This window comes from Mucilaginibacter straminoryzae (genome assembly GCF_022953055.1).
GTDB lineage: Bacteria > Bacteroidota > Bacteroidia > Sphingobacteriales > Sphingobacteriaceae > Mucilaginibacter > Mucilaginibacter straminoryzae.
On record NZ_JALJEJ010000001.1, the window covers coordinates 115,344 to 173,014 of the forward strand.

Genomic DNA, 57,671 nt, shown 5'->3' on the forward strand with positions numbered 1-57,671 from the left:
CGCTGTACGTAACAATGGAGCCTTGCGTAATGTGCGCCGGTGCATCGTACTGGTTCCAGGTAGGGCGGATCGTTTTCGGTGCGTACGATACCAAACTGGGTTTTGGCAGGCTGAACCAGAAGATCACCCATCCTAAAACGATTATTACCGGGGGTATCAAAGAAAATGAGTGCGCGCAGTTGGTCCGTGACTTCTTCAAGAGCAAGCGACAGAAAACTTGACATTTAAAGAACATTTATTTTAAACCGGGCTTTATATTTGCACAGATACATTGTTAACCTTAAAAACTACATATTATGGCTTTTGAACTTCCAGCGTTGCCTTATGCAACCGATGCATTAGAACCGCACATTGATAAAATGACCATGGAAATCCACCATGGCAAACACCATCAAGCTTATGTTACCAATTTAAACAAGGCTTTAGAAGGTAAACCAGAAGCTAACAGCAGCATTGAAGAGATCATCAAAAATATCTCGAAATTCCCTGCGGCAGTGCGTAACAATGGTGGCGGTCACTATAACCACACCCTGTTCTGGACTTTATTATCTCCAAACGGCGGCGGCGAGCCAACAGGCGATTTAGCTAAAGCGATCAGCAGCACTTTCGGTTCATTTGCAGATTTTAAAACTAAAGTGAATGAAGCCGGTGCTACCCGTTTCGGCTCTGGCTGGGCCTGGTTAATTGTTACCCCGGATAAAAAACTGGCGGTTACTTCTTCTCCAAACCAGGATAACCCATTAATGGATATCGCTGAAGTAAAAGGTACGCCTATCTTCGGTATCGACGTTTGGGAACACGCTTATTACCTGAAATATCAGAACCGTCGCCCGGATTACTTAGCTGCTATCTGGAACGTAATTAACTGGAACCACGTTGCCGAGCTGTATAAAAAAGCGATCGGATAACCAAAGAATGGTTAAATAATAAGATAACATGCGGCAGGATAAACAATTTCCTGCCGTTTTTTATTTGTATCATAATAAAAGCATTTATGATATGAAAAAGTTAACCATTCCTTCTTTGTTGTTAGTACTTACTGTATTGAGTAGCTGCCGTGTAATCGGCGATATTTTTAAAGCCGGTGTTTATGTAGGCGTCATCGTTGTTGTGGTGATCGTCGGGCTGATCATCTGGCTGATTTCGAAATTCAGAGGATAAATTTTTATTTTACGATCCTCATTCTCCGAGGGTTTATTTTATGAAAGCGATAGTTCTGGAAAGCGCCGAGAGGCCATATGTTTATCAAGAAGTAGACAAGCCAACGCTTGGGCCTGGCGAAGCATTGGTGCAGATCAGGGCGGCCGCCCTGAACCGTAGGGATTACTGGATCAGTATCGGCAAATATGCCGGTATCAAATATCCGTCTATTCTTGGTTCAGATGGCGCTGGAATAGTGGCCGAAGTGTATGATGATGCAGATAAGCACTGGCTCGGCCAGGAGGTGATCATCAACCCAAGCCATGATTGGGGCGAACATCCGGAATATCAGGGTAAAGATTTTAAAATTTTAGGCTTACCTGAACACGGCACTTTCGCCGAATTCATAAAAGTTAAAACCGAATACCTGCACGCCAAGCCGGCACATTTGAATTGGGAACAAGCGGCGGCTATTCCTCTCGCAGGACTTACGGCCTATCGCGCCCTGTTTACAAAAGGGAGGCTTAAAGCTGGCGATAAAGTACTGATTGTAGGTGTCGGCGCGGGTACTGGTGCATTTGCCCTGCAATGGGCGGTAGCGGCGGGTGCTAAAGTATTTGTAACTTCTGGTAGCGGCGAAAAGATTGAACGGGCAAGGCAGCTCGGCGCGGCCGCGGGTGTCAATTATAAAGCACAGGATTGGGCCGAGGAATTGAAACATATGGCCGGCGGTTTCGATGTAGTGATCGATAGCGCCATCGGCGAAGGGTTTGCTAAAATTCCTGACTTGTGTAATCCCGGTGCGCGGATAGTACTGTTTGGCGCAACCGCAGGTGATTTCCCTGGCTTTAACGCCCGCATGTTCTTCTGGAAACAACTGCAACTGTTGGGCACTACCATGGGCACAAAAGAAGAATTTGCAGCCATGTTAAAGCTGGTGAACGAACATCAGATTGTTCCGGTGATAGATGAAGTGTTTAGTATGGCAGACCCTGCAAAGGCATTTGAAAAAATGAGGGATTCTTCCCAATTCGGCAAGCTGGTGCTTACAACCTGATCAATGGAGCAACTGCAGCTTATTGTTAGCCATATTAAAAAGGAAACCCACGATACCGCCACCTTCTATTTTAAACAGGTAAACGGCGAACGGGTAAGTTATCAGGCCGGACAGTTCATAACGCTGATCTTCAGTCACCATCATGAAGAAGTGCGCCGTTCGTATTCGCTAAGTTCCTCGCCGGACGAAGAACTACTTTCGATTACGGTAAAGCGGGTGGCTAACGGCGAAATATCCCGTTATATGCTTGGCTATGTAAAGCCCGGCGATATTATTAATGCAACAGTACCAGCCGGGCGTTTTGTGCTTCCGCTTACGGATCGTTCGGGTAACATCGTTTATTTTGCCGCGGGTAGTGGTATCGTTCCTATTTACAGCCATGTAAAATTCGGGCTGAAGTATATGCCTTCAGTCCGTTTTACGCTCATCTACAGTAGCCAGTCTGAAAAGGATGTGATCTTTCGCGAGCAACTTAATGCACTTCAATCGCAGTATCCTGGAAGGCTAAAGGTGTATTATCACATCAGTGATGCAGGCGACAGGTTGAACAACCAGCTGTTGGAAAAGCAAGTGAAGCAACTGACAAAAGGGGACTTTGGCGATCACTGGTTTTATATCTGCGGGCCGTTCACCTACATGCGTATGGTACAGCTTACCTTGTTGTACATGGGTGTGAGCCAGGAAAGGATCAGGCGCGAGAACTTTGTATTAGAGACCGTCCCTGTGATTACATCGCTGCATAATTTTCCGCCCAAAAAGATCCGGATTTATTTTAAAGGCGAATGGCATGATGTGCTGGAAGGTGAGAACCAGACAATCCTACAAACGGGCCTGCAAAATAATTTAAGCTTGCCCTACAATTGCCGTGGCGGCGTTTGTGCCACCTGTGTAGCCAGATGTACCAATGGGAAGGTGGAGATGGTGAAAAACGAAACCCTGACACCCGAAGAACTGGCGAAGGGATTTGTACTTACCTGCACCGCCCATGCGCTGGAAGATGGAACGGAAATTCGCTTCGAATAGATCGTTTAGGACGTTATACGTTGACGCCTGTCGACATAGTGTTTCACCTTACGGGTCTTGGGTTTCTTTTTCTTGCCCAGGTAGATGATCAGCCCGGTAATGGGTAAGCTGGCGCAGATGAGGCTGGCTAAGAAAGCAATGATCTTACCGGTCAGCCCGGCAACCTGTCCTACGTGGATATCATAATTCAGGTCGTTCAGTTTCAGTCCGGTACTTTTCTTTTCATTCGGCAGGTATTTTAACAGCTTCCCGGTGTACCTGTCGAACTGATAGGTATCATTGTTTCCAAACCGCATAGACCTTTGATAGGCAGTTACCCCGATTGTTCCCAATGGTGTACCATCATCACTGATCAGGAACATCTTCGCATCTGCGGAGCGTTGCTGCGCATGTATCAATGCCCGGTCTATTACCGGTATCGTTGCAATTCTATTTTTTAATAACGAATCTGATTTGAAATCAATTTTCTCTATAGGGTAATTCTTCCCTAGGTTGCCTGCGTTATATATGCCTTTCTCTACCCATTTGAAAGACATGGATAATCCTGTAATCGCTAATATCAGGCTGATAGCCGAGGCGTAAAATCCGAGTACGTTATGCAGATCGTAATTTACCCTGCGCCAGCGTCCGTTCCATTTTATACGGAAACTGCGTTTACGGTCTGATTTTCTTTTCGGCCACCATAAGATAATCCCCGTAATCATTAAGGCTACAAAGATCAGTACGGAAACACCTACCACCATTTGGCCGATCTTGGGCGGCAGTAATAAATACAGATGGATGTATTCAACCACCACAAAGAAATTGCCTGATAGCAGTTCTGAATGGAGCACCTTGCCATTGTACGGGTTGATGAGTACCGTATAGTAGCCCTTTTTCGGCACATTGGCTAAAGCACCCGCAGGGCGGTCTTTGCCGTAGTAATAGATGTAGTTTACTGACGATCCCGGGAAAGCCCGTAAGGCCTTTTGCTTAATTGCAGAGGGAGGTAAATAAGGTTTAGGTTCAATAGTTACATGGCGGTAATCGTAAAGCGCATCCTGTATTTCGTCCTGAAAGCAAAATAGACAACCGGTGAGGCTGACCACAAACACCACCAGCCCGGAAATAAATCCGAGCCAGCGATGGAGAAACAGGATGCTTCTTTTAAATATCGTCATGATTACTTAAAATCTGTAGCCAACAGTTACGCGCACATTACGCGGTGCTTCTGCCTGCCAGGTATATACCGTAGCGCCCTGTGGGCTGTAATAGTCGTTATGACCGCCAGAGAACAGGTAGGCATTCAACAGGTTATTCACATTTAACGCCAGGCTGTATTTTTTGTAGATATAAGAAGCCCCTGCATCTACACGGAAATAATTAGGCACATCTGTTTGGCGGGTAGAAAGGCTCCAGGGGTAACGGGTAAGCTGCCACTGGTAACCTGCAGAAAAGCCTAAGCCTTTCAGCTCACCTCTTTGCAGGCGGTAAGTTAACCAGGCGTTGGTAACATGTTTGGCAAAGCCCGGTATAGGTGAGCCAATCGCCGATGGAAGCGCCTCGTTTTTTGTAATACGCGGATTGGTGTATGCATAGTTCACCATCAGGTTCAGTCCGTTAGTGATCTCGCCCCTGGCGTCAAACTCTACGCCGTTAACTTTAGTCTGCCCCAGCGCAATTTGCAGGCCGCTGGTCGGATTATCTGGGTCTGCAATCAGCTGGTTATTTTTAATGATCTGGTAAACAGAAACAGAGGTACTCCATTTACCGTTGAACCAATCTCTTTTAATGCCGCCTTCGATGTTGTTGCCTGTAATAGGATCGGGCGTGCCACCACCACGAACGCGGCCCATCTGCGGGATAAATGCCTGGTCATACACACCATAAATTGAAGTTGCATCATCAATAGAGTAGCTAAGGCCGAAACGCGGTGTAAATTTGCGGTTCATGGCCCTGCCTGAGTATGGGTTATTAGTTACGGCATGGGTAAAACGGCCGGCCAGCGTCAGGCGTAGTTTCTGATTGAAGAAACCCAATTCGTCCTGAACATAACCGGATTGATAAGTTTGCCAATAATCAGTTCCATTTGCACGGATTTTTAAAGGCGTAGTTTCGTCAAATGGCGCCCAGGCGGCGGGTCCGTTGTTAGGATTATAGATATTAAATGGTTTATTCGCATCTAAAGAACGCGACTGGTTAAAGTCGGCCAGGTAGTGCTTGTCGCCTAAATCTATCCCACCTAAAATACGGTGAACAATCGGCCCTGTTTTAACTTCACCGGATACAAAAGCCTGCCCAAATTTATTCTTATTCACAGCATCCCACAAACCTAAGCTTCTATAGGCGTTGCCATTTCTTAGAATGCTGTCAATCCAGTAACTGTACCCGTTTTGTTTATAATAGAAATACGCACCCTGAACGGTAGCTGTCCACTTGTCACTGAATTTATGCTCGTAAGTCAGGAAAGCGCTATGATCGTTTATCGCGGTTGAAGGCGAGTTAGACGGCGCATTGGTGAAATCTCTTGGTAAAGTTTTATAACCATCGGTAGAGAATAAATAAGCCGTACCAAAGGCATTCATGCGTTGGTATTGATAGGTGTATTCTGCGGTAAGGGTATTTTTATCGTCGAACTTGTAGCGCAATACGGGATCTACACCGAATTTATTGGTAAAATCATAAGGGCGGAAACTTTTAGATAACTGCCCTACCAGGTTCAGGCGGTATTGTAGCTTTCCGTCTTGGGTAAAAGTTCCATCCAGGTCTGCACTGGCACGATAGGTATTAAAACTACCAGCAGTAAATTCTACCGACTGACGGTTTACGCCTGTAGGCTTTTTAGTAACTACGTTGTAAAAGCCAGAAGGGTTACCATTTGCCAGCATAAAAGCGGCCGGGCCTTTTACAAATTCAATACGGTCTACAAACGCCATATCCTCGTTCAATGGACCCCAAGGCGCCTCGATGTTAAAACCGTTGCGGAAAGGAGAAAGCCTGTCGCCGCGGCCATAAACCGGTGCGTAGTTGCCCCAGTGTTCCTGCATTACCACGCCGCTCACATTGCGTGAAACACCTTCCAGCATGTTAAAGATCTGTTGGTCTTTGATCTGGTCATTCGTCACCACCTGGATGTTTTGCGGAACCTGCAACAATGGTTCGTTCAGGCGAAGGCTGGGTGAAGGCTGGTCTACTTTGTATTTTTTATGGTTACCCAGTATGGCAACCTCGCCCAATTGGCTGGCGTTTTCAGAAAGCATAAAGTTTACAGAGGTAGTCGCTCCGGCTGTAACGGTTACCGTTTTTTCTGCGGGAGTAAGGCCAACGGCCGATACTTTGATGGTATAGTTGCCGGGCTTCACCTTACTAATAGTAAAGTGACCTTTTTCATTGGTTAACGTTCCGCGTGTAGTGTTGGCTAAACCAATGGTTACCGCTTCAACCGGCTTACCGTCGGCACTGGTTACCGTGCCTTGAATGGTACCGCCCCGTTGTGCAAAAGCGTTGCTAAAAAGAGTAAAAAGAATCGTGAATATGTAAATAGATTTGTTCATCATTATTTAGACTAATTTTAAATAATGACGCAAAACTATATTTACAATGTCAATTTTGCAAGTAATTTAGACTAATTTTAAATAATTATACCGCTTCGAGCAGTTCTTTTTTCTTTTTACTACGCATTCTTTTGGGTATGAATTCAAGAACTTCGTTCTTCAGGGCCTCTATTAAACGGCGTTTAAGATACGTTTTAGGGGTAACCAGGCTAATTTCGCGGGCGGGCTCCGGCGATTTAAAATAGCGCACTTTATCCAGTTGTTTTTCTGTCAGGTCGTTCAGGGCAAGTTCCGGTAGAATGGTTGCGCCGTTATTCAGGTCTACCATTCGTTTTAAGGTTTCTATGCTGCCTGTATTGTATTCGAAATGATGAAAACCTTTGGTTTGTTTCCGCCGCTGGCAAAGGTTCAGCACCTGTTCGCGCATACAATGGCCTTCGTTCAGCACCCAAAGTTCTTCCAGGTCTATTTCGTCAGAGGTGATGTTTTTCCTTTTATAAAGCTGGCTGCTTTTAGACACATAAGCCACAAAGTTTTCATAGAACAGTGGTGTTTCTGTAAGCAACGGTTCCATTAACGGCGTTGAGAGGATGCCGCAATCCAGCATGCCCGATTTTAGTTGCTGGACAATCTGGGCAGTAGTTTGTTCCCACACCACCAGTTTTACCTGCGGATACTTATTAATAAAATATGTGATGATCTTCGGCAGCAGGTATGGCGCAACCGTGGGGATGATTCCAACTTTCAATTCGCCGGAAAGTTCTTTCTGGCGGTCGGTAATAATTTCTTTGATCTTCTGATGCTCGGCCAGCAGCACACGGGCCTGGGAAATGATCTCGGCGCCAAGTTCTGTGGGGATGACCGGTTGTTTGGTACGATCGAAGATTTTGATACCCAGGGTATCTTCCAGCTTTTGTATCTGCATACTCAACGTCGGTTGGGTAACAAAACACTTTTCTGCGGCAGCTACAAAGCTTCGATAGGTGTCTACGGCAACAATATATTCAAGTTGGACGATAGTCATAGTATGTATCTTTATAACAAAGATACATACTATAAATAATATCTATACCCTATTCTACCGTCACGGATTTAGCCAGGTTGCGGGGCTGATCCACGTTACAACCACGCATTACAGCAATGTGGTAAGACAGCAATTGCAGAGGGATAGTGGCAATCAGTGGTACAAAAGCCTCATTCGTTTGCGGGATCTCGATCACGTAATCAGCCATGGAGCGCACTGCTGTATCGCCTTCGGTCACGATAGCGATCACCTGCCCTTTACGCGCCTTAACTTCCTGGATATTACTGATCACTTTTTCGTAAGACGAATGCTTTGTAGCGATGAATACTACCGGCATTTCTTCGTCGATCAGTGCAATAGGGCCGTGCTTCATTTCTGCAGCAGGATACCCTTCTGCATGGATGTAGGAAATCTCTTTCAGCTTCAACGCTCCTTCTAAAGCTACAGGGAAAGAACTTCCGCGGCCAAGGAACAAGCAGTTGCGCGAGTCTTTTATTTTCTCTGAAATTGCTTTTACGGATTCGTTAGTCTTTAACGTTTGTTCGATCAGGTCCGGAATTTCGTTTAGCTCGGTCAGATATTCGATCAGCTTATTGCGGGTAATGGCACCGCGCTGCTGCGCAATGTAAAAGGCAATAAGGGTAAGTACGGTTACCTGGGCGGTAAACGCTTTGGTAGAAGCCACGCCAATTTCCGGGCCGGCGTGTGTATAAACACCCGCATGGGTGATTCTCGGGATGGAAGCGCCAACTACGTTACAAACGCCAAAAATAGTGGCACCTTTTTCTTTGGCCAGTTCTATAGCTGCCATGGTATCGGCTGTTTCGCCAGACTGCGAGATGGCAATAACCAGGTCTTTTTCGGTAATGATTGGGTTACGGTACCTAAATTCTGAAGCGTACTCCACCTCTACCGGTACGCGTGCATACTCTTCTATCAGGTATTCGCCTACCAGGCCTGCATGCCATGAAGTGCCGCAGGCAACGATAATGATCCGGTCGACATTCTTCAGCTTATCGCTGTACTCTTTAATACCGCCCAGCTGTACTTTGCCCTGTTGGGGATAAACCCGGCCGCGAAGACAATCACGTACAGAGCGGGGCTGTTCGTAGATCTCTTTCAGCATGAAATGATCATATCCGCCTTTCTCCAGCATCTCCAGCTGTAATTCCAGCTTTTGGATGTACGGAGTTTGTACGGTATTGTCGATCGTCTTTACCAGCAGGTCGTCCCGACGGATGTAAGCAATCTCATTATCATTAAGGTAGATCACGTTCTTGGTGTATTCTACAATCGGGGTAGCATCCGAAGCGATGAAGTATTCGCCCTTACCTACGCCAATTACCATGGGGCTGCCCTTACGTGCAGCGATCACCATATCCGGGTCATCAGCACTCATGATCACGATTGCATAAGCACCGATCACACGGTTCAGCGCCACACGGACAGCTTCCTGAAGATCAAGCCCGGTTTCATTCTGGATGTCCTCTACCAGATGGATCAGCACCTCAGTGTCGGTATCGCTTTTAAAAATGTGCCCTTTGCCTAATAATGCTTCTTTAATTACATTATAGTTTTCAATGATACCGTTGTGGATGATCGTCAGCTTACGGTCGCCGGATGAGTGGGGGTGCGAGTTACGGTCGCTCGGCGCCCCGTGGGTAGCCCAGCGGGTATGCCCCATTCCAATGGTACCTGATGTGTCTATCCCTTTTACAAAATCTTCCAGGTCGCTAACTTTACCTGCTTTTTTGTAAACGCGCATTTCTTTATCCAGCAGCGCTACGCCTGCGCTGTCATACCCCCGATATTCTAATCGGTGCAAACCCTTAATAATAATAGGATAAGCGTCTCTGTAGCCGATATAGCCAACAATTCCACACATAAAAAACTCTGTTTAATTTGATGATTGATTCCTGCAAAAATAATCAGGCAGGTTAGAAAAAAAACTGCAGCAACATTTTTATGGATATGGCAAAAAAAATCCCCCTTGGTTTAAGGAGGACTTTCTTTGGATTATTTCGTTTTGGTGTAAAGAATATTTAGCCGCATCCGGTACTGGTAATTTGCGGAAGCCTTATTGGATATACCTCCGACAGCGATTACCCTGCCTATCGCATCAGGGCTGGCATCAATACTGACAACTGTTGAAGTGGCAAACGGTGTTGGCGCAATGTAGGTGCCGTAGTCGATCAGCTTACCACGCATCAGATCAGAGATATAGCCGGTGATCACAAAGTGGTATTCTTTTTTAACAGAATTATAATACCCGCCAAAAACATCAGCACTGATAAACCGTGGGTCAGTAGCGATGCCATTAGCCGTCAGGTTACCCTGCGCATCGGGTATATACGTACGTCTTTTAGAAATATCCAGGCGATACATTGTTAGTTTACCCTGTGGCGTATAAGGAATATCAGACCCGGGCAGTACGCTTACAATCAGCTCGGCGCGATTGATGGCAATATTGCCGCCTGCGTTGTTCATAAAGTTCTTCAGGTAAGGGAAAGAAATTTTAGCCCTTGTACCAACAAGCCCGTCAAGATAAACTACTTCCTGAGAAGTGGTAGTTGCCAGCGCGTTTTTAACAGCCGTAGTGTAATTATTATGCTTTATCTCGGTCGCGAAATTATTGGCCGGTAAAGAAACCACAGCAGTATCTATACTGGTACCGGTATTGTTGCGGTAATAAATATCAACGGTTGTAGAGTCCATATTAAAGAACATCCGGCCGCCGGTCCCTACCTGGTTTTTATCTAAGGTAAGGTATAAGCCTTTTACCTGGTTCTGAAACAGACTGTTTGAAGCCAAAGCGTTAGCAGATGCACCGAATAGGTTAGTCTTGAAGAAATCGGTATTCAATTTTACGCGGATCTGCGGATTTACTTTCTTCAGTGTATCGGCTTTACCGGTAACAATGTCCGTAATTTTAATTTTGGTACCCGGCCTGGCATTAAAAGTTAGTGTACCTAACTGGTTACTACTGTTATACGGAAAAATTGCGGTGTTGTAATACACAGTAGACGGGCTTGGGCGATTAACCAGCTGATACGCGTTAAGCTTGTACCGGGTAGTTAAAGAATCCCCGTAAAAAGCGTTAGCGGTTGCATATTTCATTACCAATACGGCCGAATCAACGGTGATGGTGCCGGTTGGTACGGTGTACGCACTTGACGACGGCAGGTTTAAGCTAGTTGCAATGTTAGCCTCGCTTGTGCCAATAACTGGGTCTTTGAAATAGGCTAACGGCGCAGGTGTTAAACTTCCTGTGCTCACACTGTCCTCGGGTACAGTATTGGTAAATACCGTAGCGGTATCTATCAATGTACCGTTCACCTGGCTGGCATCGTCTATTGATAAACCGATGTTGTTTTCGTTTTTACAACTATTAAAAAGAAAAAGACTTATCAACAGGGTTAATAAGTCTATCCGGAAAAATTTCATATATGTCCTTCAAATCTTTAAGCAACGTTCACCAATTCTTCGTTGGTAATTTCGTCGTAAAAATTGTAATAATTTTCGAAATCTAAAGTCGATTTGTATTCCATAACCGCTTTTTGACTCTTTTTAACATTATTTAACACATCCTGGTCAATATCTTCACTGGCCAGCACAATGCCGTCGCTGTATTGGATAGCACCTGTGTATAATGAAGAATTAGTACCTGGTTTGTATACTTCAGTATGGCCTTCGTTCATGTCGCTCATTACCGCTTTGCGTGCAAAGTCAGCGTCTAAGGTCTCATTAAACTCATTTCCATAAATAGAGTAAACAATTTTTGAATGCTTAAAGGTGGGGTCGTCCTTGTAAGTATTCTTTAAATAAGCGGGTACCAGTGCACTCATCCAACCATGGCAGTGTACAATATCAGGCGCCCAGCCTAATTTCTTTACAGTTTCCAATGCACCCTTGCAAAAGAAGATCATGCGCTCGTCATTGTCAGCATAAAACTTCCCATCTTTATCATTAAACACATGCTTACGCTGAAAATACTCTTCATTGTCTAAAAAGTATACCTGCATACGAGCCGACGGGATTGAGGCCACTTTAATGATCAGTGGATTATCATTGTCATTGATAATGATATTCATTCCCGATAAGCGTATAACTTCATGCAGACGGTTCCTGCGCTCATTAATGTTTCCGAAACGCGGCATCAGGATACGGATTTCAAAACCCTTATCCTGCATCGCTTGTGGCAATTGCCTGGTTATTTCAGAAATTTTAGTGAGTTCGAGGAAAGGCGACATTTCATGAGTTATAAACAGAAGCTTAGATTTACCCATCTCTTACAATTATTTAAATAAATTTTTATCGAACCCCCAAAAAAATTTGAGTGTGCAAATATACATATTATGTTAGTAAATATCAACGTATTGTGCAACTAATGTTTGGTAATCTTTAACCAATTACACAACTTTGCCAACTTTTTTGACTTTCAGCAACTTTGAAAATATTCAATACCAAAGCGGCTCTGCAGCAGTATCTGCTTCAAATCCGTCAATCAGGGCAAACAATAGGGTTGGTGCCAACAATGGGGGCATTGCACCAGGGGCACCTCTCGCTGCTGCGCCAATCGCAACAATTTTGCGACATTACCGTGTGCAGCATATTTGTGAACCCTACACAGTTTAATAACCCCGACGATCTGGAAAAGTACCCGCGGCCGATTGAACAGGATATTCAAAAACTGGAAGCAGCTGGCTGCGATGTATTGTTCAACCCAGAGGTAAGCGAAATGTATGCCGGTAATGAGCAATGGCATATTGGCCTTGGTCAGCTCGAACATTTGCTGGAAGGTGAGTTCCGGCCGGGGCATTACCAGGGCGTTACGCAGGTGGTTTACAAACTGTTTGATATCGTAAAGCCGGATGTGGCTTTCTTTGGCCAGAAAGACTATCAGCAGTTTCTGGTGATCAGTAAAATGGTGCAGCTTAAACAGCTGCCGGTTAAGTTGCAGATGTGCCCCATCGAACGGGAACCAGAAGGCCTGGCCATGAGTTCGCGGAATATACACCTGAAACCTGCTGATCGTGAACATGCACTGGTGCTTTCTAAAGCTTTAAAGTTTGTGGTTGACAACTATAACGGCAGTAACCTGCAACAGGTGAAAGCGCAAGCCAGTGAAATGATCCGGAATGAGCCAGGCGTAAAGCTGGATTATTTTGAGATGGCTGATGGTGAAACTTTGCTGCCTGCAACAGACCAGACGCTTGGTATTGTTGCGTTAACGGCTGCCGAAGTGGGTACTACCCGCCTGATAGACAATATGATAATCCGCTGATGCGGCCCTGTTCCAATTACCTGAACATTGTTATAACTTTGCACCATGATTATTGAGGTTTTAAAATCGAAGATCCACCGGGTTAAAGTAACACAGGCCGAACTGAATTATGTAGGCAGTATTACCATTGACGAGGATCTGATAGAAGCAGCCAATATTATCCCGAACGAAAAGGTGCAGATTGTGAACAATAATAACGGTGCGCGATTTGAAACCTATGTAATTAAAGGAGAACGTGGCAGCGGTACGGTGTGTCTTAACGGTGCGACTGCCCGTTTAGCACAGGTGGGCGATATTGTGATTATCATGTCATACGCGCATATGGAAATGGAAGAGGCAAAAAAATATCAGCCTATCCTGGTATTTCCGGATACAGATAATAAGCTGATTAAGTAAATTAGCACGGTAAATAACCGTCAAAAATGCGATCAGCTTACCTAACCTTATTATTCCTGCTCTTTACACTTGTTACCTTCGCGCAAAAGCCCAAGCGCAGAAACATTTACTTCTATAAGAATGACAATACCCGTGTGGAGAGCGCAGACAGTGCGGATTATATCCAGATCGTAAGCGAGCCTGATTCTGGTTCGCAATTGTATAATGTAGAAGAATTTTATAAGAATGATACCCGGCGGTTGATTGGTAAATCTACCCGCATTAACCCTGTTCGTCTGGATGGCACAGTGGCAATGTTCTATCCGAATGGCAACAAAAAGATGTATGCCGAATACACAGACGGCTTCCTGTCAGGCAAAGTTTACCAGTATTATCCAAACGGCAAGCGCTATATCATTAAAGAGTATGTGGTAGATCAAAAGGAATTGGCCATTAAAGCTTACCTGGCAAATCGCGATTCGATCATCACTTCGGTGTTTGATTCGACGGGGAAACCTTTAGCCGAAAACGGAAACGGGCAATACGTAAGATATTTAAACAACTTTAAAGATATTGGCGAGCAGGCTACTATTAAAGATGGCCACTTTGACGGTAAGCTTTCTGGTTTTGACGAGCGGGGCAAAATTACGTTTGAAGAAACCTATGACCACGGGAAGCTGATCAGCGGCTTTTCCACAGATTCAGCCGGAGTAAAATACCTTTATCAACAGCGCTATGTTTCGGGGCAATACCCAGGCGGTCTTTCTGCTTTAGGCAGATACCTTGGCATGAACATCAGGTATCCGGATGAAGCACGACGGGCAAACATACAGGGTACAGTGGCCATAAGGTTTACCATTCGCCGCGACGGAACGGTTGATGATCTTAAAGTGCTTAACCCGGTTTCGCCCGAGTTAGACCAGGAAGCTTTAAGGGTGGTGGAGAAAATGCCGAAGTGGAATAAAGGATACGCCTATGGTCGCCCCGTTCCATTTAGCTATGTAGTGCCTGTTTCGTTTCGGCTGCAGTAATTATTTTTCGGGTTTATCTGCAGTCTGCATAGTATTTAGGGCTTTTTCATTACGTCAATTACGATAGTTGTAAGACTACTGGTTTATAGCGCTTTTATATTTAATTCACATGAAGTGTGCTATAGTCAACTGAATAATCATACGGGATATATTCCATAGTTTGATAGGCTGGTTTACCAAACATCGGTAACACGCGTTCATCATATTTGGCTTTTATAGTCTGCTTCAATTCCAGTTCAATATCTTCGATCATTTGCGGGGTCACGGGAAAGTCTGTTGGAAATGAAAAATGGACTTCTTTAATTAATCCACTTTGCTGAAAGTAAAAAATGATATATAAATAGCTTTTGCCATTAGCTAATTGTTGGAATAGCTCTGGGCCTAAAGCCTTTTTTACAATAGTATTGATTTGATTTTTATTAACCTTAAGGCCTATAATTTCCGGATTGCCTACCAAAAGAGGCGGTGCATGTAGTTTGACTTTGCCCAACTTATTCTCTACGTTATTAAGGGAAACATAAGCTTTTTTGTAGCCTTTATTTACTTTAACCGTATACTTGGTTTGCTTAGCGCTTACAACGCCGGTACTATAGAGCGTTTGTGCTTTTGCTAAAGAAATTACCGCTGTTAGCGCAATAAGGAATAACGTCTTTTTCACGAGCATTAGGAATTTAGCAAAAAGTTATATGGATATCTTCTTAGATAGTTTTTGTTATTATTTAACCTCTAATGAATGTGAATCTAAAGAATAATAAAAAGGTATGTAGCTCATCGTTTTATAAACGGGGCCATTGAAATTAGGTATGGTACGTTCATCAAATCTTGCTTTTAATTTTTCCTTCAGCCGTGTTTCGATATTCTCGATCATCTGTGGTGTAATGGCTAAATTTGATGGAAAGAAAAAGAAGACTTCTTTAATTAAGCCGTCTTGACCGAAACGAAAATCAATATCTATAAAATTTTTAGGATTCTTTAAAAGTTCTTGAAATAATCCAGGGCCTAAGGACTCTTTTATTATTTCGTTAATCTGGTTTTTGTCCACCTTTAATCCGATGATCTCCGGATTAGAGATAACAACACTCGGAGCTTTTAGCCTGGCATTGTATAATTGGCTATTAATGTTCCTAACCGAAACGTACTCTTTGCTGTTTTCTTTTTTTAATACAACCTGATATTTATTTTGCTTAGCAGTTACAATACCTGTTTGAAATATTGTTTGCGCCTTTGCTGCAGTTGCTAAAACGGTTAGCGTAACAGTTATAAATATTTTTTTCATAGTTTAATTACAAGATTTTGAGGTGACTTTAAAAATAGCCGTTGGTAAAAGGTTATAATTAATCGGACTATAGTGACTATCCCCGGGTTGGTATTGATCCCTGTACTTTTCCAAAAAATAAAAATAGGTTTGTTTTGCCGTATCATCGGGGAACATTTCTGTGAAACTTTTTGGGAATGAATTCCCGTTATTGGTAATACTTTTTAGCCATGTAGAGTACTCATTTCTTACACTAGTACTTTGTTGATCCATTGCGGTATAATTAGCCGAAGTTTGAATCATATCACACATGATAGCTGCTTCAAATTCAATATTGGCATGGTCATTTACATTACCATAAGTGCCAAATTGGATATTATGAAAAAATTCTTCATCCAGTGTTTTCTCATAAAAAGAAAGGTTGCTATTCCAGGTAATGGTATTTGAATAATAATCCGTTTGGGCAATTGCGCCGTTTACGGTACTGCCTTTACATACGGTTACCTGTTTTCCGAGATCATTAAAGGCATGCAGCAATGCTTTTTGTAAGCAGTTACCATTATTCATATTGGATATGGTCTGGATGTAATCCATTTGGTCTGCATAAGTCATCGCGTTGCAAGGCTTGGCATTAATAGAATCTAATAATACCGTATTCGGATCGTCTCCTCCGCCCTGGTTTCCCCCGCAAGCCATTTTAATTTTTAAGATGCCCTTTCTATCTCGTTGCCCTATGGCGTCACATTCAACTTCTTCCCCTTCACAAGTTGTAAAAACGTATTCTTCGCTAACTAACTCGCCGTCTATATAAGTTTGCCAGTACCAATCAATACAGGCGTTGGTTTTTTTATTTTTACCTTGAATCACTTTTTTCCCGGCAGAATTTTTGCCAACTAAGATTTTGGTGACGCTATTAATGCCGCTGGTATAAGTTTTTAACTTTTTTATACTGTTTTTCCAGTCCGATAAAATAATATCTCCTGTAAAATCAAGATTGGTCTTTTTTTCAAAATTGGTAATAAGGTTATCAGTTCTACCTCTAAGTTCATATCTTTTTCCGAAGAGGTCAAATATAAATCCGCTTGTAACGCTGCCTTTCGTAATTAGCGCAAGATAACGTAATTGAGTTTTGGTTGAATCGTCATAAATTAAGTCGGTTGAGATACTTACAATCTAATAAGTTTCGCTATCAACGGTTATAGTATGCGCGGTCGTCCAATTTGCTTGTCTGACGAGATTATTTACTGTATAAGCATTGGTGCTATCTCCGTTTTGCTTGTTAAGCCATTGCTTTATACTTTCTGCCGTAATATCTGTTTTAATGCTGCTATCAACTGTGCGGTTGTTATCCTTCTTGCAACTATGAATTAAAAAGGCAATAAATAATATCAATAAAAGCAGATATCGGAAACCCGGAAGTTTGGACAGTTTAGGTTTTGCTTCTTATTACGATATGGTTTTATAAAAGTTTCAGCTATTTGATCACTTCTCCGCTTTGTCTGCTGTAAGCGAAAGCACAACTTTTACACTTACATCTACCTGTTCTTTTTTACGGAGCTTATACAACATGCGCACCCTTACGTTAGGCTCGCGAACGTGCTCGTCTAAAAAGTTGGCGTTGTTAATATCCAGGCTGATCTCGTTACCGGCGTTGGGGGCAATATCGCTTCGCGAGGCAACCAGCATTTCATCTGCACCATTAGCTTTTGCGGCATAGATCTTTACCGAAGAAATATTGCCCAGGTTATAATTCGTCGGGTCTACGGACTGTAGTTTGGCGGAAACCATCCGCACTTTATTAATACGGGTAGCATTGTTGCCGCTTTTGCTGAAGTTTTGGTCGAAACTGGTGGCCCGGCTGATAGCCGAATGCTCTACCCCGGTTTCAGAAGCTGCGGGAATAGTTAACGTAGTGGTATAAGGGAAACTGCATTTCAAAATCTGTTGCATCATGCCGCAGCCGCCTGCTATAAAACAGCCTAAAAACAAGTAAAATAACTTTCTCATCGGTTCTTAAATCGGTATCACGCGGCATGTTTTTACCACATGCCGGAAGCTCTTTTATACTTCACAATATAGCAAGGATTTTGTTCAATTATCATAGTTTTATAAAAATGAAAATTTAACACCGCGCATAACTGTAATTTTCTATCTTTGCATCCCGACGCTGAGAGTCGGTTTTTCACCTCCGGCGCATAGAATCTGCAGTTCATAGCTGAATGGTTCAAAAGTTCATAACAGATTAAACCACAATGAACTATGAATTACAGTAATTGAACTGGAAATATAAAAAAGACTATGCCAAAAGATACCTCCATAAAATCAATTTTAATTATCGGTTCCGGTCCTATCATCATTGGTCAGGCCTGCGAGTTTGATTATGCCGGTTCACAAGCCGCCCTATCGTTAAAAGACGAAGGTATTTCTGTTTCCATCATTAACAGTAACCCGGCTACCATCATGACCGATAAGGTTATTGCCGACCACGTTTACTTGCTGCCCCTCAACTGCGAAAGCCTGGAGCAAATTTTAAGTGAGCGCCAGATTGATGCTGTATTGCCTACCATGGGTGGACAAACTGCCCTGAACCTTTGCATTGAAGCATCGGAGCGTGGTATCTGGGAAAAATATGGTGTTAAGGTGGTAGGCGTAGATGTAGCCGCTATTGAGAAGACCGAAAATCGCGAAGCGTTTCGCCAGTTAATGGTTGAAATTGGCGTTGGGGTGGCAAAATCAAAAATTGCCAACTCTTTCCTGGAAGGTAAAGAAGCTGCACAGGAAATCGGCTTTCCGCTGGTAATTCGCCCGAGCTATACACTGGGTGGTAAAGGTGCAGGTTTCGTACACAAAAAAGAGGATTTCGACGCCGCTTTAAGCCGTGGTTTACAAGCCTCCCCAACACACGAGGTACTGGTAGAGCAGGCCGTTTTAGGTTGGAAAGAATACGAGTTGGAGTTGTTGCGCGATAACAACGATAACGTGATCATCATCTGTTCTATCGAGAACTTCGACCCGATGGGTATCCACACCGGTGACTCGATCACCGTGGCGCCAGCCATGACGCTGAGCGACCGTTGTTACCAGGAGATGCGTAACCAGGCTATCAAGATGATGCGTGCGATCGGTAATTTCGCAGGTGGTTGTAACGTACAATTCTCGGTTAACCCTGCTAATGAAGAGATCATCGCCATCGAGATCAATCCACGTGTATCACGCTCTTCGGCACTGGCGTCTAAAGCTACCGGTTACCCGATTGCGAAGATTGCCGCGAAACTGGCTATCGGTTACAACCTGGATGAAATTGAAAACCAGATCACCAAAACAACTTCAGCATATTTCGAGCCTACTTTAGATTATGTAATTGTAAAAGTTCCTCGCTGGAACTTCGATAAATTTAAAGGCGCTAATAGAGAGCTTGGCTTGCAGATGAAATCTGTAGGTGAGGTAATGGGTATCGGGCGTAGTTTCTCAGAGGCATTGCAAAAAGCCTGTCAAAGCCTGGAGATCGGCCGCGCTGGTCTGGGTGCTGACGGTCGCCAGAGCCGCAACCTGGATGAAATTATGCAAAGCCTGGAACACCCAAGCTGGGACCGCTTATTCCATATTTATGATGCGCTGAGCTTAGGTGTGCCAATTGAATCGGTAAGAAAAGCCACCAAAATAGATCGCTGGTTCCTGAACCAGATCCAGGAGCTGGTGAACCTGGAGAATGAGCTTCGTCGTTACTCTGTAAATAACATCCCTGAAGAATTCTTCTACACCTTAAAACAGAAAGGCTTCTCTGACGTACAGATCGCCTGGATTTTAGGTGGGAATACTACAGAAGAAGACGTTTACAAACGCCGCAAGGAATTAAATATCAACCGTGTTTACAAAATGGTAGACACTTGTGCGGCAGAGTTCCAGGCTAAAACGCCTTACTATTACTCTACCTACGAAGGCGAAAACGAGTCTATCGTATCAGATAAGAAAAAGATCATCGTATTAGGCTCCGGCCCTAACCGTATCGGCCAGGGTATCGAATTTGATTACAGCTGCGTTCACGGCTTATTGGCTGCAAAAGAGGCAGGTTATGAAGCAATCATGATCAACTGTAACCCAGAGACAGTTTCTACCGACTTTAACATGGCTGATAAGCTGTACTTCGAGCCGGTATTCTGGGAGCATGTTCGCGAGATCATCGACCTGGAAAAACCAGAAGGTGTAATTGTTCAGTTAGGTGGGCAGACTGCCTTGAAAATGGCTGAGAAACTGCACGAACACGGCATTAAGATCATCGGTACTTCTTTCGATAACATGGATATTGCCGAAGACCGCGGCCGTTTCTCCGACCTGCTGAAAGACCTTGAAATTCCTTACCCTAAATATGGTGTAGCCGAAACCGCTGAAGAAGCCTTAGAGGTTGCACATGAAGTGGGTTACCCGGTATTGGTTCGCCCAAGCTATGTGTTAGGCGGACAGGGTATGAGCATTGTAATTAACGACGAGGACCTGGAGAAAGCGGTAGTAAACCTGCTGAAAAACCTTCCGGGTAACCGCGTACTTATCGACCACTTCCTGGATCGTGCTGCCGAAGCGGAATCTGACTCCATCTGCGATGGTGAAGACGTGCATATCATCGGTATGATGGAACACATCGAGCCTGCAGGTATCCACTCCGGCGACTCGTCAGCTGTATTGCCGCCGTTCGATCTTTCTGAGACCGTTTTACAGCAAATGGAAGAATATACCATTAAGCTGGCTAAAGCGTTGAACGTTCGCGGTTTGCTGAATATCCAGTTTGCAATTAAGAATGATAAGGTTTACGTGATCGAGGCTAACCCTCGGGCTTCACGTACGGTGCCGTTCATTGCTAAAGCATATGACGTGCCTTACATCAACATCGCCGCTAAAGTGATGATGGACGTAGCGAAACTGAAAGACTTCACAATAGAACGTAAACTGAAAGGATACGCGATCAAAGAACCGGTATTCTCTTTCGATAAATTCCCTGAAGTAAACAAAGAGCTTGGCCCGGAAATGAAATCAACCGGCGAAGCCATCCGCTTCATACCAGATTTGCACGACCCTTACTTTGTGAAGCTGTACAAAGAAAAATCAATGTACCTGAGCAAGTAGGCTTAGCAGAGAAATACTAGAATTAAGAATAAACAAAACAGCCCGGAGCATTTGCCTCGGGCTGTTTTGTTCATGAATTTTTAAAGTTGCTTAATATGCTGTGGTGCCTCTTCTGATGAAGCCCAGCAGTAAAGCGATAATTGCAATTACAAGCAGCGCGTGAATTAAGCCTGTAGCTGAATAAACAAACACGCCTAACGCCCATCCAATAATCAGGATAACAGCGATGATATACAGTAATGATCTCATGGTAGATAGTTTTTTGGTTAATAAATCTTGTTTTCCCTATTCTTTATTTCTTAATTCGAAATAATATTACAAAATACATTAACCAAAAAGTCTGCCACTTATACCAGCGCTTAAAGCGACAGCCATTTTTTTCTTACAGCAAGCTGCTTTTCAGATGGCGATGATACGCTTTCAATCTTATATTTTACGTCAGTATCGCGCAGCAAAGTGACCGGGATGTCTAAAGAAGCGCCATCCCTTACTACAGTTACTACTACTTTATCGCCCACCTTCTTTCCGTCCAATAGCTTCTTTTTATCGGTAACTTCCTGTCCATCAATTGCTTTTATTTCATCATTTACGCTGATTCCACTAACCCAGGCAGCTGATCCGCGTAATACTGCAGCTACTTTAAGGGCGTTTCCTGCGGCAGGAAATTTAACGCCAAGCGTAGGATTTTCTGTACCGGCAAACTCGTCTTTAACCTGGTACCCGGCATAGTTCAGGTAATGGTTATAGTCGATCGGTACTACGCCATTGATATATTTTTTATAGAAATCGTCCAGATTTTTTCCTGCAAATTTTTCTAAAGCCAGTTTAAACTCGGCATCAGTGTATCCTCGTTTGCGCACTTTGTAGTACTCGTTGTACATATAACGCATCACATCGTCTAAAGAATACTTGCCATTGCTATCGTTAATGATCTCTAAATCAAGCAGGCTGGCGATAACTGCGCCTTTATTATAATAAGATATCCCGGTGTTGATAGAGTTTTCATCCGGGCGGTAGGCTTTAATCCATGCGTCATAGCTGGCATAAGCCAAGGGTTGCATTTTAGTGCCGGGCGTGTTATCTACCACATTAAAATCTGCGGCAAGGATACCCAGGTAATTTTCTGTAGAATATAGTTTAGTACGATGAACGATCAGGTTATCATAATAAGCGGTAAAGCCTTCTGCAATCCAAAGATTGGTGGTATAATTTTCATTATCGTAATCGAAAGGCCCAAGGGCAATCGGGCGTAAACGTTTTACATTCCAGAGGTGGAAATGCTCATGGGCAACCAGGCTCAGGAAGCCCTGGTAACCCGCTTCGGTGTTATAACTATTGCGCGACATCCCCAGTACGGTAGAACTTAAATGCTCCAGGCCTCCACCCGCCTTATTATAATTGTGTACAATAAAGGTGTAGTGCTTGTTAGGGTTTTCGCCAAAAACAGCGGTTTCCAGTTCAATCACGTGCGCCATATCTTTCTTCAGGCGTTCTTTATCATAATTACCACCACCATACATTGCTACTTCGTAATTTACACCCGCAGCTTTAAAATCAAAAACATCCTGCGTACCTATCTCGATAGGCGAGTCGAATAAAATATCATAATCAGGTGCGGTACGGGTGAACGGGTCGTTATTCACCATCTCTAAACTGGTAGAAACCTTGTTCCAGTTTTTATAAGGTGTGATGTGAATAGTGCTTGGATGTTTCAGCATACCATCGGGGTATAAGAACATCCCGGAAGTAGATAAGAAAGCATGTGTCTGGTCGATAAACGCCGTACGTACCGAGATCTCGAAAGCATAAATACGGTATTTTACTTTTATAGAAGACAGGCCCTGAATGTTGATGTGCCAAATATTTTTCCTGGTCTTTACAAACTCAACAGGTTTGCCTTTTGCTTCGGCACTGAACCCTTCCAGGTTCTTGGCAAACTCGCGTACCAGGTAGGATCCCGGTGTCCATACGGGCATTTTCAAGTCTACTGCTTTTTGCGCCAGCCCGCTCAGTGTCATTTCAATATCCGCATAATGCGCCTGCGGCTCAGAAAAGCTTACTTCGTATTTAATCTGTACGTTGTTAACGGCCGCCTCGCTTATGGTATGGGTTGTCATCATTATTAATAGTGAAATACTTAAACGAATAAATTTTTTCATGCAGGCAAGTTATAAAAACTACCGCATTGACCGCATAACCAGTGAGTTGTAAAATGGTTGATACATGCAACTATTTAATATACAGCCCCGTTAAATTTGCTGCAACTGACAATGGAGTTAACCACACCTATTTCCCGGAAACTGATCCAAACGGGCCGCTTGTACCTGAATGTACTGGCGCGGCAGGTAACCCATTTAGATATTAACAGGTATTATGATATCCTGAATATTATCTATAGTCACAACGGGCAGCTTACGCAAAAAGCATTATCGCAAATGCTGAATAAAGACAAGTCGGCAATGGTAAGTATTATTGATTATCTTACCCAGCAAGGCTATGTTTACCGTGAAAAGAACCCGAATGATCGGCGTGAGCATTTGTTGAAGATCACCGAAAAAGGCGCTAAGGATGTACAGGAGGTGATCCTTGCCTTTAAACAGCTGAACCAACACGCTACAGAAAACATACCCGAAGACCAATTAACGATATTTAAACAGGTGCTAAGCCAGATTGAATATAACCTGAAACAACATTTAATAAACCAAAATAACTCAGAATTTACCCCTAACGCGGATTACCATAATATATGAAAACAAGGTATATCGTATATGCTGCACTTGTGCTTGTTGTAGCGTTTTTAATTTTTAATAAATTTCATGGCGCCAAAAATAAAGACGGCTCTGGGCCGACAGCTGGTGCAGCCAAAAATGGCAAACGTAAGAACGGGCCGGTACCGGTGAAGGTGATGATTGTAAAGGATACTTCTGTAAGCAATAACATCGACCTGACAGGCACCATCGATCCGAACGAGAAGGTAAACCTGGTGGCGCAAACATCCGGCAATATTACCGGCATTTATTTCCAGGAAGGCAGCCATGTAAGCAAAGGGCAGGTGCTGGTAAAGGTTTACAATCAGGACCTGATAGCCTCATTGAAACAGAACCAGTACCAGGTGGCGCTGGCTAAAGAGAACGAGTACCGTAACCGCGTGCTTTTACAAAAGGAAGCCGTGAGCCAGCAGGAATATGACACCTCTCTATCAAGCTTCAATTCGCTTAAAGCACAAAGCGATGTGATTAAAGCACAGATCGCCCGTACAGAAATACGTGCGCCATTTACCGGTACCATCGGCTTGCGCAGCGTAAGCCCGGGCAGTTACCTGTCGCCGCAAACGTCTATTGCAACGCTGGTGAGTACAGACCCCATGAAGGTAACGTTTTCTGTGCCGGAGCGTTACAAACCGCTGATCACCGTTAACAGCAAGATCAAATTCAATATCGCCAGTTCGCAAAAAACCTTTACCGGAACGGTGTATGCCGTGGAACCAGCTATCGACCCAACTTCAAGGACACTTACCGTAAGGGCACGTGCGGCCAACCCGAAAGGGGAAATTACGGCGGGTGGCTTTGCTAAGATTAACCTGACGCTTGACCAGACCCCACGAACCATTATGGTTCCTACCGAATGCGTGGTGCCGGATATCAAATCAAGCAAAGTATTCATCGCTCAAAATGGTAAAGCCGTGGCTAAGACGGTACAGACCGACCTGCGTACAGATACTCAGATAGAGATTGTAAGCGGATTGAAAGCGGGTGACAGCCTGATTGTTTCGGGCATTATCCAGATGCGCCCGAAAGTGCCTTTGAAAATTATAAAAGTTATTAAGTAACCACATCATGAGTTTATCCTCAGTCAGCATAAAACGGCCGGTACTGGCTACCGTATTGTCCGTTGTAATCGTGGTATTTGGTATTATCGGCTACAAGTTTTTAGGGGTACGCGATTTCCCTTCTGTCGATCCGCCGATTATCACCGTCAGTACCAGTTATTCCGGCGCAAACGCCGAAGTAATTGAATCGCAGATCACCGAGCCCTTGGAAAAAGCCATCAACGGTGTGCAGGGTATCCGTAACATATCTTCTACCAGTAGTGTGGGTAGCAGCAGTATTACGGTTGAATTTAACCTGGATGCGGATCTGGAGACTGCTGCGAACGACGTTCGCGATAAGGTTTCGCAGGCGCAGCGGCAATTACCGCAAGATATTGATGCACCGCCGGTGGTAACCAAGGCAGATGCCAATTCGGATAACATCATCACGCTTACGGTAAGCAGTGATACCCGTAACATTATGCAGGTGGATGATTATGCCGAGAACGTTTTGCAGGAAGGTTTACAAACCATCCCAGGTGTAAGTTCTATCAACATCCAGGGGCAGCGCCAGTACGCCATGCGGATCTGGATAGACCCGAACAAATTGAGTGCTTTGGGCCTTGCCGCGACGGATATCCGCGATGCCATTAATAATGAAAACGTAGAGTTGCCGGCAGGTAAGATTGAAGGAAACAACACCGAGCTTACCGTGCGCGCGCTGGGTAAAATGTCTACCGAGAAGGAGTTTAACAACCTGATCATCCGCGCGGATAGTAACCGCGTTATCCGGATGAAGGATATTGGCTACGTGGTAATGGGCTCGGCTAATGAAGAAACCTCATTGCGCGAAGGTGGCGTACCCGAAGTTGGTTTGGCATTGGTGCCGCAACCGGGTGCAAACTACGTACAGATTGCAAAAGACTTCTACAAAAGGCTGGCGCAGATAGAAAAAGACCTTCCGCCGGATATTCACGTAAAGGTGGCGCTGGATAACACCCGTTTCATTAACCAGTCTATAGAAGAGGTACAGGAAACGCTGATCGTATCGTTTATCCTGGTGGTAATTATCATCTACCTGTTCTTCCGCGACTGGCTCATCGCTTTCCGCCCGCTGATCGATATCCCGGTGTCGTTAATCGGTACTTTCTTTATCATGTATGCCTGCGGTTTCTCTATCAATATCCTTACGTTGCTGGGTATTGTGCTGGCCACAGGCCTGGTGGTGGATGACGGTATCGTCGTCACAGAAAATATCTATAAAAAGGTAGAAGAGGGCATGTCTATCAGAAAGGCGGCATTTGAAGGTTCGGCAGAAATTTTCTTTGCCGTAATTTCAACTTCTGTAACGCTGGCGGCGGTGTTCCTGCCTATTGTATTCCTGGAAGGGTTTACCGGCCGTTTATTCCGCGAGTTTGCGATCGTGGTGGCTGGTTCTGTATTGATCTCTGCCTTTGTATCACTGTCGCTTACGCCGATGCTGAACGTAAAGCTGATCCGCAAAAACCAGAAAAAATCCAGATTCTATGAAAAGACAGAGCCATTCTTCGAACGCATGAACAATGCTTATGTGGAAACACTGGTGAGCTTCATGAAAAAGAAGTGGATTTCTATCGTGATCATGGTAATATCTGTGGTGATCATCGGCTTGCTGGTAAAATCAACACAATCCGAGCTTGCTCCACTGGACGACCGTAGTTTGCTGCGTTACCAGGTCACCGGTTCTGAAGGTGCCACGTATGATTTCATGTCGAAATACATGAATAACATTTCGCAACTGGTGGACGATTCCATCCCCGAGTCCAACGTAAATATCTCCGTAGTATCACCTGGTTTCAGCGGTGGTTCTGCGAATAGCGGTTTCGGACGCATCGGGTTGGTTGCACCGGATAAGCGTACCCGCAGCCAGGCAGAAATTGCACAATGGCTTACCAAAAAACTAAGCCGCTTCCCGGATGCGCGCGCCATTGTGGTGCAGGAACAAACCATCAGCGGTGGTGGTTCGGGCGCAAGAACATCGCTGCCGGTACAGTTTGTTATTCAGAACCAGGATTTTGAAAAGATCCGCAAGGTACTACCCGATTTCTTCAGTGAGGTGCAGAAAGACCCGATTTTCATGACGCCCGACGTCAACCTGAAGTTTACCAAACCGCAGCTGAACGTGGTAACCGACCGCGACCGCGCGCGTGACCTGGGTGTGGACGTGAACGATATTGCTTCTACCCTGCAGCTGTATTATTCAAACGGACGTTTAAGCTACTTCCTGCTCAATGGTAAACAATACCAGGTAATTGCCCAGGTAGACCGTGCCAACCGCGATCAGCCGTTGGATCTGAAATCTATTTACGTTCGGAGTAGCCGTGGGCAATTGATACAGTTGGATAACGTGGTGAAGGTGACAGAAGATGCCACCCCGCCATCCATTTACCACTTTAACCGTTTCAAATCCGCCACCATACAGGCTGGCCTTGCACCGGGGTACACCGTTGGGGATGGTATTGCCGAAATGCAGAAAATTGCAGATCGCTTGCTCGATCCTACTTTCAGTACTGCTTTAAGCGGCCCTTCGCGCGATTATGCGGAAAGTTCATCAAATATATTGTTCGCGTTTGGCTTCGCCTTGCTGCTGATCTACCTGGTACTGGCCGCGCAGTTCGAAAGCTTTATCGACCCGTTCATCGTGATGCTAACGGTGCCGCTGGCAATCGCGGGTGCGTTTATTTCGCTTTGGCTGTTCAACCAAACATTGAACATTTTCAGCGAGATCGGGATGATTACCCTGGTAGGTCTGGTAACTAAGAACGGTATCCTGATCGTAGAGTTTGCTAATCAGAAGATGGAGCACGGCATGTCCAAGTACGAGGCTGCCGTCGAAGCGGCAGCAGCACGTTTGCGCCCCATCCTGATGACCAGTTTGGCCGTGGTGTTGGGTGCCGTACCCATTGCCTTTGCCTTGGGTGCCGGTGCAAAAAGTCGTACATCGCTCGGTATTGTAATTATGGGCGGGCAGTTGTTCGCCCTGGTGCTTACCTTGTATATTATCCCGGTAATGTACGTGATGATGGCTTCTAAGACACGCCGCAACCCTGATGAAGAACCAAAGGAAGAGGTTGAAAAACACGAACCTAAATTAATTGAAAACTTATAAGCAAATGAAGAAATTAAGCTTAGGTATCATTCTTGGCACCTGCTTATTGTTTGCAGGGGCCCTACATGCCCAGGAAGCACCCATGCTTACCCTGAAGAATGCGATAGAAATTGCCTTGCAGAATAATTATAACATTAAGCTGGCGCAGAACAATAATACGATCGCCAAAAATAATGTTACCCCGGGCGCTGCCGGTATGTTGCCCAACGTGCAGGGTACATTCACTTCTACCAATAGTATACAAAATACGGTGCAGACACGTGCCGATAATACCGTAAACCGGATCAGCAACGCACACAACACCGGGACGGCTTATGCGGCAAATATGAACTGGACCATCTTTGATGGCTTCCTGATGTTTGCCAATTATGATGCGTTGAAAGAACGCCGGCAACTGAGCGATGTACTGTTAAAAGATACCATCCAGGCGACTGTTGCTAACGTATTGAGCACTTATTTTGATCTGGTGAACCAACGCGAACAGATCAAAGCGTTACAAGGAGCTATCGCCATTTCTAAATTACAACTGGGCTACGCAAACGAGAAGTTTAAAGTGGGCAGGGCTTCAAAGCTGGATGTGTTGAACGCACAGGTGAATTACAATACAGATACCGCTAACCTGATCACCCAGAAACAGCAGTTTAAAGCTGCGCAGATAAGGTTGAACCAGATACTGGTGCGCGATTTACAAACAAACTTCAACGTGGCAGACACCATTATTGTGGATGATAAAGTAACCCTGGGCGATGTACTGACGAAGGCCCAAAGCCAAAACCCGGCGATACTGGCTTCACAGATTAACCAGCGGCTGGCCGAAATTAATATACGCCAGGTACGTTCTACCCGTTATCCGCAATTGTCCGTCAATGGCGGTTACTCAACCAATAACTCCAGAAATCCGGCAGGTTTCGCCCGTGAGCAAAATTCTAAAGGGCTTAATTACGGTTTGGTAGCCAGCATCAACATCTTTGACGGCTTTAACCAGTGGCGACGCGAGCGTAACGCAAAACTGCAATCCAGCAATGCCGTGTTAGACTACAACCAAACCAAGCTGGACGTAGAGGCGCAGATCAACACCCTATACAGCAGTTACTTAAGTGGGCTTGATCTGGTTAAACTGGGGGAAAGTAACGTGAGCATTGCACAAAAGAACCTGCAGATATCATTAGAAAAATACCGGTTGGGAAACATTACCCCGCTGGAAATCCGTGAGGCCCAACGTAATTATTTGTTGGCACAATCGCAGTTCTTTAGCGCGCAATATCAATCTAAAATTGCAGAGATTACCTTAAAGCAAATCACCGCTTCTATTGATATACAATAAGTTTGTGCGAAAAATCATTTTGATATGTGCGGAAATAGTTATTTTTGGAGTTAAATGCTTGTGCCGTTCAAAACATGCCTCCTGATTGACGATAACTATATCGACAACTTTGTTACGCGCCGTATTTTAGAGAGCGGGAACTTTGCGGAAGAAATTATTGTTAACCAGTCGGCAACAGATGCTATTAACGCTTTAAAAGATGGTTCCCTTCGTCCGGATGTGATCTTTCTGGATTTGCGAATGCCGCTGATGAATGGTTTTGATTTCCTGAACGAATTCGACAAGATTGATATGCCCGGCAAAGAAAACGTAAAGATATTCATGCTTTCTTCTTCGCTGGACCCAACAGACGTCAGACGCTCATCAGAGAATAAATACATCACCCAGTTCCTTCATAAACCACTAACCCACAAAACACTCGAAGAACTTTCTTTATGATTCTGGTTGCGGATAGTGGTTCTTCAAAAACCGACTGGCTGCTTGATATACCCGGCCAGGAAAAGTTAAGTTTCAGGTCGAGCGGATTAAATCCCTATTTCTTAAACGACAAGCAGATTGTTAAAATACTGCAGGAGCAGGTGCCGGACATGATTGCTTACAATCAGCAAATCAAAGAAATCTATTTTTTCGGCGCTGGTTGTTCCAGTCCGGACAGGCACGAGATTGTGAGTAATGCCTTAAGCGTGCTGTTCACCAAGGCATTCATCAGCGTGGATAGCGATCTGCTGGGTTCTGCATACGCTACCTGCGGGCATGAAAAAGGCATTTGCTGCGTGCTTGGTACCGGTTCTAACATTTCTTTTTTCGATGGGGAAGAAATACATGCCGGTAAGCATGGTTTGGGCTATGTGTTGGGCGACGAAGGTTCGGGAACCTGGATCGGCCGTATTTTGGTGACGGATTATCTTTACGGCAGGATGCCGGCTGATGTAGCCGCTGCTTTTAAAAAGGAATATAAGTTAACCAAAGACCAGGTAATGCTGAAGGTGTATGAGAGGCCTAACGCTAATACTTACCTGGCGTCTTTTGCCCGTTTCCTGGTAAAAGTAAAAGAGACGGTTTACGCACAACAGCTAATCGAAAAAAGCCTCACCGGGTTTATCGAAACCAATATTAAATCTTACCCCGAGTATCATAAGTATAAGTGCCACTTTGTAGGCTCTATTGCCGAGGTATACTCAGAAGAGTTAAAGGCGCTTTGCAAGGCGCAGGACGTGCAGGTTGGGAAAATTCTGAAGCACCCCATTGATGACCTGATGCAGTTTATCCTGAAAAAGGTTTAGCTAAATTTTCTGGAAAAAAAGAATCAACTAAAAAACTAGTATATATTTTAAACATTATAACTAATTTTTTAGTTTTATGTTTATATTTGGATAAATAACTAACCATCATGAACTTAAAATTAATTGTAAGAGCAGCCCGCATCGTTTTTGCGGCCTGCTTGTTAATGCTGTTTGTGCCTGAAGTGAAGGGTCAGAAAAAAGGCGGTGACGAAATTTTTACCGCGACAGAACAGCCTGCTGAATTTCCAGGTGGGATGCAAGCCTTCGGAAAGTTTCTGGCAGCCAACATCCGCTACCCCAAGAAAGAGCGCGAAGAAAACATACAGGGCAAGGTTATTCTTACCTTCGTTGTAGAAAAAGACGGCAGGCTTTCAGATATTAAAAGTTTGCGTTCGCCAAACGAAGCCCTAAGCAATGAAGCCATCCGGGTAATGGAAGCTTCACCGAAATGGATCCCCGGTCGACAGAACAATGTTGCTGTGCGCCAGCAATACACCGTGCCGATTAGTTTTTCGCTGCCAGGCTTAACCTCAGAAAAAAACATGTCGCTTTCGGATAGTGTGATGTACGTGCTTAATGGCAAGATTGTGGATAAGTCGGCTGTTAAATCGCTAAGTCCCGACAAAATTGCTACCATGAATATCCTTAAAGGAAAAGGTGCAGTAGAGAAATACGGCGAAAAGGCAGCTAAAGGCGTAGTTGAAATTATTACGAAATAAACCTTTTCATATCCGTTATAGAGAGCAAGGTTGTTCTCTATAACGCTTTTAAGGTTCTACACCTTTAATAATGCACGGAACCCTCTTGCTGCATAATAAGATTGGGCGCCGTTATGATAGATGAAAACATGATCGTAACGGAGATCGCCAAAAATAGCGCCACCTAATTTCCGTATCGCTTCGGGCGTTTTCAGCCAGCTGGAAGTTTTGGCATCAAACTTACCGAATTGCTGCAGGTAGCGGTATTGTTCTTCGGTAAGGATATCTACACCCATTTCAGCCGCCATATCCAGGGCATTGCTCTCTGGCTTAAATTCTTTTCTCGCTTCTAAGGCTTCCGCATCGTAGCAAAGGCTTCTGCGAGCTTTGGGGCTTTCTGCTGCGCAATCAAAAAAGCTATATATACCATTTTCCTCACTGCCGATTAGGTCCGGTTCGCCACCTGTTCTCTCCATTTCACTAAGCGACCATAATTTTTCGGGTGAAGCTTCAAGCTTTGCCTGCACCTTAGCCCAATCCGCCTCCGGATGCCTTTTCCTGTTTTTTTCAAAACGTGCTTTTATGGTGGTAAGTAATTCTTCACTTTCCTGTGGGGTAAGCGTTTGCGGTTGATACAGCTTGGTCATATGGTTAACTATTATTATGAGATTGGTTTATCGTGGTCAGGCTAAATTAGTTCTTCTGCTGCTAAAATAGAAACCTTCAAATAAATAGTTACTGGTAAAAAGCCTCAATTCTTAAAGAATAATGTCTGTAGAATTTCAGCTCAGTGTCACCTCAAAGTAAAGTCAATATGCTTTAAGGTTGAAGGAGAATTTTTGGTTCAAAAAGGCGAATTTTTGGTATTTCCGGGCGTTTTTCGGCGATATACTTTTGACTCGTCAAACAAAAAGTTAAACGCTATAAGTGAAAAACAGACAAACTCAACACACAGAAAAAATTAATCTTATTAACCTTAAAAAACGATAAAATCATGAAAACTTCAATAAAATTAGGCGTAGCCGCCTTAGCTTTAGCAACTTCATTTTCATTTAGTGCAAAAGCACAAACTACTACCCAATCAACTTCTACAGAACGTTCTGGTGTTCGTTTAAGCGTTGGCCCTGAAGTAGGTGTACCTGTTGGTAGCCTGAAAGATGGTTATAACTGGAACTTTGGTGGTTCAATCCAGGCAGACCTTCCTATCTATAATAACCAGCTTTATGCAACTGTAAATGCAGGTTTCAACAATTTCTTCGCTAAAGACATTAATGGTTTTAAAGGCGAGAACCTTCAACTGATCCCTGTTAAAGCAGGTTTGAAATACTTTGCTGCATCAAACTTCTACATTCAAGGTGAAGCAGGTGCTTCATTTGTGGCCAATAAAGACAAAGTAGGTGCAGATAAATCAGCTGCTTTTGTATACGCACCACAAATTGGTTACCTGATCCCTCTTGGCGGTAAAAACTACCTGGATGCCGGTGTACGTTTCGAAAGCAATACCAAATTTGTTGACAACGGTAACAACAGCAACTTCTTCGGCCTGCGTTTAGCTTACGCTTTCGGCCTGTAAAAAGCACCCCACACCATAGTGTTTAATTAAATAAATGCAGAAGCCCGTTAGAAATAACGGGCTTCGCTGTTTTTTATCGGTTTGCTTTTGGTCCGCCGGGTCTTCCGCCGCCTTGTGGCGTTCCTGGAGTAGCTTGCTGGTTACCGACTGGTTGCACATCATTGGGCACATCCGGGTCGCCGCCACCGCCGTTGTTGGGCTCGTCGCCGTTTTTGCGGTTACGCTGGCGGTTACTGTTACCAGAACTGCCGAAGCGGTAAGAGAGCGAGAACAGCGCTACGCGGGTTGCCCAGCGGCGTTCTGAATAAGAACTTAAACTACCGTCGCCGGTAACAATGGTTGAACGGAATTTACGGGTGTTGAAAATATCACGAACGTTAGCACTGAAGCTTAACTGCTTGGTGACATCATATTTCACACCGCCATCCAGGCCGTACATTGATTTCATTTTACCTTGTGCAATTACCTGTGGGCCCTGGTAGTCGCCGCGGAGCTGGATACCCAGTTTGCTTACCGGCTTATAGTTGGCCGTTAAATTGCCATTCCAGGCATAACCCGATGTGGATTGTACGCGTAGAGCGGCATCGCCCTGTATGTTGCGGTAATATACGTTTACGTTACCGGTTAAATCGAACGATGAAGTAGGGCTCAGGCGCGCAATTAATTCATAACCTGCGTTAGACGCATTATTTAAATTCTGGAAGGTGGTATAGGTAATGGTGCTGCTTCCCGGATAAAGTGTTTGTATCCGCTGGATGTTATCATAAGTAATGCGGTAGTACAAGGAAGAAGTCAACGTCAATGCTTTCCAGTAATTGATATAGCTTAACTCGAAAGAGTGGGTATCTTCCGGTTGAAGCGTCGGGTTACCCTGCTGGTAATTGTTCCGGTCGCTCACATCCAGGAACGGAATGATCTGCCTGTCGCGCGGACGGCTTACCCTGCGACTATAGCTTAACTGCAAAGTTTGTACATCAGTAAGTTTGTCTGTTAAGAACAACGTAGGGTACAGGCGTAGGTAATCATTCTTAAAAGGTTGCGTAATGCCTTGCGACATGGTGCTGGTAGAAATAAAAGCATCTTCTAAACGCAAGCCACCTTGGATGCCAAACTTACCAAACTGGTGCTGGTAGTTGGTATAAATGGCATGTACCTGCTCTTTATAAATGAAATCGTTGCTCAAATTCGCCGCAAAAAGATAACTGTTGGTGGTGTTGCTCAAGGTATCAACCGCCACATTATTTGTATTTCTGTTGAAAGTACTGCGATAACCCATTTCCATACGGCCGTTCTTCAGCGGCAGCACATAATCTGCCTGTACGTTCCAGTTGTACTGTTTACCGTTGGTGTAGTTGTTCTGCAGGTATGAAAAATCGTTAAAGTTGCCCCCGGTGTAATCATAGATACTGCTGTTGTTATCAGTATTGTTATTACGGCTGCTGGAGAAGCCAATGTTGGCGGTTAGCTCCTGCTGCGGCTTTTTGTATTTATGGCTGAAATCCAGATTAAAATCCAGGTTATTGCCGTCACCATTGCTCCGGTTGTTAATATTGATGATCTGGTTATAAAGCGGATTGTTCAGGTTGGTAAAACCATTCTGAAAGCGGTCCAAGCTACGGATATTGATGTTATTAGAAAAGCTTAATGTAGTTTTCTGATCAATGTTATAATCAATACCGCTGCGGATGTTGTTAGAGTTGATCTTGAATTCCTGGTCGTTCACCTGGTTTTGGGTAGAAGTTCCCGTAGGGCCGACAGTTGTCCGCGAGCTGTTGCCATTACCCACACGGGTACCTTTGCGGTAGCTATAGTTACCGTATACGTTGATCTTGCCTGCCTGGTAGTTAAGGTTTACGGAACCGTTGTAATTATTTTGGGTACCGGCACCAACCTGTACCGAACCATTCCAGCCGAGTTGCGCATTTTTCTTCAATACAATATTGATGATACCCGACTGGCCTTCGGCATCGTATTTGGACGAAGGATTGGTGATCACCTCGATATTTTCGATAGAACTTGCCGGGATAGATTGCAGCACATCTGTAAGGTTAGCGCCGGTTAAGGCTGAAGGCTTACCGTTGATCAGGATGCGTACATTACTTGATCCGCGCAGGTTGATATTGCCGTCCACATCTACCTGTACAGAAGGTACATTGCTTAACAGATCGGTTGCCGAGCCGCCCTGGCTCACCAGGCTTTGCTCTACGCTGAACACTTTTTTATCTGTACTCAGGCTGATCTGGCTGCGTTGCGCCCGCACGGTAACTTCTTTAATTACGCCTTTAGACTGGCGAAGCTTGATAACGCCAAGGTTAACCGCGTTGCCGCGCAGGTTAAGCGTATCTTTAATAAAAGAAATATACCCTACATAAGTAGCGCGGAAAATATAAGTGCCATTAGGTATACCGCCCAGTTTAAAGTTGCCCTGAAGATCAGTCTGCATGCTTTTTACCGGCTTGTTATCTGCCTTTTGTACTACGGTAACGGTAGCAAAATCTAAAACCTGGCCGGTGGTAGCATCAACCAGTTTACCGGAAATGGAACTACCGGCTTCCTGCGCATAAAGCGCAGTGCTAAAAATGGAAAGAAATAATATTGTAAATATTTTTCTATAGGGGTTATTAATCATCCTGCAAAAGTGTGTCTTTTAAGCAAGGATAAACCCTGTGGCTTGTAACTTTGTTGTAGAAGAGCCGGGGAACAGAGGTAAAAATTTTATTACGGTATAATCTTCTCCCAACCCCAGAGCAATAAAAAAGGCCGCCAGGAACAACTGGCAGCCTTTTCGCACATATTTCTTTTTTACGCGCTCTTCGCGGTCTTGATTAGTTCCTTAACCGGAGGTGCTTTCTCATAGGCCTTTACCAGCTTACCATGCTTGTTATAAATGGCAATATAAGGGGTAGTTTTTACGTCAAAATACTTTTGCATTTCATAAGTGTAACCTTCTGTACCCACGGTAATGTTAGGGTAAGCATTCAGCCCGAACGAGTTATAAAAGTCTTTGATCATCTTATACTGCACAAACGTGATCATCACAATCTGTACGTCTTTCAGTTCGTTCAGCTGCGGTTTCATCTCGTACATCAGGTGCTGGCAGTGGCTGCAATCCGGCGAAAAGTAAATGATCATTACCGGCTTGTTCTTCTTTAGGTTAGCCGTAGTTACTTTAACGCTATCCGTATTCAGGATGTGGTAGGTGGGCAGGTTTTCGATATTTTTTTCCTGCGCAAAAATGCATCCGGCAACTAGTACCAATGCAATCAGACTTAAAAGTTTCTTCATTCTATCCAACATTAGCTTATGATCAGGCTTCCAGCATTTCTATCTGCCATGCAATTTGTTCTTCTGTTATGGGGAATAACGCGTTTTCCCTTACAGTATGATACACCGCTTCAAATATACCATTATAGTTACCCTTGTAAGATGGTAAAAGCTCGGTTTCTTTCTGGTTATCTGCGCCCATGATCACCAGTTTCCCTTCGCTTCCTGCTGGTTCAATACCAAAACCTTCGTCTGTAGGTAACATGCCCTTATCCAATTGCGCTTCCTGCGAGTCATTCTGCCCTTTGATAAAGCTGCCTACTGTACCATGAATTACGTACGCTGGTAACGGTTCTGCCACCAAAAGACTGGCCGTTAAAAATACATTCAGATTATTAGGATAGGTAAGATGGAAATGGAAATAATCATCCACTTTTGAATTTGGCCGGTGCGTCGCAGTTGTTTTCTTAAAGCTTAAGGGTTTGCCAAATAACGCAAGGGTCTGATCCAGCAGATGCGGACCGAGGTCGTACGTCAGGCCGTTGGCTGGATAGCTGTTATCTTCTTTAAAAACTTTTGGGCCTATCGCAATGCGGTAACGGTCATACCGGAAATGTACTTCCACCAGTTCGCCCAGCCTGCCGCTGTCAATTACCTGCTTCACCATCTGGAAACCGCTGTCGTAACGACGGTTCTGGTACAGCATCAGGTGCTTGCCCGTGCTGCGGCTTAAATCATAAAGTTCTTTTACTTCTGCAGAGGTTGCCGCTGCGGGTTTCTCCAGCAAAACATGTTTACCTGCCGATAGCGCCGCCTTAGTATATTCGAAATGGGTATAGCTTGGAGTGTTGACGATGATCAGTTCAATTTCCGGATCGTTGATCAGGTCTTCGATCTTATTATAGCTGATTACGTCCGGATAACGTTCGGCAGCCTTTTTCTGGTTCCGTTCTACAACGGCTTTAAACTGGAAGTGTGGGTTAGTAGTCAGAAAGGGCGCGTGGAAGATGCGTCCCGACATTCCGTAGGCCATCAGGCCGGTTACGATCGGTTTCATTCAGTCGTTAGATAATCTGTTAATCACAAGCTTTGTCGACAGCAAATTAACAAATTATCTAACTCACTGATGATTTACCGCATTATTTCATGCTGGCCTGGATTTTCTTGATCGCATCCAGGTGGCCTTGTAACACAGGAAGTGTTTTAGTGGCGAAAGCTTTCAAATCTGCATCTTTGCATTTTTCTGAAGCATCTTTAAACTTGCTTACGTCTTTTTCATGATCTTTAACCATCATGTCCACATAATCTTTGTCAAACTCTTTACCTGATTTTTTAGCCAGGTCGTCCATCATTTTTTTCTCGTCGGTACCTACAACGCTTGGCAGGGTGATGTTTTTCTGTTTAGCTAAAGCAATCAGCTCTGTATTTGCCTTGGTATGATCGGTGATCATCATTTCAGCAAATTTTTTCACGTCGGGGTTAGTGGTTTTACCAGCAACTAATTTGCCCATTTCCACTTCGGCCATACCGCCATTAGCTGCATCTACCGCAAATTCTGCATCGTCTTTAGATACTTCAAGCGGGGTACCTACCTTGCTGGTGTCGGAGCTTGACATAGAAGTAGTATCAGAAGCTTTGTTAATGCTGTCAGCAGCTTCTTTGCTGTCTTTAGGTTGGCTGTTACACGCAGCCATGATGGTAATGCCGGCAGCGGCAGTCATCATTAAAAACGTCTTTTTCATAAGTAATTGTTTATAAGTTAAATGCTTTGCATAATAACATTTTTTTTATCAGATGGTTTTAAAGTTGGTGACATGCTGCTTTTAAAATCACTTATGCCTTACGCAAAAAGTTGTTATTTTTGGCGCATAAAACAAGCAACATGAATTTTCCGGCAGAATTAAAGTACACTAAAGATCACGAATGGATCCGTGTAGAAGGCGACCAGGCTGTTATCGGCATCACAGACTTTGCCCAGCGCGAACTTGGTGACATCGTTTATCTAGACATTACCTCATTAGACAGCCCTGTAAGCAAGGAAGAAGTTTTTGGAACAGTAGAAGCAGTTAAAACTGTTTCAGACCTGTTTATGCCGGTTAGCGGTACTGTTCTTGAAGTGAACAAAGCCCTCGATTCACAGCCAGAGCTGGTGAACACCGATCCTTATGGCGAAGGCTGGATGGTTAAAATTTCTATTGATTCTGCAGACGATATTAACAGTTTGCTTTCTGCCGACGAGTATAAGGCACTGGTAGGCGCCTAAATGAAGCAACTGAAACAGCAACGGTTGACCATCCTTTGGTCTGTACTGGTATTGGTGTTATGTAATATGCCGATGGGAAGCGTTAGCGAATCGCCGATGTTCTTCCCCGGCTTTGACAAACTGGTGCATTGCGGTTTCTTTTTTGTTTTCGTGGTACTGGCTATCAATGGCTATGTACGAGCGGGCCATACCCTGGATATTAAAAGCGCTTTGGCGCTTTTTTTTATATCTGTTGCTTTTGGTGGCGCGGTAGAGTTACTGCAGTTGTATGTTTTTACCTGGCGCGATGGCAATTGGGCAGATCTTTTTGCAGATGCGGTAGGCGCCGGAATGGCAACTTTTAGTATATTGGTTACGTATTACGCAGTAAAAAAATGAAGATCAAAGTTTGCCTGGTGTTAGTGATGTGTGCAGGTCTTTCGTCGTGCGGTATTTTTAAAAAGAGCTGTAACTGCCCCCATTTCGGCCTCAATACAAAAAAAGCACCGATTGCTGCAACGCAGCGCGTTTAATCACGTCTTATCTGTATAACTAATTTTTTCGTTAAAAAGTGTTAAATGCTTTTTTAACTAAGATTTTAGTTCGATATTTAACCCTATCTTCACATACAGATATGACTAAACACTTACTCCTTATTACCTTTTTACTTCTTTCGCTGCTTCGACCGCAGCAGCTATTTGCCCAGAAATTTAACGGAACCGTACACGCCGAGCTGATTGATCAGAAAAAACAGCCCGTAGAATATGCCACCGTTTCTGTTGTTAACGCTGCAGATTCCATAGTTGTTAAAAGCGGCATTACCGGTAAACGCGGCGACATTGAGTTTACCGGACTGCCTATCGGGAAATATCGGCTGGTGGCTTCGCAACTTGGCCTGAAAACGCTTTCGCACCCATTCGAGCTAACTGCCGACCATAAAGCTTTTAATACCGGGACATTGATGATGGAACCAGAAGTGCGCAGCCTGAAACAGGTAGATGTAACTGCACAGAAAGCGCCAGTAACGGTAAAAAAAGATACGGTGGAATTTAACGCGGCTTCTTTTAAAACCCAGCCTAATGATAACGTAGAACAGCTATTAAAAAAGCTGCCGGGTGTAGATGTGGATAAAGACGGTAAAATTACCGCGCAGGGGCAGCAGGTAACCAAAGTATTGGTAGATGGTAAGGAGTTTTTTGGGAATGACCCTAAAGCTGCTACAAAGAATCTGCCTGCTGATGCTATTGCCAAGGTGCAGGTAATTGACGATAAAACCGAACGCGCAAAAAATACGGGTATCGACGACGGGCAGCGCGAGAAGGTGATGAATCTAACGTTGAAAGAAGACAAGAAGAGCGGCTGGTTTGGTAATGCTTCGGCGGCAGGCGGCAACAGCGATCGTTACCTGGGGCAGTTTAACCTCAATCATTTCGACAGGAAAAAGCAGTTCTCGGCTTTGTTCTTAAGCAACAACGTCAACGAATCGGGCTTTACCATGGAAGACCTGCAGAACTTTACTGGGGGCGATATCTTCAGCGCCTTTGGTTCATCTACCGGAGGTATATCTATTAATGTTAGCGCTAACGGCAGGGCTAATATTAACGGCGCTTTTAGCGGCGTCAACGGTGGATTGATTACCAACCACACCGGCGGGCTGAACTATTCAGACTCCTGGGGCAAAAAAGATCAGTTTAAGTTTAATGCCAACATGGTGTCGATATTATCCTCAAATAACCTGGTAGAAACAGATAACATACAGGACCCCGCATTGAGCCAGTTTGTAAACCAAAGTAAAACCGGCACCAACAAGTATAACAGCTACCGGCTGAACATGAATATGGAATACAAAATGGACAGCCTGACTACTTTTCGGTTGAAACCTTCCCTTTCCACTTCGTATCAAAACAATAACAACATTTCAGGCTATGCCACTACCGGTACTGATAATGCTTTGCGGAACCAGGGTAGCCAGGCCCTGCTGCAAACACTGCATAAGCCAAATGTAGGTGGGCAGTTTACCGTGAACCGCAAGTTTGCTAATGGCAAAGGCTCAATTAACTTTTTTACGCAGGATAACTTTGCCGTGTACCGGAACAAGTATACCAACCAGTCGCGGTTAAGGCTATATCCAACCAATGGCACGCCTACAGATAGCTTGTCTAACCTGCAAACCGGGCAGGATAACAACGGCGTAACCAGCAACAGCACGCTATCATGGATCACCCGCCTGAGCAAACGCCGTAAGCTGAACATGACCTTTAGCCAGAACTTTCGCTATCAGAACGATAACGCCAACCAAAGCACGCTGGATTATAACAACGTAACCGGCAAGTATGAAATACTGGCGCCCAATTACAGCGGCGAGTTTGACAATACCAACTGGCGTTACTCTTCATCGGTTGGGTTAAATAAAACAGCTGATAAGTACACTGCCAACCTGAATGCAGAACTGGCTGATGTTGGGCTGAAGGGCACTTTCAATGGTGTAAACCAAAGTTCGGTAAGCAGAGATTCGTGGGCATTTGTACCTAACGCCAGTTTTTCCTACCGCCCTAAAAACGGGCTGAACGTTTACCTGTCGGCCCGGTCTGACGTAAACATGCCTTCTATAAATGACCTGCAACCGGTATTAAATACATCTAACACGACTTATAAACGCATTGGCAATCCGGATCTGACGATGTCGCGTAATGTAGATTTTAGCATTAACATCAACAGCTTCGATTTTAAAAGCAATAGCTACTTTGGCCTTTACGGAGGATATACAAGAACCTGGAACGGCTTTTCTACCGAAAGTTATGTAGATAATGCGGGTATTACTACCTCGAGGCCAATCAATACCGACGGTAATTTTAACTCATATTTAGGGCTGAACATCGGTAAACCTACTAAAATTAAGGGACTGCGGTTCAACTTAGGGTTCAATGGCAGCATCAACAAAAACGTCAATTATATTAACCGCAACAAAAATGAAGTTACTCGTATTACGCCCAGCGTAAATGCCGGCGGCAGTTACGATCTGGATAAATTCTCCATAGGCCTGCGCGGTTATATCAGCTATAACAATGCAAAAAACTCATTCCAACATGTGGCAGACCAGCAGTATTATTCCTATAACAATAACTTTAATGTGAGCGTAAGGCCATTTAAAAACTGGCGCCTTTACGGCGATCTTACCCAGAGCCTTTACCGTGGTAAACCGGCCAGCTCAAATCAATCAATCTATTTGCTTAACGCAGGTTTGGAGCGCTATTTCCTGAAGTCGCAGAACTTGACCTTAGCACTTACCGGTTTCGATATTTTAAACCAGAATGCAGGTCTGCAACGCAATATTTCCAACACCGGGCAAATTACCAACAGCCTTACGAATACCATCGGGCAGTACTTTTATATGAAACTCACTTATAAGATCAGCAAGGTAGGTGCGCCTAAAAACGGGGCGGGCAACGGGATTGTCATCGTGCGTTAATATTTGTTTTAACCGCCTGAAAAAATGTATCGTTCTTATTTGGATTTATTTTAAATAAGCGATACATTTGTTCTGTTAAACATGAATATGAAGCTTTCGCAACTTAAAGTCGGAAAAAAAGGCATTGTAAAAGGGTTTACTGACCTGGAAATGTCTGTTAAGTTGATGGAGATGGGCTGCCTGCCCGGTGAAGAAGTTACGGTTGAAAGAGTTGCCCCCCTGGGCGATCCTATCGCCATCAATGTATCGGGTTACCAGTTAAGTTTACGTAAACGCGAAGCTTCCACTATCATCTTATTGTAGGGACTACAGAAGTTGAAAGCTGATATAAGAGTTGCATTAGTTGGTAATCCAAACACCGGTAAATCTACCCTTTTTAACGCCCTTACGGGCTTAAATCAAAAGATAGGAAACTTCCCGGGGGTGACTGTCGATAAAAAGACAGGCTTTTGCGACTTGCCCGACGGCCGGAAAGCCGAAATCATAGATCTTCCCGGAACGTACAGCTTATATCCGAAAAGCAAGGATGAATCCATTGTTTTTTCTGTACTTGCCGATCAAACCAATACCGCCCGCCCCGATCTTGTAGTTATTATTCTTGACGCTTCTAACCTGAAACGGAACCTGCTTTTATACACGCAGGTTGCCGATCTTAAGATTCCGGTTGTGGTTGCGCTAAATATGATGGACCTGGCCACCCGTTCTGGAATTACCATTGATATTGATGCCTTCGCTAAAAAGCTGAATGTACCTGTTGTTCCAATTTCGGCCAGAAAACTTCAGGGGATAGACCAACTGAAGCAAACCATTTCATACGCCAATAAGCTTTCGCTACAGGAAGATACCATTGATGTACGATCACTTGCGCCGCAGCTGATTGCCCAGATAGGCGAAGAGATGCGGGTGGATAACCCTTATTATGCCCTTCAGCTGGCGCATCAGCACGAACATCTCACTTTCCTGACGCCGCAACAGAGCGACCGCATTGAAGAACTGGAGCAGGTACACGCTTTCCATTCGCAAAAAGCGCAGGCTGCTGAAACCATTGCCCGTTATAACTTTATTAACGATCTGCTGTATGATACGGTAACCAAAAAGGAAACCGCGCACGAAGAAAGCTGGAGCAACCGGATTGATAAAGTTTTAACGCATAAGGTATTCGGCTTTGTGATTTTCTTCGCTATCCTGATGTTTATGTTCCAGGCTATCTTTGCCTGGTCGGCCTACCCGATGGAGCTGATCGAAAGCCTTTTTGTTTGGCTGGAAGCTACCGTGAAGAATATACTGCCGGCAGGCCCACTTACCAGTTTACTCGCCGATGGTATACTGGCCGGTTTAAGCGGGGTAATGGTTTTCATCCCGCAGATTGCTATCCTGTTTGCTTTTATTTCTATCCTGGAAGATACCGGCTACATGGCCCGCGTTACCTTCATGATGGATAAGCTGATGCGGAAGGTAGGACTGAACGGAAAATCCGTCGTGCCGCTAATTGGCGGTTTTGCCTGTGCCGTTCCTTCTATCATGAGCACCCGCACCATTGAGAACTGGAAAGACCGGATGATCACCATTATGGTAACGCCCTTGGTTACCTGTTCAGCACGGTTGCCGGTTTATACTTTATTAATTGCGCTAGTGGTTCCGCACCGCACGGTATGGGGAGTATTTAACCTGCAGGGGCTCGCGCTGACAGGTATGTACCTGCTTAGCCTGGTATCGGCCATCGTGGTAGCTTTTGTGTTGAAATATATCCTAAAAGCCCGCGACCGCGGTTATTTTATTATGGAATTGCCGGTTTACCGTATGCCGCGTTGGAACAACGTCGCGCTGACGATGTACGACCGTGCCAAGGCTTTTGTGATCCAGGCCGGAAAGATAATCATCAGTGTTTCTATTATCCTCTGGGTACTGGCTTCTTACGGCCCCGGTAACCGTTTTGAACAGATTGACCAAAAATACCAGCAACCACAATATACTAAAACGTTGAAGCCCGATGAACTGGACCGCCGCATTGCTTCTGAAAAGTTGGAAAACTCTTATGCAGGTGTTTTAGGCCACACGATTGAGCCAGCCATACGCCCCCTGGGTTACGACTGGAAGATTGGCATCGCGCTGATCACTTCTTTTTTTGCGCGCGAAGTATTTGTCGGTACCATGGCGACCATTTACAGCGTGGATGGCGATGCAGATCGCATTGACTCTGTAGAGCAAAAAATGCATAATGCCCGCAACAGCGAAACCGGCCAGCCTGCGTTTACACTGGCCGTAGCCCTGTCGCTCATGATGTTCTATGCTTTTGCTATGCAATGCGCCAGCACCGTTGCCGTTGTTTACCGCGAAACCAAAGACTGGCGCTGGCCCGCAGCCCAATTTGCCTACATGACCGTTCTGGCTTACTCCATTGCCTTTATTACCTACCAGGTGCTTAAATAATCTCTTCGAAGATTTGTCAGGTTTTTGAACTGGTCAGCAATTTACCCATACCTTCTGAAGAGTGCTTTTAAGCCCTTTTCCTTAGGAGAAGGGTGGGGATGAGGTCCTGTTTGTATTTATGGCAACTCACTTAAATAAATTACAACGTGCGGTTTTGCCGTTGCATTTAGCAGTCCGTCTTTTTCCTTTCATGCTAAATCTTTTTATATTTGGTATAGAAGGTACCCCTTGAATAAGATAAAGATTTTGGAGAAGTACATGCCGCCTGCGGCAGCTCCCCTGATTGCGCGTTGGATTGATTATTTTAAGTGCGAGTTTAAGATTTCCCGTAACCGGAATACTAAATTCGGCGACTATCGTCCGCCTTTTGACGGTAAGGGCCACCGTATCTCTGTTAATTACGACCTTAATCCATATGCTTTCCTGGTAACCACCGTGCACGAGTTCGCACACCTTTACACCTGGAACCAGCATAAGCATAAAGCGAAACCCCACGGCACGGAGTGGAAGCAGAATTTCAAGAAAATGATGCAGCCATTCTTCGATCAGCAGGTATTTCCGACAGATATCAAACACGCCATTATCAGCTATCTGGATAACCCGGCAGCCTCCAGTTGTTCAGACCTTAATTTATACCGCTCGCTACGAAAGTATGACGCGCCTAAAGAAGCTGTTTCAACCGTAGAGCATTTACCCATGAATGCTGTATTTAAGCTGAAGGACGGCCGCGTGTTTAAGAAAGGCGAGCAGCTGCGCAAACGATTTAAATGCGTGGAGATCAGCACCCGTCGTGTTTATCTTTTCAGCCCTGTTGCAGAAGTAGAGTTACTGAAAGAAACTGCCTAGCTGTTACAGAAACAGGATATATTTAGTGGATAAATAAAAATGCCCCGAACGGCAATAAGCATCCGGGGCATTTCTTTATATGCACTGCAAATTAATTCGTGGCAGTAAAATTGGTATCGTTTACGATGGTTTGCCCATTTGCAGAAACACTGATTTTCATAGCTCCTGCATTAAGATTAGACGGCACCATTACTTTAATAGTATTATCTGTCACACTAATGATATTTGCCTGCACAGACCCGAATCGGACTACAACATTATAGGTACTTGTGCCAAATCCATTCCCGTTGATCGTCACTACGGTACCGGCTACTCCGGAAGTAGGCGCGAACGAATCAAAAGAAGGTCCTATTACGGTAAAAGTACCGGGAGCCTGCATCGTCTGTCCGTTGTTTTGGACTGATATTTTAACATTTCCGGCATCGAGTCCATATGGAACGTAGGTTTTAAGACTGGTACCTGACGTGGCTTGTGCCCCTGTAGATACGGAACCGAAATTAATGTTATAGTATTGCCCTACTATAAAATTCCCTGAAATATTAACCTCTTTACCATAAGAGCCAGATGATGGTGAAAAGCCCGTAACCGATTGTTGCGCTACGGTGATCTTTAAAGGGAATGCGATGGTACTTGGACCAACTTTCAAAGAAAATGTATAATCTCCCGAAGGTATATTTGACGGCACCTGAAAATATAAAGTGTTGCTGCTGGATGAGTTCGGCGTCAGGGTATAATTACCCAGAGTAGCGGTCACACCGGTAAGGCTAACAGGTAAATTATTACCGGTAATGGTCAACTGCCCACCGGCTATCACCGGCGAAGGCGAGATGGAGTTTATTGTTGGCGCTACCACTGTAAACTGTCCGGGCAGTGCGGTAGTTACTCCATTCACAATTACAGATACAGGTACCTGATCCGTGGTGATTGTGGCTGGTACCGTAGCCTGAAGTGTAGAGTTATACAGGATGCTCCCCTCAATCTGGCCAAATAAAACCCTGATGTTTCCTCCGTAATAGTAGTTTGGCAAGTTGTCTCCTGTAAAGGTAATTACGGAACCTATCGCGCCGCTTTTAGGCGTAAAATCTTTAATATTCGCCAGGATGGTGAAGCCGGAAGGCGTGTAAACACTCTGGGTTCCGATTTTAACCTGGACAGATAATGTGGCGCCATGAGTTGCGCTGATACCTGCAGGTACTTCTACTACTATTTTACTATCGGCGGTCTGTACCACTTTAGCATTCACATTAGAAAAAGTAACCGATATCTGATTAGCTGGCGTACCAAAAAACTGTCCGTTGATAGTTATCTGATCACCTACCTTACCGCTCTGCGGGCTTACACTGGTAATAGTGATGCTTGGTAACATAAATGCGGTTGCCCTTCCATATACCGTCCCTTTTTCGTTCTTTAAATAAGCTCTTACGTAAAGCGTACTTTGGGAACTACTTGATAACACGTTAATATTCGTAACATCCTTTGTAAAAGAGCCGGCGGGCGCATCAGCACCCATAGAAACCTTCGTACCGTTACTTTCATCAACGTTAGAATATATACCGTAAACGAAACCATAATCCAGTACTTTGTAGTTTCCGGTTGCCAGAATATTTCCGGTAAAAGTTACCCGCGTTGGTGAGGACGGTTTTGCATCAAGCGTCTGCACCATCGGGTCTTCTTCCTTCTCCTTTTTACAGCCCCCTATGGTTACAGCAGCAACTATCAACAGCGCAATTGCGCAAAACCTTGTGAAATGTTTTCTCATTGTGATGCCTTTTTAGAAAGTGTAACCTATGCGGATTCCGTTAAGGAGAGTCGGCCCGAAATTAACGGAAGAGCTACGACCAGCGTTAGAATTGGTGGATGGAATATTGGTAGCCGTTTGCGTTATCTCGACATTTTTCCAATCGGTTTTGGATAAGGTGAAGTTTAACTCATAGCCGAAAAAGAAGTGCTTGGCAATATAGAAATCAAACCCTGTGAAAACGCTCGCTCCATAACGTGTATAGGCAGCCTGCTGAACAGCCGAGTAAACTACGTTACCCGATACTGTAGAGACGTACCAGCCATTTTTTACCGTGGTTGAAGAACTGTTATTGTCTGTTTGCTGACTTGCAGAACGGCTTGAATAGGTAAGATCCAGACCAATGTAAGGCGACAGTCTGCGAGTACCGGTAAAATGCTTTTCGATACCGGCGTTCAATGCAAATTGCGTGCTCTTTCTGTCATCGCGTGAAAAATAGCCGTTGGGGCCGTAAGGGTTGTTTACACTTGCAACGGTGTCTTTTCGATTTACATTGAATCCGAAGCGAAGGGCTACATCGTTTTTAACAAAATAACGCAGCTTAATCTGATTTAAAGAGTTGTTCAGATTAACCTGACCATTAAAAGGGTTAACATTGAGCTCGGTAGAGATTCTTTTTTCCTGGGGCTTTAAAGCCTCTTGCTCGGTGCCAACTGTTGTGGTTTGGGCATAGCCTGCTAATGTGGCAAAAATGCCAATTGCGACAAGTAAGGTTGATTTCATTTAAATAAAGAATAGAAAATTTGCGCGAAAATAATAAAAATCATCATCCTGCGTTTAGTGCTGCTAAATATTAGGCAAAGAAAACAGCCTGGAGCATTTGCTCCAGGCTGTTTTCTTTTGTTTTGTATAATGGCCTGATTAGGGCAAAATTACTAGCCAGCAAAATTTGATGGTTTACTTAGTTCCTATCAAGGGAAATGCGGTTTCGCGTTTGGTTTCTTTCAACACAAACGTAGTTTGTACCGATCCAAGAGGGACTACTTTAAAAACCTTATTCACCAGGAAGTCGTGATAGGTATCCAGATCCTTAACGGCCACACGCAAAATAAAATCATACTCTCCGGACATCTGGTAGCATTCCAGCACCTCGTCAAAACGGGCCATTTGTTCTACAAAAATGCAGAGCGCTTCATTAGAATGGTCTTTTAACTGTATGTGTGTAAAGGCCATTAAGCCCCGGTCGACTTTTTTATGATCCAATACAGCTACGTAACCTTTAATATAGCCCTGTTCCTGCAAACGTTTAATTCGCTCGTAGATAGGCGTAGCTGTTTTGTTCAGTCTTTCGCCTATTTCTTTGTTCGTTAGCCGTGCATTCTGCTGAAGCAATTGCAAAATTTGCAAGTCCGTTTGGTCAAGCTTGCTGAGCATTTAATTCTTCTTAAGGGTTTATATTGGTATTGGGCAAAGTAGGTAAAATGCCGTAAATAGTACAAAAATATTTAAGCCTAACCAATAACTGATGCCAAAGCGGCTGTTAATTTTCCCAGAAGAAAGAGCGCCGCGTACTGGTTAGGGTTCTTAATCGCTTTAACGCATTGGAACGCAACTGTCTTACTCTTTCCGCGGTGATACCCAGCATTTCCCCTACCTGGTCTGGCTGCATGGCTGCACGTTCGCCCAAACCAAACGTCAGTTCGATCACCTCTTTCTCCCTCGGGGTTAACTGGTCTAATAATTTATGCAATTCGGTGTGGCGGTCACATTCCACTATTTGCCGTTCTATCAGATGATCGGTGCACGGTAGTACATCTATCAATGATTGCTTTTGGTCTGTCCCATAGGGCATGTCATAGCTATCCGTACGGCCGCTGTTGCGCAACAGACTCCTCAGTTTATCTTCTTTCAGGTGCAGCTCTTCGGCTATTTCAAAAAGCTCGGGTTCGCGGCCGGTCAGTTGCTCAAAAGTTGTTTTGCAGCGGTTAATGCTGGTGAGGGTATTGATCTGGTTTGCAGGAAGGCGGATCATCCGGGTTTGTTCTGCAATGGCAAAAGTGATGGCCTGGCGTATCCACCATACCGCGAAGGAGATAAATTTAAAACCTTTGGTTTCGTCGAAACGCTCGGCTGCCTTCAGTAATCCACTGTTGCCTTCGCTGATCAGATCGCTTAGGGTGAGGCCTTTATTTTGATACTTTTTCGCTACAGAGATCACAAAGCGCAAGTTGCTCTTCACCAATTTTTCCAGCGCTGCGCGGTCGCCTGCTTTAATCTTCCTGGCCAGCATCACTTCTTCATCCCCGCTGATCAATCGTACTTTATTAATTTCATTAAAATAACGTTCTACCACGTGCGATTCTACCGTAGTGATCCGCTCAGTAATCTGGATGTTTCTCATGATTAAAACTTATACATTAATAAACCAAAAGGAAGACGCGGTTCTGCCCAGGTAGAATCGGGCGGCATCAGGTTATCGGTATAGGCAACCGAGATAAGTTGGTTCACACTGACCGGGTGGAGTGTAAAACCGATTGCAGATGGCTCCTGCTCCAGAAGCGTTGCCAGTCTTTCCATTGCGTTAGCGCCGCCTACAATTATCAGTTGATGGTTGGCATTGGTATCGTTTAGCCCTAAAGCCGGACGCAACACGAACTTATGCAACAGGTTAGGATCAACCCGGTCAATCAAATTTGGCGAAAATATAATTTCCTCGTTGGCGATCAGCTCGTACCAATCACCACCCAGGCACATGCCGAAATGGTGTTTTTGCGACGGTACTACCGGTTTATTATTCGCAGAAGGAATGATTTTGAAACTTTTTCTGATGATAGTAATCAACTGATCACGATCGATGGTCTTATCAGGGCGAAACAGGCAATAACATTTCTGACTCTTCAATTCCCCAGCGCAGACATACATACTCAGAAAGCAATCGGCGAGGTTTTCCTTACTACTGATTTCCTGTGCTTTTTTTGCCTGCATAGCCATCTCTACGGCTGCCATGCGATGATGGCCTTCGGCCAGATAAACAGTGCCTAATTTCTTGAAAGCATCCTGCAATTCCTCAATCAGGACTTCATCTGTCACCTCCCATAGCTGATGCAGTTTCTCACCTTCGGTATAAATCAATGGCAAAACAGACGCTGCTTTTATACCGCAAATGAGTTGATGGATAGCTTCATCGGGTTGGTAAGCCAATAGCACAGGTCTATCTTCCGTTGCTGCCCTGCAACGGGCTTGATATGCCGCTGATTCTTTTTCTTTTAAGGTATACTCGTGTTTTTTAATCCTGCTCTGCTGCAGATCAGAACAGCAGGTCAATGCGATGACCCCGGTTATCGACTGACCATCGATATCCGTTTCATAAAGGTATAAGGCGTTTTGTTCTGCTTCAAAAAGGCTTCTGCTTTTTAGGAGTGTGTGCAGATCCTGATGTCCTGCCACATCGGAATCAGTTTCTGCTGTTTTATGAAACGCATACTGCGGCTGATGTAAACTTTCTGCCCCGATGAGTGCCTCTACTTCCTTTAGCTGGGGCCTGATTGCCTTAAATGCTTTGATCGTCGCCATAGAAAACTATTATTAAATAAAATCAGTTCAAAGCCAAAGAACAGCTCGCCCCGGCCCTGTTTTTACCGGCGCACGCAAGCTTTATTTAATTGGGGTATTACTGATTATAATTGGTTAATAACAAAGCTCCCGAATGGTAGAATGAAATGCTATAGTAAGCCTGAAGTTTAGTGTTTTAATCTATAATATGGCGAGATGTAGAATGTTATTCTAATATACATTCCTCCTGGTAGGCTATTTTGGAAAATAAGTTTATGATTACAACTAGAGGCTGTACCGGATACACTATCTAATCGCTTCTTTTTTTATCGCGAAGTTTACTGCTCACGACTAAAATATTTTCAATTGAGCCCTTTAGGCTTTACTTGCTATTTCAATAGGTTTGGAACAGCTACTGCCTCCATAGCTATATTTTGGCAGTTAAAATACACTAAGCCATGTATTAGAAACAGGTAGCAGGCTAAGACCAATTGTATTAAACAGACATTTTGCAATACTTGACAGCGTATGAATGAGACAATAATTCAACAGCCTGATCTGGCGTATTTAGGTTTTCAGGAAGGACGGAAATTTTACTACCAACAGGAACCGGATGAACTGATTCAACTGGTGGTTGATCTTGGCGAGGGCGAGTTGGATCCGAACGGACTTTTAAATGTTGATACCGGGGAATTTACCGGGCGTTCACCTAAAGACCGTTTTATTGTCCGCGATGAGTTGACTGATGCTAAAGTATGGTGGGGCGAAGTGAACCGGCCGTTTGATCCTGCTGCTTTTGACCGTCTTCAAGCAAAGCTTATCAATTATCTTCAAGATAGAACCTTTTTTGTAAGAGATGCACTAGCTTGCGCCGATGTTCGGCATCAATTATCGGTTAGGGTAATTACAGAAACGGCTTACCAGAATTTGTTCGCCTATAACCTGTTCCTGCGCCCGACAAGCCCTATAGATCAACCAGAGTGGACCATCATTGCCGCACCGGGATTTTATGCAGATGCAAAAGAAGATCAGACGCGCCAGCATAACTTCTGTATTATTAATTTCACAAAACAAACCATCCTGATCGGCGGGACAGGTTATACCGGCGAAATCAAGAAGGCCATATTTTCGGCGCTGAATTTCCTGCTTCCACAAAAGGGGATACTACCCATGCACTGCTCCGCTAATAGCGGAAATGACGGTAAAACGGCCGTCTTTTTTGGTCTCTCCGGAACTGGTAAGACTACCTTATCAGCAGACGCCGGGCGAATGCTGATCGGTGATGATGAGCACGGATGGGATGAAAACGGTATTTTTAATTTCGAGGGCGGCTGCTATGCGAAAACGGCGTATCTAAGTCCTGAAAAGGAACCTTTGATCTACGCAGCGCTACGCCCGGGGGCGTTACTGGAAAACGTGTGTCTGCATGAGGATAGCGGCGTGGCGAACTTCGATAATTTAAGCAAGACCGAAAATACACGTGTTTCTTATCCCTTACATTTTGTAGCTAACGCGGTGATTCCTTCGGTTGGGACAATACCTGAGAATATTTTCTTTTTAAGCTGTGACGCTTTTGGTGTATTGCCGCCGATTGCGCGTTTAACACACGAACAGGCACTGTACTATTTTATGCTGGGCTATACGGCTAAAGTTGCCGGGACAGAATTTGGTATTAACGAGCCGCAGGCCACCTTTTCGGCTTGTTTTGGCCAGGCATTTTTGCCTTTGCCACCAAAAAGCTATGCCGACCTGTTGAGTAAAAAGCTGAATGAAAGTAAAGCGAATGTATGGTTGGTAAATACCGGGTGGACCGGCGGCCCTTACGGCATCGGTGCAAGAATGAACCTGCCGGATACCCGTGCAATTATTAAAGCGGCTCTTAACGGCCAGCTTAACCATGATCGCTATGAATTACTCCGTCCTTTTAATCTGCAAATACCGGTGCATTGTCCGGGCGTATCGTCCTACATTCTTAACCCGGTTAACACCTGGAGCACGCCCGCTGCTTACCGGCAGCAGGCAGAGAAGCTTAAAGGATTATTTAATGAGAAAATAGTTAGCCTTAATGGGGGAACGCGGTAAATAGCTGATAGGATTTTTTCAGTTTGTACATTCCCATTTAAACCGCGTTATTGTTGAAAAGATAAAAAGGGGTACAGTTTTATTAAACTATAGCCCCTTTTCGATGGTTAGTTTCTAAAGAGCTCCCACTCTGAGAACTGGATAATGCTGGCTGTTTGTACTACTGTGACGTTTAACCAGTAATAGGCGTGTAAGGTGGAATTACTAAAAGTATACGTTTTCTTAAGGAACCTGGACGAGAGAGATTTGCTTTTTTATAACCAAGATTAATTTTCAAAACTTCAGATTTTCCATACACTTGTTGCCAATTTGGCTAAATAAGCTTGTCTGTGCTTTACAGAATTTGGAGACCAGCTATTATAGTTAATTTTGTTGGTCAACACGTATTTACTGTCTTTATAAATCTCCTTTTTAGTATCAAAGTTATTATCAGCAGCGTGCTTGTTATTTTTTGAAGTCTCCAAAAGCGTTAAATTACCGAGTAGATATATATTTCTTTCGTAATCATCTTCAGTAAATACTTCACGCCACGGCTCGGAAAAACTCTCAGGAAGAATATGTTCTATCGTTCCAGAATCAAGTTCGAAATCATATAAATTACCACTTTCTTGCGCTTCAAGTTTGTATAAAGTATATCTTACTTGCTTTTTATCTGTACTGTTATTTGTTCTAAATTGTTTTATTTGAAAGTAATTTTTAAACTCATCATCATTCAGGTACAATGCTTTTATATCATTTAACGCTAATGTATAATTAGGCTGATTACTTTTATAAAGATTAATACCTGCTCTGCTATAGATCTTCTCCATTTCATTTGTCTGCAGTTTAGCTATCAAATTATATCGATATGAAATTACAACAATAGAACAAATTAATTTTTTAAAATCTGTGCTTGGCAATTTCTCGTAGGCAACCATTGCTAACGGCTTCCATTGAGTAACCCGAAAAATCTTTAAAGCAGTTATATAACCTCTTAACTCTTTATCAGTTGACCATATTTCATCATCGGGTGCTCCTAGCGCTGTATATGTATATGCATATGATTCTAAATGATCTAATAGCTCGAAAACATCTTGATTAGTTTTAGCATATTGTTTTACAACTTTAAAAAGGGACTCCTTTGTTACCATTTGTTTAGTGCCCTGTAAATAGTATCTTAAAAAAATAGGAAACTCCTTAAGTCCAATTGTATCGATAATCTTTTTCCATTGGTTCTTCACATGATTTAAATCTGTTGAACTTTTTGCTACTAACGAGAATAGAAAATTTTTCAAAAGGTCGGTTGAAGTTAATTCTACTCCTCTCGAGTTTAGCGTTTCAAAAACAGTGTAGGCATTAAGTTCATCTTCCACGGTAATTTGTATAAACATCAAAAGATCGCCGATTACCTTATTTAAAACATTAGCGAGTTGTTCGCCAGAATAGTTCTCATATTCTTTTTGTATGTTTCTTAGAAAGAAACCATAGGACTCCCACATCAATTTTTCGGAGTCTGATAGCTTTGCGACATTGATAGGTGGTTTGAAAGCTAACAACCTTTGCTGATAAAACCCATCATTGTTTTCATTTAGGAAGATTTTGCTTGAATATCTTAAAGAGGCAGGATCCTTTTGCCCAATATACTGACGCATTAAAATGTTAACCCTTTCTTGATTGGCTTCAACGTCTATTCCCAAGTCAGCTAGTTCCTGTATTCTAGCTATAAATGCTAAGGTTAATATACTTAGGGTTGTAAAACGTTGTTGGCCATCTATTATTAAAAATTGCTTTTCTCCGGTATCTTGTAGAACTACAGAACCCATATAATGTGGATTTCCTGTGTTTTTCACAATTGATATATCATTCCACAAGTCTTCCCAATTGTCTCTGCTCCAAGAATAATCTCTTTGAAATTGCGGCACTTTATAAATTTTACCGTTTCCTAATACCTCGTTTAGATTAACAGTTTTGGTATCAAGTAAATTGGAAGCCATATCTTAATATAGGTTTAAAAAATGCAAAAAGGCGATGATGTTCACCGCCTTGCTAAAATAAGATTTTTACTAAGATCAGATCAGTAATCTGACAGGTTCTTCTAACAGTGATTTTAATGTTTGCAGGAATGAAGCTGCTGTCGCACCGTCAACCACGCGGTGGTCGGCGCTTAGGGTTACCTTCATTACATTGCCCGGAACTACCGCTCCGTTTTTAACTACAGGTACCTGCTGGATACCGCTAACGGCAAGGATACAAGCATCTGGCGGGTTAATAATTGCGGTGAACTCGTCTACACCGAACATACCCAGGTTAGAGATGGTAAAGGTTGAACCTTCCCAATCTGACGGCTGTAGCTTTTTGTCTTTCGCTTTTTTAGCAAACTCTTTTACCTCAACAGAAATGTGGCTTAAAGTTTTGCTGTCTGCAAATCGAACAACCGGTACTAACAGACCTTCGTCTACCGCTACCGCCACACCAATGTTTACGTGCTCGTTATAACGGATCTTATCGCCTAACCATGATGAGTTAATTGCAGGGTGCTGTTTCAATGCTACAGCACAAGCTTTCACTACAAAATCGTTAAAGGAGATCTTAACCGGCGCAACTTCGTTGATCTTATTACGTGCGGCTACCGCAGCATCCATATCGATAGACATGGTTACGTAGAAGTGTGGTGCAGTGAACAAGCTTTCAGAAAGGCGTTTAGCAATCACTTTACGCATCTGCGTAACCGGTTTCTCAGTGAATTTTACCTCGCCGACAACTTGCGGTAAGCTGATTGACGGAGCCGCTTTTGCAGCACCTTCTTTAGCTTTCGCACTTGTTGCCTCTTCTGCCTGTACATCAGCAGTAGAAGCCGATTTAGCAGACGGTGTGAAGCCTTCCACGTCTTTCTTTACAATACGGCCGCCTTCTGCACTGCCTTTAACATCGTTTAAGTTGATGCCTTTTTCTTTAGCAATCTTGCGGGCTAAAGGAGAAGCTTTAACGCGGCTGTCATCTTCAGATGCCCCTTCTGCCGGTGCAGCTTCTGCTTTCGCAGCCTCTGGCTGTGCTTCCGCTTGTGCCGGTGCAGCAGCCTGCGCCGGTGCAGAGCCACCTTGCAATAAAGGCGTAACGTCTGTTCCTTCTTTGCCTACAATGGCAATAATATCGTTTACTTTGGCAGCTTCGCCTTCTTTTACACCGATATAAAGCAGGGTGCCTTCTTCATAACCCACTACTTCCATGGTTGCTTTATCAGTTTCCACGTCGGCTAATGAATCATCAGATTTTACTTTATCACCTACTTTGAAGTTCCATTTCTGGATAACACCCTCGGTCATGGTGTCGCTCAGTAAAGGCATACGGATCACCGCAGCAGGGATGCTGGCTGGATCAACCGCCGGAGCGGCTTGCGCTTGCGGCGCAGCAGATGCCTGTGCTGCAGGGGCTGCTTCCTGCTTTTGTTCAGCGGCAGGGGCAGCAGTGTCGCCTTCTGCTTCCAAAGCAGCTTTATAATCTTCGCCTTCGTTACCTAAAACAGCAATTACGCTATCTACAGGCGCGGCTTTACCTTCTTCAATACCTATGTATAATAAAGTACCATCCTGAAAGGATTCAAAATCCATCGTGGCTTTATCGGTTTCAACCTCGGCTAATAAATCGCCTGATTTTACCTTATCACCAACTTTTTTATGCCATTTTGCAATAACACCTTCAGTCATGGTGTCACTCATTTTAGGCATTTTTACTACTTCGGCCATAGTGTGTGGAGATGATTAATTTAATGTTTTAAATGGGTTAGTCTCTGATATAAGGATAATCTTGCTGAACGTAAACATCGTCATACAGTTCAGAAGGATCAGGCCAAGGCGACTCTTCAGAGAATTTCACCGCTTCATCAACCTGTGCTTTTATTTTCGCTTCAATCTCCTCAAACCATTTATCGTCAGCATAACCTTGTTTAACAATGGTTTGTTTGGTAATTTCAATCGGGTCTTTTGCTTTGTAGCTTTCTACCTCTTCTTTGGTGCGGTACTTCTGAGGGTCAGACATGGAGTGACCTTTATAACGGTAAGTACGCATTTCAAGGAAAGTAGGCCCATCGCCGCGGCGCGCACGGTCAACCGCTTCGTTCATGGCAGTATGTACCGCAACCGGGTCCATACCATCTACTGCTGAAGAAGGAATACCGTAAGGTAAGCCTAATTTGTAAATATCAGTTTCTATGGTAGTACGCTCTACAGAAGTACCCATTGCGTAACCATTGTTCTCACAAACAAAGATTACGGGCAGTTTCCATAAGCTGGCCATGTTAAAGGTTTCGTTCAGCGCACCCTGGCGTACAGCGCCATCACCCATATAGGTAACGCATACGGCGTCTGTACCGTTGAACTTTTCGGCAAATGCAATACCTGCACCCAGCGGGATCTGGCCGCCTACGATACCATGGCCACCAAAGAACTTGTTTTCTTTGTCGAACATGTGCATAGAACCGCCTTTGCCTTTAGAGCATCCGGTTACTTTACCATACATCTCTGCCATTACAGCATTCGGGTGTGTACCTTTAGCTATAGCGTGTGCGTGGTCGCGGTATGCAGTGATCATGCTGTCCTCTTTTTTAAGAACAGACATCGCACCTGCTAACACGGCTTCCTGGCCGATATATAAATGGCAAAATCCTCTGATTTTTTGTTGGCCGTAAAGCTGTCCGGTTTTTTCTTCGAACTTGCGCATTAACAGCATAGACTCGTACCACTGCAGGTAGGTATCTTTTGTAATTTCGATTGAACTCATCTGTTATACAATCCGTTTCTTTTTTGCGAAAGCGCAAATCTAATTATATCCGGCAAAAAAAGGAAACCGCAATACATTTGTTATGTAATAATAATTACAAAGGCATGATACAGCTAAAAAGCTTGCTTTAAATGACATAGGTTATATTAACTGAAAATATATGTAAATTAATTAAAAAAATATTTTCTTTCACTATTGCTATGTTTGTGGAAAAATCTAACTTTGTAGGCAACAATAGACAAAGTGTCTTGTTTAATAAACAGTTGTTGTTTTAAGACCCTAACAGACTAAGGATTAAATGAAGAAATTTTTACTGGCTATTGCCCTGTTTGTAAGTGTATTGAATGTGCAAGCGCAAACAAAAAGTGTTCCTAATCAGCAAGTTGAGAAACCAAACGACGAAGAACAAAGCTTAGCAAAAGATTATTTTTCGCAGGTAATGGGCGTTGCGCTCTCTGCTACTTCTAACGTAAAATTGTTCCAGTTTGTTTATGACTGGATAGGTACTCCATACCGTTTTGGGGGAAGTTCTAAAAAAGGGATCGATTGTTCGGCCTTTACTAAAGAACTTTATACCAAGGTATTTAACCTGACGATCAAAAGAAATTCGCGCGATATT

The 57,671-nt window shown here is 44.0% G+C and carries 50 protein-coding genes (2 of these 50 cut by a window edge); 25 read left to right on the forward strand and 25 right to left on the reverse strand.

What is annotated here, in order from left to right; all coding sequences use genetic code 11:
- The 5 genes from MUY27_RS00590 to MUY27_RS00610 all read left to right on the forward strand — a co-directional run.
- Positions 1–221: the 3' end of a nucleoside deaminase gene (locus MUY27_RS00590; RefSeq protein WP_245128017.1), read on the forward strand. 256 nt of this gene lie to the left of the window's left edge; 221 of the gene's 477 nt are visible here — the last part of the coding sequence; its start codon lies beyond the left edge, outside the window; it ends in the stop codon at positions 219–221.
- 75 nt (positions 222–296) lie between these two features.
- Positions 297–908, forward strand: a complete 612-nt coding sequence (locus tag MUY27_RS00595) for a superoxide dismutase (protein ID WP_245128018.1) — start codon at positions 297–299, stop codon at positions 906–908.
- A 91-nt stretch (positions 909–999) separates the two neighbouring features.
- Positions 1,000–1,161 carry a hypothetical protein gene (locus tag MUY27_RS00600; protein ID WP_245128019.1) on the forward strand — a complete coding sequence of 54 codons (162 nt, stop codon included), beginning with the start codon at positions 1,000–1,002 and terminating at the stop codon, positions 1,159–1,161.
- Between the two features lie 40 nt (positions 1,162–1,201).
- The gene (locus tag MUY27_RS00605) at positions 1,202–2,197 is read left to right on the forward strand and encodes a zinc-binding dehydrogenase (protein ID WP_245128020.1); all 996 of its coding nucleotides are present in this window, start codon (positions 1,202–1,204) and stop codon (positions 2,195–2,197) included.
- 3 nt (positions 2,198–2,200) lie between these two features.
- A complete protein-coding gene (locus MUY27_RS00610) occupies positions 2,201–3,220 on the forward strand; it encodes a ferredoxin--NADP reductase (RefSeq protein ID WP_245128021.1) in 1,020 nt (339 codons plus the stop codon).
- A gap of 5 nt (positions 3,221–3,225) precedes the next feature.
- Here MUY27_RS00610 and MUY27_RS00615 read toward each other — a convergent pair whose 3' ends face one another.
- The 6 genes from MUY27_RS00615 to MUY27_RS00640 form a co-directional block, all read right to left on the reverse strand.
- Positions 3,226–4,380 (reverse strand): PepSY-associated TM helix domain-containing protein, encoded by a 1,155-nt coding sequence (locus tag MUY27_RS00615; protein ID WP_245128022.1) that lies wholly within the window; start codon positions 4,378–4,380, stop codon positions 3,226–3,228.
- A 6-nt stretch (positions 4,381–4,386) separates the two neighbouring features.
- The gene (locus tag MUY27_RS00620; protein WP_245128023.1) at positions 4,387–6,756 is read right to left on the reverse strand and encodes a TonB-dependent receptor; all 2,370 of its coding nucleotides are present in this window, start codon (positions 6,754–6,756) and stop codon (positions 4,387–4,389) included.
- Positions 6,757–6,838: 82 nt separating this feature from the next.
- Entirely contained in the window at positions 6,839–7,777 is a 939-nt protein-coding gene (locus tag MUY27_RS00625) for a hydrogen peroxide-inducible genes activator (RefSeq protein WP_245128024.1), read from the reverse strand.
- Positions 7,778–7,826: 49 nt separating this feature from the next.
- The gene (gene glmS / locus MUY27_RS00630) at positions 7,827–9,662 is read right to left on the reverse strand and encodes a glutamine--fructose-6-phosphate transaminase (isomerizing) (RefSeq protein WP_245128025.1); all 1,836 of its coding nucleotides are present in this window, start codon (positions 9,660–9,662) and stop codon (positions 7,827–7,829) included.
- 131 nt (positions 9,663–9,793) lie between these two features.
- A complete protein-coding gene (locus MUY27_RS00635; protein ID WP_245128026.1) occupies positions 9,794–11,221 on the reverse strand; it encodes a DUF4270 domain-containing protein in 1,428 nt (475 codons plus the stop codon).
- A gap of 17 nt (positions 11,222–11,238) precedes the next feature.
- A complete protein-coding gene (locus MUY27_RS00640; protein ID WP_245128027.1) occupies positions 11,239–12,063 on the reverse strand; it encodes a glycogen/starch synthase in 825 nt (274 codons plus the stop codon).
- Between the two features lie 161 nt (positions 12,064–12,224).
- Here MUY27_RS00640 and panC point away from each other — a divergent pair, with 161 nt between their 5' ends.
- The 3 genes from panC to MUY27_RS00655 are packed head-to-tail and all read left to right on the forward strand — an operon-like array spanning position 12,225 to position 14,467.
- Complete coding sequence (panC, locus tag MUY27_RS00645) at positions 12,225–13,061, forward strand: pantoate--beta-alanine ligase (protein ID WP_245128028.1); 837 nt, start codon at positions 12,225–12,227, stop codon at positions 13,059–13,061.
- A gap of 45 nt (positions 13,062–13,106) precedes the next feature.
- Entirely contained in the window at positions 13,107–13,457 is a 351-nt protein-coding gene (panD, locus tag MUY27_RS00650) for an aspartate 1-decarboxylase (RefSeq protein ID WP_245128029.1), read from the forward strand.
- A gap of 26 nt (positions 13,458–13,483) precedes the next feature.
- The gene (locus MUY27_RS00655) at positions 13,484–14,467 is read left to right on the forward strand and encodes an energy transducer TonB (protein WP_245128030.1); all 984 of its coding nucleotides are present in this window, start codon (positions 13,484–13,486) and stop codon (positions 14,465–14,467) included.
- Positions 14,468–14,567: 100 nt separating this feature from the next.
- On the opposite strand, the gene MUY27_RS00660 is transcribed toward MUY27_RS00655, so the two are convergent.
- The 4 genes from MUY27_RS00660 to MUY27_RS00675 all read right to left on the reverse strand — a co-directional run bounded on the left by MUY27_RS00660 (position 14,568) and on the right by MUY27_RS00675 (position 17,729).
- Positions 14,568–15,125, reverse strand: a complete 558-nt coding sequence (locus MUY27_RS00660) for a hypothetical protein (protein WP_245128031.1) — start codon at positions 15,123–15,125, stop codon at positions 14,568–14,570.
- A gap of 57 nt (positions 15,126–15,182) precedes the next feature.
- The gene (locus tag MUY27_RS00665) at positions 15,183–15,743 is read right to left on the reverse strand and encodes a hypothetical protein (protein WP_245128032.1); all 561 of its coding nucleotides are present in this window, start codon (positions 15,741–15,743) and stop codon (positions 15,183–15,185) included.
- A gap of 3 nt (positions 15,744–15,746) precedes the next feature.
- On the reverse strand, positions 15,747–16,589 hold the full coding sequence (locus MUY27_RS00670) for a hypothetical protein (RefSeq protein ID WP_245128033.1): 843 nt from the start codon (positions 16,587–16,589) through the stop codon (positions 15,747–15,749).
- A 615-nt stretch (positions 16,590–17,204) separates the two neighbouring features.
- Positions 17,205–17,729 (reverse strand): hypothetical protein, encoded by a 525-nt coding sequence (locus tag MUY27_RS00675; protein ID WP_245128034.1) that lies wholly within the window; start codon positions 17,727–17,729, stop codon positions 17,205–17,207.
- A 291-nt stretch (positions 17,730–18,020) separates the two neighbouring features.
- Between MUY27_RS00675 and carB the strand changes: the two genes are divergently transcribed.
- Positions 18,021–20,840: a carbamoyl-phosphate synthase large subunit gene (carB, locus tag MUY27_RS00680; RefSeq protein WP_245128035.1), complete on the forward strand. Its 2,820-nt coding sequence runs from the start codon at positions 18,021–18,023 to the stop codon at positions 20,838–20,840.
- Positions 20,841–20,930: 90 nt separating this feature from the next.
- On the opposite strand, the gene MUY27_RS00685 is transcribed toward carB, so the two are convergent.
- Both MUY27_RS00685 and MUY27_RS00690 read right to left on the reverse strand, forming a co-directional pair.
- Positions 20,931–21,089: a lmo0937 family membrane protein gene (locus MUY27_RS00685; RefSeq protein ID WP_245128036.1), complete on the reverse strand. Its 159-nt coding sequence runs from the start codon at positions 21,087–21,089 to the stop codon at positions 20,931–20,933.
- A gap of 110 nt (positions 21,090–21,199) precedes the next feature.
- Complete coding sequence (locus MUY27_RS00690; RefSeq protein ID WP_245128037.1) at positions 21,200–22,999, reverse strand: M61 family metallopeptidase; 1,800 nt, start codon at positions 22,997–22,999, stop codon at positions 21,200–21,202.
- A gap of 111 nt (positions 23,000–23,110) precedes the next feature.
- On the opposite strand from MUY27_RS00690, the gene MUY27_RS00695 reads away from it, so the two are divergent.
- The 7 genes from MUY27_RS00695 to MUY27_RS00725 all read left to right on the forward strand — a co-directional run bounded on the left by MUY27_RS00695 (position 23,111) and on the right by MUY27_RS00725 (position 31,122).
- Positions 23,111–23,590 carry a MarR family winged helix-turn-helix transcriptional regulator gene (locus tag MUY27_RS00695; RefSeq protein ID WP_245128038.1) on the forward strand — a complete coding sequence of 160 codons (480 nt, stop codon included), beginning with the start codon at positions 23,111–23,113 and terminating at the stop codon, positions 23,588–23,590.
- Positions 23,587–24,669 carry an efflux RND transporter periplasmic adaptor subunit gene (locus MUY27_RS00700; RefSeq protein WP_245128039.1) on the forward strand — a complete coding sequence of 361 codons (1,083 nt, stop codon included), beginning with the start codon at positions 23,587–23,589 and terminating at the stop codon, positions 24,667–24,669. Before MUY27_RS00695 ends, MUY27_RS00700 begins: the two co-directional genes overlap by 4 nt.
- 7 nt (positions 24,670–24,676) lie before the next feature.
- On the forward strand, positions 24,677–27,796 hold the full coding sequence (locus tag MUY27_RS00705; protein ID WP_245128040.1) for an efflux RND transporter permease subunit: 3,120 nt from the start codon (positions 24,677–24,679) through the stop codon (positions 27,794–27,796).
- Positions 27,797–27,800: 4 nt separating this feature from the next.
- Positions 27,801–29,120: a TolC family protein gene (locus MUY27_RS00710; RefSeq protein WP_245128041.1), complete on the forward strand. Its 1,320-nt coding sequence runs from the start codon at positions 27,801–27,803 to the stop codon at positions 29,118–29,120.
- 60 nt (positions 29,121–29,180) lie between these two features.
- A complete protein-coding gene (locus tag MUY27_RS00715) occupies positions 29,181–29,558 on the forward strand; it encodes a response regulator (protein ID WP_245128042.1) in 378 nt (125 codons plus the stop codon).
- On the forward strand, positions 29,555–30,403 hold the full coding sequence (locus MUY27_RS00720) for an N-acetylglucosamine kinase (RefSeq protein WP_245128043.1): 849 nt from the start codon (positions 29,555–29,557) through the stop codon (positions 30,401–30,403). The genes MUY27_RS00715 and MUY27_RS00720 overlap by 4 nt, the downstream gene beginning before the upstream one ends.
- Before the next feature lie 107 nt (positions 30,404–30,510).
- Positions 30,511–31,122 carry a TonB family protein gene (locus MUY27_RS00725; RefSeq protein ID WP_245128044.1) on the forward strand — a complete coding sequence of 204 codons (612 nt, stop codon included), beginning with the start codon at positions 30,511–30,513 and terminating at the stop codon, positions 31,120–31,122.
- Between the two features lie 56 nt (positions 31,123–31,178).
- Here the strand turns inward: MUY27_RS00725 and MUY27_RS00730 are convergent, their stop codons facing one another.
- Positions 31,179–31,748: a DUF4256 domain-containing protein gene (locus tag MUY27_RS00730; protein ID WP_245128045.1), complete on the reverse strand. Its 570-nt coding sequence runs from the start codon at positions 31,746–31,748 to the stop codon at positions 31,179–31,181.
- Between the two features lie 347 nt (positions 31,749–32,095).
- Here MUY27_RS00730 and MUY27_RS00735 point away from each other — a divergent pair, with 347 nt between their 5' ends.
- Positions 32,096–32,674, forward strand: coding sequence for a hypothetical protein (locus MUY27_RS00735; protein WP_245128046.1), 579 nt, complete (start codon positions 32,096–32,098; stop codon positions 32,672–32,674).
- Positions 32,675–32,747: 73 nt separating this feature from the next.
- Here MUY27_RS00735 and MUY27_RS00740 read toward each other — a convergent pair whose 3' ends face one another.
- From MUY27_RS00740 to MUY27_RS00755, 4 genes are all read right to left on the reverse strand, one after another.
- Positions 32,748–35,303 (reverse strand): TonB-dependent receptor, encoded by a 2,556-nt coding sequence (locus tag MUY27_RS00740; RefSeq protein ID WP_245128047.1) that lies wholly within the window; start codon positions 35,301–35,303, stop codon positions 32,748–32,750.
- A 173-nt stretch (positions 35,304–35,476) separates the two neighbouring features.
- On the reverse strand, positions 35,477–35,959 hold the full coding sequence (locus tag MUY27_RS00745) for a TlpA family protein disulfide reductase (protein WP_245128048.1): 483 nt from the start codon (positions 35,957–35,959) through the stop codon (positions 35,477–35,479).
- Between the two features lie 22 nt (positions 35,960–35,981).
- Positions 35,982–36,995: a Gfo/Idh/MocA family protein gene (locus MUY27_RS00750; RefSeq protein ID WP_245128049.1), complete on the reverse strand. Its 1,014-nt coding sequence runs from the start codon at positions 36,993–36,995 to the stop codon at positions 35,982–35,984.
- Between the two features lie 82 nt (positions 36,996–37,077).
- The gene (locus MUY27_RS00755; RefSeq protein ID WP_245128050.1) at positions 37,078–37,680 is read right to left on the reverse strand and encodes a DUF4142 domain-containing protein; all 603 of its coding nucleotides are present in this window, start codon (positions 37,678–37,680) and stop codon (positions 37,078–37,080) included.
- A gap of 140 nt (positions 37,681–37,820) precedes the next feature.
- Here MUY27_RS00755 and gcvH point away from each other — a divergent pair, with 140 nt between their 5' ends.
- From gcvH to MUY27_RS00785, 6 genes are all read left to right on the forward strand, one after another.
- On the forward strand, positions 37,821–38,201 hold the full coding sequence (gcvH, locus tag MUY27_RS00760) for a glycine cleavage system protein GcvH (RefSeq protein WP_245128051.1): 381 nt from the start codon (positions 37,821–37,823) through the stop codon (positions 38,199–38,201).
- Complete coding sequence (locus MUY27_RS00765) at positions 38,202–38,579, forward strand: VanZ family protein (protein ID WP_245128052.1); 378 nt, start codon at positions 38,202–38,204, stop codon at positions 38,577–38,579. It begins immediately after the preceding gene.
- A gap of 235 nt (positions 38,580–38,814) precedes the next feature.
- Positions 38,815–41,649, forward strand: a complete 2,835-nt coding sequence (locus MUY27_RS00770) for an outer membrane beta-barrel protein (protein ID WP_245128053.1) — start codon at positions 38,815–38,817, stop codon at positions 41,647–41,649.
- 87 nt (positions 41,650–41,736) lie between these two features.
- Positions 41,737–41,952 (forward strand): FeoA family protein, encoded by a 216-nt coding sequence (locus tag MUY27_RS00775; RefSeq protein ID WP_245128641.1) that lies wholly within the window; start codon positions 41,737–41,739, stop codon positions 41,950–41,952.
- A gap of 12 nt (positions 41,953–41,964) precedes the next feature.
- Positions 41,965–44,079 (forward strand): ferrous iron transport protein B, encoded by a 2,115-nt coding sequence (feoB, locus tag MUY27_RS00780; protein WP_245128054.1) that lies wholly within the window; start codon positions 41,965–41,967, stop codon positions 44,077–44,079.
- A 228-nt stretch (positions 44,080–44,307) separates the two neighbouring features.
- On the forward strand, positions 44,308–44,925 hold the full coding sequence (locus MUY27_RS00785; RefSeq protein WP_245128055.1) for a SprT-like domain-containing protein: 618 nt from the start codon (positions 44,308–44,310) through the stop codon (positions 44,923–44,925).
- A 91-nt stretch (positions 44,926–45,016) separates the two neighbouring features.
- On the opposite strand, the gene MUY27_RS00790 is transcribed toward MUY27_RS00785, so the two are convergent.
- The 5 genes from MUY27_RS00790 to MUY27_RS00810 form a co-directional block, all read right to left on the reverse strand.
- Positions 45,017–46,684 (reverse strand): IPT/TIG domain-containing protein, encoded by a 1,668-nt coding sequence (locus MUY27_RS00790; protein WP_245128056.1) that lies wholly within the window; start codon positions 46,682–46,684, stop codon positions 45,017–45,019.
- A 12-nt stretch (positions 46,685–46,696) separates the two neighbouring features.
- Positions 46,697–47,446 (reverse strand): hypothetical protein, encoded by a 750-nt coding sequence (locus MUY27_RS00795; protein WP_245128057.1) that lies wholly within the window; start codon positions 47,444–47,446, stop codon positions 46,697–46,699.
- Positions 47,447–47,620: 174 nt separating this feature from the next.
- Entirely contained in the window at positions 47,621–48,097 is a 477-nt protein-coding gene (locus MUY27_RS00800; protein WP_245128058.1) for an Lrp/AsnC family transcriptional regulator, read from the reverse strand.
- A gap of 106 nt (positions 48,098–48,203) precedes the next feature.
- Positions 48,204–49,064: a sigma-70 family RNA polymerase sigma factor gene (locus MUY27_RS00805; protein WP_245128059.1), complete on the reverse strand. Its 861-nt coding sequence runs from the start codon at positions 49,062–49,064 to the stop codon at positions 48,204–48,206.
- A 2-nt stretch (positions 49,065–49,066) separates the two neighbouring features.
- Positions 49,067–50,236 carry a DUF1015 family protein gene (locus MUY27_RS00810; protein WP_245128060.1) on the reverse strand — a complete coding sequence of 390 codons (1,170 nt, stop codon included), beginning with the start codon at positions 50,234–50,236 and terminating at the stop codon, positions 49,067–49,069.
- A gap of 507 nt (positions 50,237–50,743) precedes the next feature.
- On the opposite strand from MUY27_RS00810, the gene pckA reads away from it, so the two are divergent.
- On the forward strand, positions 50,744–52,297 hold the full coding sequence (gene pckA, locus MUY27_RS00815) for a phosphoenolpyruvate carboxykinase (ATP) (protein WP_245128061.1): 1,554 nt from the start codon (positions 50,744–50,746) through the stop codon (positions 52,295–52,297).
- Between the two features lie 281 nt (positions 52,298–52,578).
- Here the strand turns inward: pckA and MUY27_RS00820 are convergent, their stop codons facing one another.
- The 3 genes from MUY27_RS00820 to pdhA form a co-directional block, all read right to left on the reverse strand.
- The gene (locus MUY27_RS00820) at positions 52,579–54,270 is read right to left on the reverse strand and encodes a DUF262 domain-containing protein (protein WP_245128062.1); all 1,692 of its coding nucleotides are present in this window, start codon (positions 54,268–54,270) and stop codon (positions 52,579–52,581) included.
- A 75-nt stretch (positions 54,271–54,345) separates the two neighbouring features.
- A complete protein-coding gene (locus MUY27_RS00825; RefSeq protein WP_245128063.1) occupies positions 54,346–56,019 on the reverse strand; it encodes a pyruvate dehydrogenase complex dihydrolipoamide acetyltransferase in 1,674 nt (557 codons plus the stop codon).
- 37 nt (positions 56,020–56,056) lie between these two features.
- Positions 56,057–57,052: a pyruvate dehydrogenase (acetyl-transferring) E1 component subunit alpha gene (pdhA, locus tag MUY27_RS00830; RefSeq protein ID WP_245128064.1), complete on the reverse strand. Its 996-nt coding sequence runs from the start codon at positions 57,050–57,052 to the stop codon at positions 56,057–56,059.
- Between the two features lie 298 nt (positions 57,053–57,350).
- Between pdhA and MUY27_RS00835 the strand changes: the two genes are divergently transcribed.
- Positions 57,351–57,671: the 5' portion of a C40 family peptidase gene (locus tag MUY27_RS00835; RefSeq protein ID WP_245128065.1), read on the forward strand. 249 nt of this gene lie beyond the right edge of the window; 321 of the gene's 570 nt are visible here — the first part of the coding sequence; the start codon lies at positions 57,351–57,353; the stop codon falls past the right edge of the window.

Excerpts from the sequence above, each read along its gene's own strand:
- MUY27_RS00675 (WP_245128034.1), bottom strand. The coding sequence starts at position 17,729 with ATGAGAAAGTTATTTTACTTGTTTTTAGGCTGTTTTATAGCAGGCGGC.
- MUY27_RS00705 (WP_245128040.1), top strand. The coding sequence starts at position 24,677 with ATGAGTTTATCCTCAGTCAGCATAAAACGGCCGGTACTGGCTACCGTA.
- MUY27_RS00620 (WP_245128023.1), bottom strand. The coding sequence starts at position 6,756 with ATGATGAACAAATCTATTTACATATTCACGATTCTTTTTACTCTTTTT.
- MUY27_RS00730 (WP_245128045.1), bottom strand. The coding sequence starts at position 31,748 with ATGACCAAGCTGTATCAACCGCAAACGCTTACCCCACAGGAAAGTGAA.
- MUY27_RS00695 (WP_245128038.1), top strand. The coding sequence starts at position 23,111 with ATGGAGTTAACCACACCTATTTCCCGGAAACTGATCCAAACGGGCCGC.
- MUY27_RS00775 (WP_245128641.1), top strand. The coding sequence starts at position 41,737 with ATGAAGCTTTCGCAACTTAAAGTCGGAAAAAAAGGCATTGTAAAAGGG.
- MUY27_RS00710 (WP_245128041.1), top strand. The coding sequence starts at position 27,801 with ATGAAGAAATTAAGCTTAGGTATCATTCTTGGCACCTGCTTATTGTTT.
- MUY27_RS00755 (WP_245128050.1), bottom strand. The coding sequence starts at position 37,680 with ATGAAAAAGACGTTTTTAATGATGACTGCCGCTGCCGGCATTACCATC.
- pckA (WP_245128061.1), top strand. The coding sequence starts at position 50,744 with ATGAATGAGACAATAATTCAACAGCCTGATCTGGCGTATTTAGGTTTT.
- MUY27_RS00605 (WP_245128020.1), top strand. The coding sequence starts at position 1,202 with ATGAAAGCGATAGTTCTGGAAAGCGCCGAGAGGCCATATGTTTATCAA.
- MUY27_RS00595 (WP_245128018.1), top strand. The coding sequence starts at position 297 with ATGGCTTTTGAACTTCCAGCGTTGCCTTATGCAACCGATGCATTAGAA.
- MUY27_RS00770 (WP_245128053.1), top strand. The coding sequence starts at position 38,815 with ATGACTAAACACTTACTCCTTATTACCTTTTTACTTCTTTCGCTGCTT.
- MUY27_RS00750 (WP_245128049.1), bottom strand. The coding sequence starts at position 36,995 with ATGAAACCGATCGTAACCGGCCTGATGGCCTACGGAATGTCGGGACGC.
- MUY27_RS00665 (WP_245128032.1), bottom strand. The coding sequence starts at position 15,743 with ATGAAAAAAATATTTATAACTGTTACGCTAACCGTTTTAGCAACTGCA.
- MUY27_RS00690 (WP_245128037.1), bottom strand. The coding sequence starts at position 22,999 with ATGAAAAAATTTATTCGTTTAAGTATTTCACTATTAATAATGATGACA.
- MUY27_RS00615 (WP_245128022.1), bottom strand. The coding sequence starts at position 4,380 with ATGACGATATTTAAAAGAAGCATCCTGTTTCTCCATCGCTGGCTCGGA.
- panD (WP_245128029.1), top strand. The coding sequence starts at position 13,107 with ATGATTATTGAGGTTTTAAAATCGAAGATCCACCGGGTTAAAGTAACA.
- MUY27_RS00625 (WP_245128024.1), bottom strand. The coding sequence starts at position 7,777 with ATGACTATCGTCCAACTTGAATATATTGTTGCCGTAGACACCTATCGA.
- pdhA (WP_245128064.1), bottom strand. The coding sequence starts at position 57,052 with ATGAGTTCAATCGAAATTACAAAAGATACCTACCTGCAGTGGTACGAG.
- MUY27_RS00805 (WP_245128059.1), bottom strand. The coding sequence starts at position 49,064 with ATGAGAAACATCCAGATTACTGAGCGGATCACTACGGTAGAATCGCAC.
- MUY27_RS00740 (WP_245128047.1), bottom strand. The coding sequence starts at position 35,303 with ATGATTAATAACCCCTATAGAAAAATATTTACAATATTATTTCTTTCC.
- MUY27_RS00810 (WP_245128060.1), bottom strand. The coding sequence starts at position 50,236 with ATGGCGACGATCAAAGCATTTAAGGCAATCAGGCCCCAGCTAAAGGAA.
- MUY27_RS00820 (WP_245128062.1), bottom strand. The coding sequence starts at position 54,270 with ATGGCTTCCAATTTACTTGATACCAAAACTGTTAATCTAAACGAGGTA.
- MUY27_RS00790 (WP_245128056.1), bottom strand. The coding sequence starts at position 46,684 with ATGAGAAAACATTTCACAAGGTTTTGCGCAATTGCGCTGTTGATAGTT.
- MUY27_RS00600 (WP_245128019.1), top strand. The coding sequence starts at position 1,000 with ATGAAAAAGTTAACCATTCCTTCTTTGTTGTTAGTACTTACTGTATTG.
- MUY27_RS00825 (WP_245128063.1), bottom strand. The coding sequence starts at position 56,019 with ATGGCCGAAGTAGTAAAAATGCCTAAAATGAGTGACACCATGACTGAA.
- MUY27_RS00725 (WP_245128044.1), top strand. The coding sequence starts at position 30,511 with ATGAACTTAAAATTAATTGTAAGAGCAGCCCGCATCGTTTTTGCGGCC.
- MUY27_RS00735 (WP_245128046.1), top strand. The coding sequence starts at position 32,096 with ATGAAAACTTCAATAAAATTAGGCGTAGCCGCCTTAGCTTTAGCAACT.
- MUY27_RS00640 (WP_245128027.1), bottom strand. The coding sequence starts at position 12,063 with ATGGGTAAATCTAAGCTTCTGTTTATAACTCATGAAATGTCGCCTTTC.
- glmS (WP_245128025.1), bottom strand. The coding sequence starts at position 9,662 with ATGTGTGGAATTGTTGGCTATATCGGCTACAGAGACGCTTATCCTATT.
- carB (WP_245128035.1), top strand. The coding sequence starts at position 18,021 with ATGCCAAAAGATACCTCCATAAAATCAATTTTAATTATCGGTTCCGGT.
- MUY27_RS00745 (WP_245128048.1), bottom strand. The coding sequence starts at position 35,959 with ATGAAGAAACTTTTAAGTCTGATTGCATTGGTACTAGTTGCCGGATGC.
- MUY27_RS00800 (WP_245128058.1), bottom strand. The coding sequence starts at position 48,097 with ATGCTCAGCAAGCTTGACCAAACGGACTTGCAAATTTTGCAATTGCTT.
- MUY27_RS00635 (WP_245128026.1), bottom strand. The coding sequence starts at position 11,221 with ATGAAATTTTTCCGGATAGACTTATTAACCCTGTTGATAAGTCTTTTT.
- MUY27_RS00720 (WP_245128043.1), top strand. The coding sequence starts at position 29,555 with ATGATTCTGGTTGCGGATAGTGGTTCTTCAAAAACCGACTGGCTGCTT.
- MUY27_RS00610 (WP_245128021.1), top strand. The coding sequence starts at position 2,201 with ATGGAGCAACTGCAGCTTATTGTTAGCCATATTAAAAAGGAAACCCAC.
- MUY27_RS00700 (WP_245128039.1), top strand. The coding sequence starts at position 23,587 with ATGAAAACAAGGTATATCGTATATGCTGCACTTGTGCTTGTTGTAGCG.
- gcvH (WP_245128051.1), top strand. The coding sequence starts at position 37,821 with ATGAATTTTCCGGCAGAATTAAAGTACACTAAAGATCACGAATGGATC.
- MUY27_RS00685 (WP_245128036.1), bottom strand. The coding sequence starts at position 21,089 with ATGAGATCATTACTGTATATCATCGCTGTTATCCTGATTATTGGATGG.
- MUY27_RS00765 (WP_245128052.1), top strand. The coding sequence starts at position 38,202 with ATGAAGCAACTGAAACAGCAACGGTTGACCATCCTTTGGTCTGTACTG.
- MUY27_RS00795 (WP_245128057.1), bottom strand. The coding sequence starts at position 47,446 with ATGAAATCAACCTTACTTGTCGCAATTGGCATTTTTGCCACATTAGCA.
- MUY27_RS00655 (WP_245128030.1), top strand. The coding sequence starts at position 13,484 with ATGCGATCAGCTTACCTAACCTTATTATTCCTGCTCTTTACACTTGTT.